We start from the raw sequence: 56511 nt of genomic DNA, 5'->3' as shown, positions 1-56511 counted from the left end.
ACGACCGCTCCTTGTCGCCGGGGTCATGGGCCTGGCCAAGGCTTCCGTGGCATGATCCCAAGCATTCAAACCAAGACCCAGACAGGAGACCGCCGTGCGCCAGCCGCCCCACCACCAGCCCCCCACCCCGCATGCTGACCCGGCCGAACTGGCCGAGTGGTGCGATGCCTTCGACGGACTGTTGGCCGCTTATGGCTCCGCGCAGGGCAAGGAACAGGCGGCTGCACTGCTCGATGCGCTGCTGGCCCACGCCCGCAAGCGCCATGTGGCCTGGAAGCCTTCGGGCAACACGCCCTACGTCAACACCATCACCGTCGATGAGCAGCCGCCCTACCCCGGCGATGTGGAACTGGAGAAAAAGCTCTCGGCCATCCTGCGCTGGAACGCGCTGGCGATGGTCGTGCGTGCCAATGCCGCCCATGGCGAGCTGGGCGGCCATATTGCCAGCTATGCCTCGGCCGCCGATCTGTTCGAGACCGGCTTCAACCATTTCTTCCGCGCCGATGATGGCCACCAGGCCGCCGACCTGGTGTACTTCCAGCCGCACTCGTCGCCAGGCGTCTATGCGCGCGCTTTTCTGGAAGGCCGCCTGGGCGAAGAGAACCTGGCGCACTACCGGCAGGAGCTGGTGGCCGCCAGCCAGGGCATCCAGGGCCTGTGCTCGTACCCGCATCCCTATCTGATGCCCGAGTTCTGGCAGTTTCCCACCGGCTCGATGGGCATCGGCCCGATCAATGCCATCTACCAGGCGCGCTTTATGCGCTACCTGGCCGACCGGGGCCTGGCAGACACCGCGGGCCGCAAGGTCTGGGGCTTTTTTGGCGATGGCGAAATGGACGAGCCCGAGTCCATTGCGGCACTGACCCTGGCGGCGCGCGAAGGGCTGGACAACTGCATCTTCGTCATCAACTGCAATTTGCAGCGGCTCGACGGCCCGGTGCGCGGCAACGGCCGCATCATCGATGAGCTGGAGGCGCTGTTCAGCGGCGCGGGCTGGAACGTGGTCAAGTGCCTTTGGGGATCGGAGTGGGATGCGCTCTTGGCCCGCGACCACAGCCATGTGCTGGCCCGCACCTTTGCGCGCACCGTCGATGGCGAGTTCCAGACCCTGTCGGCCAACGATGGCGCCTTCAACCGCGAGCATTTCTTCAACCAGAGCCCCGAACTGGCTGCGCTGGTGGCGCACCTGTCCGACAGTGACATCGACCGCCTGCGCCGGGGCGGGCACGACCCGGTCAAGATCCATGCCGCCTTTGCCAGCGCCGCTGCGCACAGCGGCCAGCCCACGGTGGTGCTGGCCAAGACGATGAAGGGCTACGGCATGGGCAGCATGGGCCAGGGCCGCATGACATCGCACCAGCAAAAAAAGCTCGGCGCCGAGGACCTGCTGGCGTTCCGCGACCGCTTCAACCTGCCGCTGAGCGACGACCAAGCCACCTCGGCTGCCTTCCTCAAACCGGCCGATGGCAGCGCCGAAATGCGCTACCTGCACGCACGGCGCCAGGCCCTGGGCGGCTTTTTGCCGGCGCGCAGAGGCCAGGCCTCGCCGGTGGCCGTGCCCGGCCTGGAGGCCACCGCAGGTTTTGCGCTGCAGGCCGATGGCAAGCCGATGAGCACCACGATGGCCTTTGTGCGCCAGCTGGGCAACCTGCTCAAGGACCCGGCCCTGGGGCCGCGCATCGTGCCCATCGTGGCCGATGAGGCGCGCACCTTCGGCATGGCCGGGCTGTTCCGCCAGGTGGGTATCTACGCGCCGTTTGGCCAGCTTTACCAGCCCGAGGACAATGCCTCGATGCTGCTCTACCGCGAAGACAGCAGCGGCCAGATTCTGGAAGAAGGGATCAGCGAAGCGGGCGCGCTGTCATCCTGGACGGCGGCCGCCACCAGCTACAGCACCCATGGCACGGCCATGCTGCCGTTCTTCATTTTCTACAGCATGTTCGGTTTCCAGCGCGTGGGCGATTTGATCTGGGCGGCCGCCGACCAGCGCGCACGCGGCTTCCTGATCGGCGCCACCTCCGGCCGCACCACGTTGGGCGGCGAAGGGCTGCAGCACCAGGACGGCAGCAGCCTGCTGAGCGCCTCCACGGTGCCCAACTGCAAAAGCTACGACCCCGCCTTTGCCGGCGAGCTGGCCGTCATCATCGACCATGGCATGCAGCGCATGCTGCAAGAGCAGCGCGACGAGTTCTTCTACATCACCGTCACCAACGAAAACGTGGCCAATCCCAGCCTGCCGCACGAGGCCCATGAGGGTGTCATCCGGGGCATGTACCAGCTGCAGAGCGGCCCGGCTCAAAGCACGCGCCGCGTACAGCTGCTGGGCAGCGGCGCCATCATGGGCGAGGTGCTCAAGGCCGCCGCCATTCTGGAGCGCGAGCATGGCGTGGCCGCCGATGTCTGGAGTGTCACCAGCTATGCTGAGCTGGCCCGCGATGGCGAGGCCCGGCTGGAGCGCTGGCGCGCCGGTGAGGCCAGCGCACCCAGCTGGTTTGCGCAGCAGCTGGAGGCTTCGCAAGGCCCCATCATTGCCGCCAGCGACTATGTGCGTGCGCTGCCCGAACTGGTGCGCGCCTACCTGCCCACCGATGAGCGTGGCCTGCCGCGCCAGCATTACTACACCTTGGGGACGGACGGCTTTGGCCGCAGCGATTCGCGCGCGGCCCTGCGCCAGCATTTTGCGGTCGATGCCGCCGCCATCGTGCAGACCTACCTGCGCAGCCAGCAGGCCTGAGCCTCATCAAGAACCTGTTCTAAAAAGGGGTGCGCAAAAAAGCCAAGCCAGTGTGCACAAGCGCCCAGACAGGCGTATAGCTCCTGAATTGATAGCTGCCAAGTCTTTCTCACAAGGCTCCGGTAGCTATTTTTATGCCCTCCCTGCCCTCGGGCAGCAGCCGGGCAGCGCGTGGTTGCCCCAATACCGCCCGGCGCTGTGCATGCCAGTATCGGAGCCATGCGGCAGCCGCATGGACACAACACCATAAACATCAGGAGCAACTATGCAACGCACTCGCCTGGCGCAAGCCCTGGCCACCTTCGGACTGCTCGGCCTGACCGCCGCGATGGGTACCGCCCATGCGCAGGACAAGGTCAAGATCGGCTACATCTCCGACATGTCCAGTCTCTATGCCGACGTTGAAGGCAAGGGCGGTGCCACCGCCATCCAGATGGCCATTGACGACTTTGGCGGCATGGTGCTGGGCAAGCCAATCGAAATGCTGGTGGTGGACCACCAGAACAAGGCCGACATCGCTGCCAGCAAGGCCCGCGAATGGATCGACACCCAGAACCTGACGATGATCTTCAGCGGCACCAACTCCGGCACCGCGCTGGCGCTGGCCAAGGTGGCGGACGAGAAAAAGCGCGTGATGATCAACAACGGCGCGGGCTCCTCGGCGCTGACCAACGAGGCCTGCACGCCATACACCATCCATTACGCCTATGACACCGTGGCGCTGTCCAAGGGTGCGGCGGGCGCCATTGTCGAGGGCGGTGGCAAGAACTGGTTCTTTCTGACGGCCGACTATGCCTTCGGCCATGCGATGGAAGCCGATGCCACCAAGGTCATCAAGGCCAAGGGCGGCGCGGTGGCTGCAGCCGTGCGCCACCCGCTCAATGCCTCCGACTTCTCGTCCTTCCTGCTGCAGGCGCAAAGCTCCAAGGCCCAGGTACTGGCACTGGCCAATGCCGGTGGTGACACCATCAACGCCATCAAGGCGGCCAAGGAATTCGGCATCGACAAGACGATGAAGATCGCGCCGCTGCTCGTGTTCTACAGCGACATCCACAGCCTGGGCCTGAAGAACACCGCCGGCATGCAGTTCGTCACCAGCTGGTACTGGGACATGAATGACGCATCGCGCAAATTTGCCGATGCCTACATGAAGAAAACCCAGCGCCGCCCCACCGAAATACAGGCCGCCGACTACTCGGCCACGATGAACTACCTCAAGGCCGTGCAGGCAGCCGGCACCACTGATGCCGACAAGGTGATGGAGACCTGGCGCGGCATGAAGATGGACGACTTCTTTGGCGCGGGCACCCTGCGCGCCGACGGCAGCTACATCCACGACATGTACCTGGTCCAGGTCAAGACACCGCAGGAATCCAAGGGCACCTGGGATTACTACAAGATCGTCAAGAAGCTGCCCGGTGACGAGGTGTTCACGACCAAGGAAGAAACCAAGTGCGCGCTGTGGAAGTGATCTGAGCCCAGTTCCCACCACCACGATGCCTGGCCATGCCAGGCATTTTTCTTGCATGAACACGGCGGCCCCAAGGCACGAGAAGCCTTGTCACAGGCTGTATTTTGTCGTCCCCCATAATGGGCCTGCCATCCGTAGAAAAGGAAATCCTATGTCCCAGACTCCCAATGCCGATTTCGACTCCCTTCTCCCGGGCCGCGCCACCTTGGCGGGCAGCACCCGCCGCAGTGCCCTGCAAATGGCGCTGGGCGTGGGCTACGCAGCGGCAGCCGTGCCGGTGATGGCGCAGACGGCCATCAAGACGCCCGATGCCGGGCTGACGGCTGGCACCATCCAGTACACGGTCGATGGCTTCCAGGTCAGCGCCTACCGCGCAGCACCCGCCGGCAAGACCAACCTGCCGGTGGTGCTGGTGATCCAGGAAATCTTTGGCGTGCACGACTACATCGCCGACACCTGCCGGCGCCTCGCCCAGCTGGGCTACCTGGCGATTGCGCCCGAACTGTTCGCGCGCCAGGGCGATCCGCGCAAGTACACCGAGATCAGCCAGCTGCAAAGCGAGCTGGTCAGCAAGGTGCCCGATGCCCAGGTCATCAAGGACCTGGACGCCGTGCTGGCCTGGGCCAAGGACAACGGTGGCGACACCAGCCGCGCCGGCATCACCGGTTTTTGCTGGGGCGGGCGCATCACCTGGCTGTATGCCGCGACCGGCAAGGTCAAGGCCGGTGTCGCCTGGTATGGCCGCCTGCAAGGCGCTGCCAGCGACCTGCAGCCCAAGCACCCCATCGACCTCAGCAGCGCACTCAAGGCGCCGGTGCTGGGCCTCTATGGCGGCAAGGACCAGGGCATTCCGCTGGAATCAGTCGACGCGATGAAACAAAGCCTGCAGCAGGCTGGCGCTGCCGGCAATGCCGCTGCGGCGGCCTCCAGCTTCCATGTCTATGCTGACGCGGGCCACGCCTTCCATGCCGACTACCGCCCCAGCTACCGCAAGGATGCGGCCGAGGACGGCTGGAAGCGCATGCAGGACTGGTTCAGGACGCATGGCGTGATCTAAAGTCTGGTCAGCAGCTCAGCAAGACAAAACCCCTGCCAGCGCGGCATGTGCTGGCAGGGGTTTTTGCGTTGTACCGCAGCCCGTCGTGGGCTTTAGTTCGAGGGGTTGTCGCGCCAGAACAGGTCCCAGGGGTCCATTTCCTTGCCGTCGGGGAAGCGGCACAAGGTGTTCTTGCCCTTGGGCGTATTGAGGATGGCGCCGCCCATCTGCACACAGTAGGCCGATGCGGGGCTGCGCGGGCCGGCATAGACGGTGGCGCGTGTGAAAGCCTCCTTCTCTTCAGGGTCATGCAGCGGCTTCAGGCCCGAAGTACTGGTGCAAGCGGCCAGGGCGGACATGGCCACCAGGGCTGCCACGCTTTTGTACAGAATCGTTAGAGAGGTCATCACAAAGCCATTCGTTGTCCAGCCTGCATTATCCCAAAGCGGGCGAACCGCTGCCATGGCCGCCCTCCTGCTCCAGCAACTCGCCTACACGCTGGCGCAGCTGCTCGGCCGAGCATTCGGCGGCCGGGCTGGCGGCGCCGATGCGCAAGCTCACGCGGTTGAAGACGCCACGGCGGAACGGCCGGGTCATTGCGCCCTTGGGTTCGATACGGCTGAAGAACGAGCCCCAGAGGTTGGACAGGGCCATGGGCACGACGGGCACATCCAGCCCATCGGCACGCGCCTGCTCCAGGATCTTCATCACGCCGCCCTTGAATGCCTGCAGCTCGCCATCGCGGGTGATGCCCCCCTCCGGGAAGATAGCGAGCAGATCCCCTTCGCGCAGCACCTCCGCGGCGCGTGCAAAGGCGGCCTCGTAGACGGCAGGGTCTTCGCTGCGGGGCGCCACCGGAATGGCCTTGCACAGGCGGAACAACCAACCCAGCAACGGTGTGCGGAAGATGCGGTAGTCCATCACAAAGTAAATCGGGCGCGGGCTGGCGGCCATCATCAGGATGGGGTCGACAAAGCTGACATGGTTGCAGGTCAGCAGCGCCGGCCCGCTGGTGGGAATGTGGTGGGCACCCTGCACCCGAAAGCGGTAGACCAGGTTGGTGACCAGCCAGGCAATGCAGCGCAGCAGGTATTCGGGCACCAGCAGGAAGATGTAGGTGGCGACGATGGCATTGGCAATGCCGGTGAACAGGAAGATCTGCGGCACGGTAAATCCCGCCCCCAGCAAGGCACCGGCGATGACCGAGCTGGCGATCATGAACAGCGCATTGAGAATATTGTTGGCCGCAATGATGCGGGCGCGGTGCGTGGGCTGGCTGCGCAGCTGGATCAGCGCATACATGGGCACGCTGTACAGCCCGGCAAACAGCGACAGCAAGGCCAGATCGGCCATCACGCGCCAGTGCGCCGGCTGGCTGATGAAGGCCAGCGCCGTCCAGGCCTGGGCTGGCTGCGCCAGCCCGCGCGATGCAAAGTACAGGTCAATCGCAAACACGCTCATGCCGATGGTGCCGATGGGCACCAGGCCAATCTCCACCTGGCGGCGCGAGAGCACCTCGCACAGCAGCGAGCCCAGGCCGATGCCGATGGAAAACACCACCAGCAGCAGCGAGGCCACATGCTCATTGCCATGCAGCACCTCCTTGGCAAAGCTGGGGAACTGGCTCAGGAACACCGCACCGAAGAACCACATCCAGCTGATACCCAGCAGCGAGCGGAACACGACCACATTGCCATGGGCCAGCTTCAGGTTGCGCCAGGTTTCGCTCACCGGGTTCCAGTTGATGCGCAAGCCCGGGTCGGTGGCCGGTACCACCGGCACGCCCTGGGCCGTCAAACGCCCCACCACGGCCAAGCCAAAGCAGGCCACCGCGACCGAGGCATGGCCGATATCGGGCAGCGCCACCAGCAGGCCACCCACCACATTGCCCAGCAAGATGGCGACAAAGGTGCCCATCTCGACCATACCATTGCCGCCGGTCAGCTCATCGTCGCGCAGCACCTGGGGCAGGTAGGCAAACTTGACGGGCCCGAACAACGTGGAATGCAGGCCCATCAAAAACACACAGCCCAGCAGCAGCGCCGGGCTTTCGAGCCAGAAGCCCAGGCCGGCGATCAGCATCACGCCAATCTCCAGGTCCTTGACGAAGCGGATCATGCGGTGCTTTTCATACTTGTCGGTCAGCTGACCCGAGGTGGCGGAGAACAGCAGAAACGGCAGGATGAACAGTGCGCCGATCACCAGGCCCGCCATCGCTGGCGGCATCCAGGCCACCTGCAGCTGGTAGGTCACCATCACCGTGAACGCGAACTTGAACAGGTTGTCGTTGGCAGCCCCGGCAAACTGGGTCCAGAAGAACGGGGCAAAGCGGCGCTGGCCCAGCAACGCAAACTGGTTGGGATGGTCTGGCGCCTCAGCGGCGGGCACAGACGGGGCATGTGGACGGTTCATGGAACAAGCATCTCCTGGCGGATCTAGGGCGGTAGGGGTGGTCGGTACCGGGCATTCAGCGCAAACGCCCTGCCCCCAACGCGCCGCCCCCGATTGTGCCTGCGGACGCGCTGTTTGCGTGCGCCCGGTGGCGCAGTTGCTGCAAGCTGCGCAGCAGCGGCAGCACCGCCAGCGCTGCCGCCAGGTGCTTGAGCGCATGGCCGGCCACCAGATGGCCGCTGCCTGCCCAGACGGCGGCATCACCCAGTTCGAACAACTTGGCCAGCGCATACCAGGCCACAACGGCCGCCAGGGGCCAGCGCATCAGGTGCTCGGCCTGCGGGCTGCGCTGCTGCCACACGGCGAGTACCACCAGCAGCACCATGCCCGCGCCTTGCAACACGGCCCAGGGCAGCAGCTGTCCCGTCTGCAACCAGATCCACAGCGCCAGTGGCCCGCCCAGCAGCACGCACAGCGCCGTCAGCCAGGCAGCGCGGGCGTTGAGCAGCGACTGCAGCGCCAGGCCCAGGACACCGGCAAATACCGGCACCATGCCCATGCGGTCCCAAAAAACGCGCAGATCACCCGGCAGCAGGTGGTAGTAGGTCGAACCCGCAGCCGTGAGCACCAGGCCGCCGAAGACCAGCAGCAGCCAGGGTGTCGCCCCTTCGGAGCGCAGCGTCTGTGCAGGTGTTGTGAAGGTCGCCAGCAAGCCCCAGACACCGACCAGCAGAAACGGCAGATTGCTCAGCACATCAGCTGCATTGGCCAGGCCCAGCAGCCCGCGCTGGTCGGCAAAGTCATGGTAGTGGGCCGCCTGTGGCACATAGGGCCCCAGGCAGGCCAAGGCCAGCATCGCGGCATAGAAGGCGTAGAGCGCGCATTCCGCAGCCAGGCTGCGGGGGCTTGGGGGGTGGGTGGTATCAGTCATGGCCTGCACTGTGCCGCCGGGGCGCCAGAGCGTCTCGGAATGCTGGCGCGATCCCCTATGATGGCACCCAAAGTATGACAGGACGATACCCATGAGCACCACCGCCGATCTGGTACTGGCATTGAAGAAAGAGCTGAAAGCCGCGCAGATGACCTATGCCGACCTGGCCGAGGCGCTGGGCATGGCGGAGTCCAGCGTCAAGCGGATGCTGGCCAAGGGTGACATGCCGCTGTCGCGCATCGATGCCATCTGCCACGTGCTGCGCCTGGATTTTGCCGACCTGGCGCGCCGTGTGGCCGACAACCAGCCGTTGATCAAGGAGCTGACGCAGCAGCAGGAGCAAGCGGTGGTGGCCGACAAGAAGCTGCTGCTGATGGCCATCTGCGTGCTCAGCCAGTGGACCCTGGAGCAGGTGCTGACCACCTACCGTTTGAGCGAGGCCGAGGGCATCAAGTACCTGGCGCAGCTCGACCGCATCGGCATCATCGAGCTGCGCCCGATGAACCGCTACCGGCTCAAGCTGGCCAAGACCTTTCGCTGGCGCCCGCATGGCCCGGTGATGGAGTACTTCCGCGAGAACGCCGTGCACGACTATTTCTCGGGTACCTTCGACAAATCGGGCGAGGGTTTGATGCTCGTGCATGGCGCCATCAGCCGCACCCTGGCACCGGCCTTCTTGGAGCGCCTGCAGCGTGTGGCCCAGGACTTTGCCCAGCAGCACCTGACCGACCAGCGCCTGCCCGAGAAGGAGCGCGAGGGCTATACCCTGCTGCTGGCCATGCGCAGCTGGGAGCTGTCGGTGTTCACCGAGATGCGCCGCCTGCAGCCGGGGGGCAACCGCTAAGAACCAGCCCTCTCGAACGCATGCCGCTGGCAATCCCACCCGGCTGCGCCGAGACTGCAGGCAGCTGCTAGGCCGCCTGGGTAAACAGCATCAGTGCACCGGCATAGCGGTGCAGCTGCTGACCGGCAATCTCGCCCTGGCTGAAGAAACCTACCAGCGGGATGTCCCCCAGCACATGGTGGATCAGTTCCAGCTCGGCACCGGGCGCGCCGAAATAGGGGCTTGCCCGCTCCGCACAGCTGATGTAGACCGCACCGGCAATGCTGCGGCCGGCCCCGACCCCGGCCCCGGCCCCGGCATCACCCAGCATGCTGTCGCCCAACGGCAGGCCGGTCTGTGCCTCGGCGGGCGCCAGCGATTCCCGCAGCTCGGCACACATGCGCAGCAGATCGGCGCGGGCGGCCGACAGGTTGCGCTGGCAAAAGCACAGGTACTGCTGGGGCTGGGCCGGCTCTGGCAGCACAATGCCCCGGCTGGCCATGTCCACGCCCACCAATGGCACCACGCGCGCCTCGGGGCCCAACTGGCCGGCGTGCACCGCCGATTCGGGTGCATGCGCCTCCAGCGCCGCATGGATATGGCGCAATGTGCGGGTGGCCCGCTCGGGGTCCGTATCCAGCCGTACCGGCATCAGCTCTTCCAGCACATCCAGCGCCGGCCGGCCGTCGAGGGCCAGCACCACATGGCCCTGCATCGCAGTGATGCGCATGCGCGTGCCCATCACCTGGCAGCCCTGGGTCAGCTCCTGCACCACACCGGCTTCCGCAGAAAAGGCCATGCCCGACAGCCCGCCGCGCAGCACGCCACTGTGGCTGGGGCCCAAAGCCTTGCTCCACGCCAGCTGCAGCGGCGCCACCGCCCCGGAGCTGAGGCCACCGAGCACACTGCCGGCGCGGGTACGGGCCGCCAACTCTTCGAGCAGCTCGGCAAAATCAGGCAGATCGGCATCGGCATGCAGCAATGCACGCTCCCAGGGGGATGTGGACGCCACCGGCAGCGGTGCAATGCCGGAAAACAGGCGGTAGGAATGGGCAGGCAGCTCCAGCAGCATGACCGACAGCGCCGGCTCGTTCAGGTATTCCGCATGCGAAGCCATCACGCCCGTACCCACCGCGCCGCTCCAGTCGCCAATCTGCGGGAACTCATCCTGCAAAGCCTCCAGCAGTTGCGGCGCATGGCGCGCATAGGCATCGGTGAAATACACCAAGCCGAGATTGGGCGCGCTGGCATAACCCGCCTGGGCCATGCGTCCGCGCAGTTGCGCCACCACCAGCGCCACGGCCATCCGCCAGTCGGGATGGGTCACATGGCCATAGGGAAAAAGCTTTGTGCCTGCCATTGTCAAAAAACCTGCTGCTGCGGGACTGCCAGCCCAGTCCGGCACTCAAAAATCACGATCGCTCAAAAGGGGAGCCCGACTCAGCGCTGGCCGGGAGCCGAGGGCTTGCGAGAGCCAGCCTGACGCGGCGCGGCCTGACGCGGCCCGGCTTGACCTGAGGCGGCGGGGCGGGAACCACGGTTGCCGGCACCGGCACCGGCGCCTTTGGTTGATGCCGCCTTGCGCGCCATTGGCTGCTTGTCGGTGTTGTTCTGTGCACTGCGCGGGCTACTCTCGGGCTTGCGGGCAGATGGCTTGGCAGCGTTTGCATCGCCTGCAGAAGCGGCACTGCGTTTGGCCGCACTCTGCCGGCCCATCGCGGCTTGGGCCGCAGTCTTGCCCGCTTCCGCCATCCCTTCTGCCGTGCTGCGCACGGCCTCTGCTGCCGAGGCCGCTGCCTGCTGGGTGCTGGCGGCATGCGCCATCGCCTGCTCGGTGACATCCTGCACGGCCTGCTGCGCGATATGCTGGAACTGCTGTGTCAGCGCGCCCCACCATTGCATCGGGTCGGTCACTGGAGAGGCTTTGGCTTGCCCGGCTTGTTCCGGCGGTTCTGTGGCAGCCTCAGGTGCCGGCGAGGCTGCGGACGCTGCGGGCGGCGGTGTCGAGGCCGCTGCAGGGGCGGGGCTGGGGGCTGCCGGGGGCTTCGCAGCCGCCTGGGGCGCGGCAGTCTCGGCCGCGTTTTGCGCCTGCGCTGCCGCGTTTTGGGCAAACTGCTGCCAGCTTTGCACCATCGTGCTGGCCCAGTTCTCCACTGGCACATTCATCGTCTGCAGCGCCGACAAAGTCATTTTCTGCACTTCCATCGCCTGGATGGTGGCCTCCAGCGCCCGCTGGTTTTGCTCCAGCCAGAACAGCACGGTCTTGAGCTCCTGGATGCGTTTTTCCAGATCCGGCACGCTCATCGTCGGCGCCACCCATTCCTGCCATTGCGCAAAGGCCGCAGCAGGCTTGGACGTGCTGCCTGCCGCAAGCTTTTGCAGAAAATCGAAACCAGGGGCGAAAGGGTTGAAAGTCTGGGCGGCGTCCTGCATGGTGGTGTCTCCAGTGGTGGGGGCCGTTGGCCGCGCGAGCAATGCCACGGTGTATGCTGCACAGCTTAGCGGATTGTGCAGGCCCTGCCTATGTGATAAATCGCATGCAGCGGCGTACGATCCCTCTTGCAACCCGCCTTTTGAGCCCGCCACCATGCAGAGCCTTTTCCATCTCGCCTTCCATGTGCACGACCTGGATGCTGCACGCCACTTCTACCGCGACACGCTCGGCTGCGCCGAGGGCCGCAGCACCGACAGCTGGGTGGATTTTGATTTCTTTGGCCACCAGATCTCCTGCCACCTGGGCAAACCTTTCGAGACCAGCAATACTGGCTTGGTGGGCAACCACAAGGTACCCATGCCGCATTTTGGCCTGGTGCTGAAACTGGAGGACTGGAAGCAGCTGGCCGAGCGCCTGCGCGCTGCCAACACCCGCTTTGTGCTGGAGCCCCAGGTGCGCTTTGAAGGTGAGCCCGGCGAGCAGTGGACGATGTTCTTCTATGACCCCAGCGGCAACCCGATCGAGGTCAAAGGCTTTCGCTCGCTGGAGCAGTTGTACGCGCATTGATCGCGCGCGGCCGGCCCCGCCAAAGGCCCTCGAAGGCGGAGCAGGTGCTGTCTCCGCCCGGCCGCTGGGCCGATACCGCGCCCATTTCGCGCCCATCCCGCGCTGTTTAAGCCCAACACCAGTGAAGCGGACACAAAAAAGCCAGCTCGAAAGCTGGCTTTTGGTGTTCTGGTTGCGCGAGAAGGATTTGAACCTCCGACCTTTGGGTTATGAGCCCAACGAGCTACCAGACTGCTCCATCGCGCACCGCAATTATAGCGCGACTTTGGGGCTGCATTTTGGCGGAGCGCGCTTTTAGCGCATATTTTTCGCGCTTCGACTTTTATAGCAATCTTGGCTGGCTCGAACCCGCAGCCATCGGGGGCCGCCTTGCAGGCTGGCCCGGCTGCTCCAGCAGGGCTGTGCCCGCCACCCGGCCACAAAAAAGCCAGCTCGAAAGCTGGCTTTTGGTGTTCTGGTTGCGCGAGAAGGATTTGAACCTCCGACCTTTGGGTTATGAGCCCAACGAGCTACCAGACTGCTCCATCGCGCACTAGCATTATAGCGCGGGTTTTCCTTAATACGAAGCGCTTTGTCATCATTTGGAAAACTATTTGTGCAATCTGGCCTGGGGAGGGGTGTGGCAACGGCGGCCAAGGCCTCGCGAGCATAGAAAAAGCCCACCGAAGTGGGCTTTCTCAATGTGAACCTGCAGAGGGCTTATTCAGCTGCGGCATCACCGGCTTCTTCAGCGCGGTCCACCAGTTCAACATAGGCCATAGGCGCGTTGTCGCCCACGCGGAAACCCATCTTCAGGATACGGGTGTAGCCGCCAGGACGGTTGGCCGAGCGAGGACCCAGCACATTGAACAGCTTGGTCACGCTGTCGCGGCTGCGCAGACGGTCGAATGCCAGACGGCGGTTGGCAACGGTGTCCACCTTGGCCAGCGTGATCATGGGCTCGATCACCTTGCGCAGTTCCTTGGCTTTAGGAACGGTGGTCTTGATGGCTTCGTGCTCGATGAGCGAATTCATCATGTTTTGCAGCATCGCCTTACGGTGAGACGAGGTGCGGTTCAGTTTGCGGAGGCCGTGTCCGTGACGCATGGTGCTTTTCCTTTTAGATTGGTTCAATCAAACAGCCGTATCAGGTACTGTTCGACGCACTACGATTGAGCTCCCCCACCATTGGGAGAGCTCTCCATTATAACTTAACGCTTTTCCAAACCGGCTGGTGGCCAGTTTTCAAGCTTCATACCCAGGGTCAGACCACGGGAAGCCAGAACTTCCTTGATCTCGTTGAGCGACTTGCGACCCAGATTCGGGGTCTTGAGCAACTCATTTTCGGTGCGCTGGATCAGGTCACCGATGTAGTAGATGTTTTCGGCCTTCAGGCAGTTGGCAGAACGCACGGTCAACTCCAGCTCGTCCACAGGACGCAGCAGGATCGGGTCGAACGTGGCGTTGTTGCGCGCCTGGCCGCCTGGCTGGTCGAACACATCCAATGCGCCGCCTTCGAGCTGCGCAAACACGGCGAGCTGTTCCACCAGGATCTTGGCCGACGAGCGCACTGCATCTTCTGCAGCGATGGCGCCGTTGGTTTCGATCTCGAGAACCAGCTTGTCCAGATCGGTACGCTGCTCCACACGGGCGGATTCGACCGTGTAGCTGACGCGCTTGATCGGCGAGAACGATGCGTCCAGCACAATGCGGCCGATCGACTTGGTCGACTCGTCACCGTAGCGGCGCACGTTACCGGGCACATAGCCACGGCCTTTTTCCACCTTGATCTGCATGTCCAGCTTGCCGCCTTGCGACAGGTTGGCGATGACATGATCAGGGTTGATGATTTCTACATCGTGAGGCGTCTGAATGTCAGCTGCCGTCACTACGCCTTCGCCATCCTTGCGCAGGCTCAGCGTCACTTCGTCACGGTTGTGGAGCTTGAACACCACGCCCTTGAGGTTCAGCAAGATGTTGACCACATCTTCCTGGACGCCGTCGATAGACGAGTACTCGTGCAGCACACCTGCAATGGTCACTTCCGTCGCTGCATAACCCACCATCGAGGACAGCAGAACACGACGCAGCGCATTGCCCAGCGTGTGCCCGTAGCCGCGTTCAAACGGCTCCAGCTCTACCTTGGCGCGATTGTGGCCCAGCTGTTCTACGTTAATTGTCTTGGGTTTCAGCAAATTGGTCTGCATGCAAACTTCCTCTCAATACCCCCGGCTCGTTACACCGGTAAGGCTGGTGAAGCACCAGAACCGCGATGCCTCGCGGTTCTGGGACGGATACACTTTCGCAGTCGAAAACGACCGGGAAATTAACGAGAATACAATTCGACGATCAGCGATTCGTTGATGTCAGCACCGAATTCATCGCGGTCTGGAGACTTCTTGAAGACGCCTTCAGCCTTGTCAGCCGACACGTCCACCCAAGCGGGGAAACCCACTTGACCGGCCAGTTGCAGCGACTCAACGATACGGGCTTGCTTCTTCGACTTTTCGCGCACAGCAACCACGTCGCCTTCCTTCACGGAGTACGAAGGGATGTTGACGGATTGGCCGTTCACGGTGATGGCCTTGTGGGACACCAGCTGACGCGCTTCGGAGCGGGTCGAGCCAAAGCCCATGCGGTACACCACGTTGTCCAGACGGCTTTCCAGCAGGCTCAGCAGGTTCGCGCCGGTGTTGCCACGGCGACGATCGGCTTCAGCGAAGTAGCGGCGGAATTGCTTCTCCAGCACACCGTAGGTGCGCTTGACCTTTTGCTTTTCACGCAGTTGCAGACCGTAGTCCGAGGTACGCGTGCCGGAAGTACGGCCGTGTTGACCTGGCTTGGTGTCCAGCTTGACCTTGTCCGCGATCGAGCGACGTGCGCTCTTGAGGAACAGGTCTACGCCTTCGCGGCGGGAAAGTTTGCCCTTGGGGCCAATAAAACGTGCCACTTGAATATCCTTTTTTCAGCTACCGCAAAAATGCGGGAGCCGCCAGAGCACCATGCACTGGCGGCGGTGGGCTTATGGTGAGTTAGATGCGACGACGCTTTTGAGGGCGGCAGCCGTTGTGCGGGACTGGCGTCACGTCGGAGATCGACGTGATGCGGATGCCCAATGCACCCAGAGCACGCACCGAAGACTCGCGACCTGGGCCTGGGCCCTTGATCTCGACGTCCAGGTTCTTGATGCCCTGTTCCATGGCAGCACGGCCGGCCACTTCGGAAGCAACCTGGGCTGCGAAAGGCGTCGACTTGCGCGAGCCCTTGAAACCCTGGCCACCCGACGAAGCCCAAGACAGGGAATTGCCTTGGCGGTCGGTGATCGTGATGATGGTGTTGTTGAACGAAGCGTGAACGTGTGCAATGCCGTCAGAAATGTTCTTGCGAACTTTCTTACGTACACGTGCAGCTGCATTGTTCTGAGACTTAGCCATTGTGTACCTTCAATCTCTTTATTTCTTCAAAGCCGCTGCGCCTTTGCGCGGACCCTTGCGGGTACGGGCATTGGTGCGGGTACGCTGACCACGCATGGGCAGACCACGACGATGACGGAAACCGCGGTAGCAGCCGATGTCCATCAAACGCTTGATGTTCATCGTGGTTTCACGGCGCAGGTCACCTTCCAGGGTCAGGTGAGCGATGGCGTCGCGGATCTTTTCCAGATCAGCGTCCGAGAAATCCTTGACTTTCTTGGCGTAGTCGATACCAGCAGCTTCGCAGATCTTGCGAGCGGTGGTGCGACCGATGCCATAGATAGCGGTCAGGCCGATCTCCGCATGCTTGTGCGGAGGGATGTTAATACCAGCAATACGTGCCATTTGTGTCCTCTAATACTTTAGATTAACCTTGGCGCTGCTTATGGCGCTGGTCGGTGCAGATCACGCGTACGACACCCTTGCGACGGATGATCTTGCAGTTACGGCAAATCTTCTTTACCGAAGCTGAAACTCTCATTTCATTCTCCTAAAACTTCCATCCGCTCCAGTCTGTGACGGCATTTCAAATATTTAGCCCGAACAGACTGGAGGGCACACTTTCCTGTCGATCTCAGTTTTTGGCTGAGGCCTTGAAGTTCGCCTTCTTCAGAAGCGACTCATACTGCTGAGACATCATGTAATTCTGGACCTGGGACATGAAGTCCATGGTCACCACCACGATGATCAACAAGGAAGTGCCACCGAAATAGAACGGAACGTTGTACTTCAGGATCAAGAACTCTGGCAGCAGACACACGAAGGTGATGTAAACAGCACCCGCAAGCGTCAAACGCACCAAAATCTTATCAATATAACGTGCTGTCTGATCCCCTGGTCGAATCCCGGGAATAAAGGCACCACTCTTCTTCAGGTTATCGGCCGTCTCGCGGCTGTTGAAAACCAAGGCCGTATAGAAGAAGCAGAAAAAGATGATCGCTGCGGCATAGAACATCACATAGATCGGCTGACCGGGGGTCAACGTGCTAGCAATGTCCCTGAGCCAACGCATCGATTCGCCAGCGCTGAACCAGTTCACAACAGTGGCAGGCAGCAAGATGATCGACGAAGCGAAGATGGGAGGAATCACACCAGCCATGTTCAGCTTCAGTGGCAAGTGCGAAGACTGACCACCATACACCTTGTTTCCAACCTGACGGCGCGCATAGTTCACCAGGATCTTGCGCTGTCCACGCTCGACAAACACGACGAAGTACGTCACGGCTGCCACTACGAGAACAATGAAGATCGCGGCAATGATGCTCATCGCACCAGTACGCACCAATTCGAGCAATCCACCGATGGAGCTGGGGAGACCCGCAGCGATACCGGCGAAGATCAGGATCGAGATCCCGTTGCCCAAACCACGCTCGGTGATCTGTTCACCCAGCCACATCAGGAACATCGTACCGGCGGTCAGGCTGACCACAGCAGTAAGACGGAACCCGAAACCAGGGCTGAGGACCAAACCGGCAGTGCCTTCCAGTGCCACGGCAATGCCGAGCGACTGAAACAGCGCAAGCGCCAGGGCACCGTAACGGGTGTACTGGGTAATCTTGCGACGGCCGGCTTCGCCCTCTTTCTTCATCTGTTCGAATGTCGGGACGACGTAGGTCATCAATTGCATGATGATCGATGCCGAGATGTACGGCATGATCCCCAGTGCAAACACGGTGAAGCGCGAGAGCGCTCCGCCCGAGAACATGTTGAACAGGTTGAGGATGCCACCCTGTTGGCTATTGAACAGCTGCTGCAACTGGTTGGGATCGATACCAGGCACCGGAATGTGAGCTCCGATGCGGTAGACGATCAGCGCCAGCAACAGAAAAACCAAACGACGACGCAGATCGCCGTATTTACCGGTCTTTGCAATAGTTGCGGTGTTCGTAGCCACTGATGAATCTTTCAGAAAGGGTTAGGCGAGGCTACCGCCAGCAGCTTCGATCGCAGCCTTGGCACCAGCGGTGGCGCCAATGCCGTTCAGCTTGACAGCCTTGGACAGTGCACCGGTGTTGATCACCTTGACGACCTTGGCGCGTTGGCCAACCAGACCAGCTTGCTTGAGCACTGCCAGATCCACTTCCGCAGCACCCAGCAGCTCGAGAGCAGCCAGGGACACTTCGGCGTTGAACTTCAACGTGGTGGACTTGAAACCGCGCTTGGGCAGGCGACGCTGCAAAGGCATCTGACCGCCTTCGAAGCCTACCTTGTGGTAGCCGCCCGAACGCGACTTCTGACCCTTGTGACCACGGCCGGCGGTCTTACCCAGACCCGAACCGATACCGCGACCCACGCGACGCTTGGCGTGCTTGGCACCTGCTGCAGGCTTGATGCTATTGAGTTCCATCATCAATCCTTTCAGAGAACCTTCACCAGGTAGGCGATCTTGTTAATCATACCGCGCACTTCGGGGGTGTCCTTCAGTTCGCTGATGCTGTTCAGCTTGCGCAGACCCAGACCACGCACAGTGGCGCGGTGGTCTTGCTTGGTACCAATCGGGCTACGCACCAGTTGGACCTTCACAGTTTGTTGCGTTGTCATAGTGACTCCGATCAGACGAACAGGTCTTCAACCGACTTGCCACGCTTTGCAGCCACTTCCGCAGGGGTCGTGGAATTGTTCAAAGCGTCGAAAGTGGCGCGAACCATGTTGTAGGGATTCGACGAACCATGGCTCTTGGCCACGATGTCGGTGATGCCCAGAACTTCGAAAACGGCGCGCATGGGGCCGCCGGCAATGATACCGGTACCCTTGGGAGCAGGAGCCAACATCACGTTGGCAGCGCCATGGTGACCCATCACGGTGTGATGCAGGGTGCCGTTCTTCAGCGACACCTTGATCATGTTGCGACGGGCTTCTTCCATAGCCTTCTGCACGGCAGCAGGCACTTCCTTGGACTTGCCCTTGCCCATGCCAACGCGGCCGTCACCGTCGCCAACCACGGTCAGTGCAGCGAAGCCGAGAATACGACCACCCTTCACAACCTTGGTGACGCGGTTGACCGCGATCATTTTTTCGCGCAAACCGTCGTCACGACCTTCGTCTTGCACTTTGGGGGAAAATTTAGCCATTTCTATCCACTCCGCTTAGAACTGCAGGCCGGCTTCGCGGGCTGCATCAGCCAGAGCCTTGACGCGGCCGTGGTAGGCAAAACCTGCACGGTCGAATGCAACCTTCTCAACGCCAGCTGCCTTCGCCTTTTCAGCGATGCGCTTGCCGATGAGAGTAGCTGCGGCGGTGTTGCCACCCTTGCCAGCTGCGCCCAGGTTGCTGCGCACTTCGGCTTCTGCCGTAGATGCGGTTGCAATCACCTTGGTGCCGTCGCCGGAAATGATCGTGGCATAGATATGGAGGTTCGTACGGTTCACCGTCAAACGCGCAACGCCTTGGTTGGCAATGCGGATACGGGTTTGCAGGGAACGACGAAGACGCTGCTGTTTCTTGTTCAACATGATGCAGCTCCTTATTTCTTCTTAGTCTCTTTGATCGTGACCTTCTCATCCGCATAACGGATGCCCTTGCCCTTGTAAGGCTCGGGAGGACGAACGGCACGAATCTCGGCTGCCAGCTGACCAACGCGTTGGCGGTCAGCACCCTTGATCACCACTTCCGTAGGGGTAGGGGTGGCCACGGTGATACCAGCAGGCATTTCAAAGTTGACTGGGTGGGAATAACCAACGCTCAGGTTCAGCTTGCTGCCAGAAGCAGCGGCCTTGTAACCCACGCCGACGAGCGACAGCTTCTTCTCGAAGCCCTTGCTCACACCAACCACCATGTTGTTCACCAGCTGACGCATGGTGCCGCTCATGGCATTGGCTTCACGGGAGTCATTCACCGGCTCGAAAGCCAGCTTACCGTCGTTGTTGGAAACCTTGACCAGGGCGTTGGGGGTCAGCAGCAGCGTGCCGCCGGCGCCCTTGACGCTGATTTGGTCTTCCTTGATGGAGACATCCACACCTTGGGGGATGCTCACAGGCATTTTTGCTACACGGGACATGTCAGTATTTCTCCTTCAATGCCGCGTTAAGCCACATAGCAAAGCACTTCACCGCCGACACCGGCAGCGCGCGCTTTACGATCGGTCATCACACCCTTGGGCGTGGTCACGATTGCAACACCCAGACCGTTCTGGACTTGAGGAATTGCAGTGCAGCCCTTGTACACACGCAGGCCAGGACGGCTCACGCGCTCGATACGCTCGATCACTGGACGACCAGCGTAGTACTTCAAGGTAATTGCGAGTTCAGACTTGCCATCTTCGGTCTTCACTTCGAAGCCATCGATGTAACCCTCGTCCTTCAAAACCTGTGCAATGGCAACCTTCACTTTGGAGGAAGGAACCAGCACGGTGGCTTTGGACACCATTTGTGCGTTACGGATACGGGTCAGCAAGTCAGCGATTGGATCACTCATGCTCATGTTTAATCTCCTGACTGCTTACCAGCTGGCCTTGGTCACGCCAGGGATGGCGCCGACGAATGCCAGTTCACGAATCTTGGCGCGGCCCAGACCGAATTGACGGAAAGTGCCACGGGGACGACCCGTGATTTCGCAACGTGCACGTTGACGAGTGGGGTTTGCATTGCGAGGCAGCTTTTGCAGGCCCAGGCGGGCTGCATCACGCTCTTCGTCGGAACGCTTTGCGTCGCCGGCGATGGCCTTCAGTTCTGCATACTTGGCTGCGTACTTGGCAGCCAGCTTTTCACGCTTCAGTTCGCGTTGGATCAGTGCTTGTTTAGCCATGCATCACCTCAGTTCTTGAACGGGAAGCGGAAAGCCTGCAACAGTGCCTTGCACTCGTCGTCATTCTTCGCAGTCGTCGTAATGCTGATGTTGAGACCACGCAGTGCGTCGACTTTGTCGTACTCAATTTCAGGGAAGATGATTTGTTCTTTGACGCCGATGTTGTAGTTGCCACGGCCATCAAAGGCGCGGCCAGAAATACCACGGAAGTCACGCACGCGAGGCAGAGCCACGGTCACGAAACGGTCCAGGAATTCATACATCTGAACGCCACGCAGGGTCACCATGCAGCCGATAGCTTGGCCTTCGCGGATCTTGAAACCGGCGATAGCCTTCTTGGCCTTGGTCACCACAGGCTTCTGACCAGCAATCTTGGTCAGGTCAGCCACGGCGTTGTCCATCACCTTCTTGTCGGAAACGGCTTCGCTCACACCCATGTTCAGGGTGATCTTGGTCAGGCGAGGCACTTCCATCGAGGAGGTGTAGCCGAACTTCTTCATCAGTTCGGGAGCAATTTGCTCACGGTATTGTTTTTGCAGTCGTGCAACGTTTGCCATGTCTTACTCCTTAGGCTGCGATATCAGCGCCATTGGACTTGAACACGCGAACACGTGCGCCGTCGGCGTTCACCTTGATGCCCACGCGATCAGCCTTGCCGGTTGCCGCATTGAAGATAGCCACGTTGGATTGGTGGATAGGCATGGCCTTTTCCACGATACCGCCGTTGGTGCCCTTCATGGGGTTTGGCTTGACGTGCTTCTTCACCATGTTGATGCCTTCGATCACCAGGTGGGAGTCGTCCGCACGCAGCGTCACAACGCCACGCTTGCCCTTGTCACGGCCGGTCAGCACGATAACTTCGTCGCCCTTGCGAATCTTGTTCATAGTGCTATTCCTTTAGAGAACTTCGGGGGCCAGCGACACGATCTTCATGAACTTTTCGGTACGCAGTTCACGGGTCACGGGGCCAAAGATGCGGGTGCCGATAGGCTCCAGCTTGGCGTTGAGCAACACAGCGGCGTTGCCATCGAATTTGACGAGCGAACCGTCAGCACGGCGAATACCCTTTGCGGTACGCACCACCACAGCACTGTAAACCTCGCCTTTTTTGACGCGGCCACGTGGAGCAGCTTCTTTCACGCTCACCTTGATAATGTCACCAACGCTCGCATAGCGACGGTGCGAACCACCCAGCACTTTGATGCACTGGACAGACTTCGCGCCGGTATTGTCGGCAACCTCGAGTCGAGATTCTGTCTGGATCATTTCAATATTCCCAACTTGCACCAGCAGACCAGACAGCCCAATAAGAATTAATCTTCATGGACAGCCAAGCAGCCAGTCAGTCTTGGGCCCGTCGTCCACACCGCAACCATTTACGATGCTTCTCCTGGGCAGAAACCTCGCGCATTAAACGCGAAGCCCTCTATTCTGGCAGAGCTAGCACACTCCGTCAAGAGTGCGCAACCAAACCAGTGGTAAATTGGTATTTTTACGCCACTTTTTCGCCGGCGTACTGCTGCGCCAGCACCAGGAAGGCCGTCAGCGCCGTATCCGACCCCAATTCTTCCTGCAGAATGGCAGCCACGCGCGGTGCCAGCTTGGCCGCCAGGCGCGCATCCAGAAACAGCAACCGGCTGCGGCGGGCCAGCACGTCTTCCACCGTGCGCGCATATTCATAGCGTGCAGCAAAGCGCACCATCGCCTCGCTCAGGCCATTGGCCAGCCAGACATCGGCGCCTGGCAAGGCTGCAACGAATTCCGCCTCGCTGCCATAGGAATGCATGCCCTGGGCCATGTGCATGCTGTGCTGGGCGCGGCCCGACGCTGGCGTGCCGACCAGCGGCAGCTTGACCGTCACCCCACCGGGCTTGCGGGGCAGGCGCTGGGCATCAAAGCAGGCCTCCAGCACGTCTTCGGCCATCGCGCGGTACGTGGTCCACTTGCCGCCGGTCACCGTCACCATGCCGGACTTGCTGGTCAGCACCGTGTGCTCCCGGCTGATGCCCTTGGTGTTCTCGCCATCGTCATCCTGCGGCTTGACCAGCGGGCGCAGGCCGGCCCACATGCTGCGCACATCGGCCATGGTCGGCGCACGGCTGAGGTACTTGCCGGCTTCGCTGAGAATGAACTTCAGCTCTTCGTCAAACGGACGGGGTTCGCGCGCCAGGTCATGGCGCGGGGTGTCGGTCGTGCCCAGGATCACCTTGCCCAGCCACGGCACCGCGAACAGCACGCGCCCGTCAGCGGTCTTGGGCACCAGCAGCGCGTGGTCGGACGGCAGGAAATCCCGGTCCACCACCAGATGCACCCCTTGGCTGGGCGCCACCATGGGCTTGACGGGCTTGCCCATCAGCTCCGCATCCTGCTGGCGCAGGTGGTCGACCCAGGGCCCGGTGGCATTGACCACGCAGCGGGCGCGCACGGTATAGCGCTGGCCGGACTCCGCATCCTTGCAAATGACGCCGGCGACGCGGCCATCCTCCTGGATCAGCTCCGTCACCGGACAGTAGTTGACCAGCAAGGCCCCCTTGGCCGCAGCGGTGCGGGCCAACGCAAGGGCCAGGCGGGCATCGTCGAACTGGCCATCCCAGTATTTGACCCCGCCCTTGAGGCCCTTGTCCTGCACGGTCGGCAGCAGTCGGCGCGTGGCGCCTGCCGAGAGGAACTGGGTGGAGCCCAGGCCCGCCTTGCCTGCCAGCGCGTCATACATCTTGAGGCCGACGCCATAGAACGGCGTATCCAGCAGCTTGTACGAGGGCATCACAAAGGCCAGCGGCTGGGCGATATGCGGCGCATTGTTCAGCAAGGTGGTGCGCTCGTGCAGCGCCTCACGCACCAGCGCGATATTGCCCTGGGCCAGGTAACGCACGCCGCCATGCACCAGCTTGGTAGCCCGCGACGAGGTGCCCTTGGCGAAGTCCATCGCCTCGAGCAGCGCCACCTTGAAGCCGCGCGCAGCGGCATCCAGCGCCACCCCCAGGCCGGTGGCCCCTCCTCCGACCACCACCAGGTCAAACACCGGCGTGGCGCCCAGACGGGCCAGCAGATCGGTACGGTGAACGGACAGCGGTGCAGCAGCAGTGGACATGCGAAATTGAAATGTAGGTCTGAGAGTTGCCCCGCTCCTGAACCGGCCAGGCCTGGGGCAAGGTGCCAAAGCCTGGAAGCGGGATTCGCTTTTGCGCTTTTGTCTCTCAATTTTATTCGTTTTTGATCTTTTTTGTTCGTTATCGCCAAATTTGCTGGCGCGGAACGCCCGGATATCAGCGCTGCAGCTTGCCAGCGTGTCGTGCCAGCTTGATGACAAAACCTCGCGCCAGCCATGGGCTGCTGCGGTAGCTCCACACGGTGCAGGCGGCCGCCCTGCTGCCGAGCTGTTGCGTTTTGCACTATATTGGCGGGAGTTTTCGTTTTCATTCGTTTCGGATCCCGCCATGACGGAGCTCAACAACAGCAACCCCCGCCAACTGCTGCTCTTGCAGGAAGTGCAACGCCGCAGCGCGGCCACCGTCGAGGAGCTGGCCGCTTTCCTGGGGGTGACCTTGCAGACCGTGCGCCGCGATGTGCAGCGGCTGTCCGAGGCAGGGGTGCTCACCCGTTTTCATGGCGGCGTGCGCGTCCCCAACTCCACCACCGAGAACCTGGCCCACCAGCAGCGCGAAGCCCTCAACGCCGATGGCAAGACCCGCATTGCGCAGGCCGTCGCTGCCCAGGTGCCGCACAACTGTTCGCTGATCCTGAACATCGGCACCACCACCGAGGCCATTGCCCGCGCGCTGATGCAGCACCGGGGTCTGCGCATCATCACCAACAACCTCAATGTGGCAGCCACGCTCAGCAGCAACCCCGATTGCGAAGTCATCGTCGCCGGCGGCGTGGTGCGCGGCCGGGACCGGGGCATCATTGGCGAGGCGGCGGTGGACTTCATCCGCCAGTTCCGCGTGGACATCGCATTGATCGGCATATCCGGCATTGAATCCGATGGCAGCCTGCGCGACTATGACTTCCGCGAAGTGAAGGTAGCCCAGACCATCATGGACCAGGCACGCGAAGTCTGGATGGCCGCTGACCACAGCAAGTTTGGCCGCCCGGCAATGGTGGAAGTCGGCCCGCTGTCGCGCATCGACCGGCTGTTTACCGATGCGCCGCCGCCCGATCCCTTCCCCCGGCTGCTGCAGGAAGCCCATGTGCGCTGCACCGTCGCCTGACGGCCAGGCACCTTCCGCCGCATTTTGTTGAACTGACTGATCTACCGGCTCAGACCGGCTTTGAGACATGACCTATCTGCTCGCTCTGGACCAGGGCACCTCCAGCTCCCGCACCATTGTGTTTGATCGCCACGGCGCCATCGTGGCCCAGGCGCAGCGCGAGCTGCCGCAAATCTACCCGCGCCCCGGCCATGTGGAGCACGACCCGATGCAGATCTGGGGCACACAGCTGGCGACGGCGCAGGAAGCGCTGAAAACCGCAGGCATCAGCGCCAGCCAGGTGACCAGCCTGGGCATCACCAACCAGCGCGAGACCACCATCGTCTGGAACCGCAAGACCGGCCAGCCCATCCACAATGCCCTGGTCTGGCAGGACCGCCGCGCCGAGCCCGTCTGTGCCCAGCTGCGTGCCGATGGCCATGCCGAGCGCATCCAGCAAAAGACCGGCCTGCTGGTCGATGCCTATTTCTCGGGCACCAAGCTGCAGTGGCTGCTGGACCATGTACCGGGCGCCCGCGCCGCTGCCGAGCGTGGCGAGCTGGCTTTCGGCACAGTCGACACCTGGCTGGTCTGGCAGCTGACGCAGGGCCAGCGCCACGTCACCGACGTGAGCAATGCCAGCCGGACCATGCTCTTCAATGTGCACAGCAACACCTGGGACCAGGATCTGCTCGATCTGCTGAACATCCCGCGCTCGCTGATGCCCGAGGTGCAGCCCTCCGCCAGCCATTTTGGCGATACCGCCGCCCAGGTGCTGGGCGCTGCGATACACATCGGCGGCATGGCCGGTGACCAGCAAAGCGCGCTGTTCGGCCAGGCCTGCTTTGCGCCGGGCATGGCCAAGAACACCTATGGCACCGGCTGCTTCATGCTGATGCATACCGGCACCCAGTTCCACCCCTCGCGCAATGGCCTGCTGAGCACCAGCGCCGCGCAGACGGACCGCCAGCCCCAGTTCGCGCTCGAAGGCAGTGTCTTTGTCGGCGGCGCGGTCGTGCAATGGCTGCGCGATGGCCTGCGCGCGATCGAGCACAGCGGTCAGGTGCAACAGCTGGCCGAGAGCGTGCCTGACAGCGGCGGCGTGATGATGGTGCCCGCCTTTACCGGCCTGGGCGCCCCCTACTGGGATGCCGATGCCCGCGGCACCATCACCGGCCTGACCCGGGGCACCACGGTGGCCCATATTGCGCGGGCTGCGCTGGAATCCATTGCCTACCAAAGCGCGGCACTGCTGCAGGCGATGAGCCTGGATGCCGTCGCCAACGGCGGCCAGCCGGTGAGTGAGTTGCGGGTCGATGGAGGCGCCAGCGTCAACAACCTGCTGATGCAGTTCCAGGCCGATTTGCTGGGCATTCCGGTGGTACGCCCCGCCTGTGTGGAGACGACGGCCCTCGGCGCCGCCTACCTGGCAGGCCTGACCACCGGCATCTACCAGAACAGCGAAGAGCTGTCGGCGCTGTGGAAGGCCGAGCGCCGCTTCATGCCCACGCAGGACAAGGCGCGCGCCGATGCGCTGATGGCGCGCTGGGAGCAGGCAGTGCGCCAGACCACGGCACGATAAAGCCGCCGCGCTTCAAAACGACAACAGGGGCCGCAGCCCCTGTTTCTGTCTATGCCTTCAAGGCGTTGGCTCAGTCCTCATCGCCACGCAGCAAGGCGCGGTGGATCAGTGCACCAATCACGGCACCCACGATCGGGGCCAGCCAGAACAGCCACAGCTGCTCCAGTGCAATCGACGGGCCAAACAGCGCCGGGCCCGTGCTGCGCGCGGGGTTGACCGAGGTATTGGTGACCGGAATCGAGATCAGGTGGATCAAGGTCAGGCACAGGCCAATGCTCATGCCGGCAAAGCCCACGGCCGCCTTCTTCGTGGTCGAGCCCAGAATCACCAGCAGAAACACGGCCGTCAGCACCACTTCGGTCAGCAGCGCTGCCAGCATCGAGAACTTGCCTGGCGAGTGCTCACCAAAGCCATTGGTCGCCAGATCGGTCACCTGGGCACCTGCCTTGCCGCTGGCAATCAGGTACAGCAGGCCAGCGGCCACAATCGCGCCCAGCACCTGGGCAATGATGTAGCCCGGCAGGTCAGATGCCTTGAAGCGCCCGGCCACCGTCAGGCCCACCGAGACTGCTGGGTTGAAATGGCCGCCCGAAATCGGACCAAAGGCATAGGCACCCGTCAGCACCGTCAGACCAAAGGCCAGCGACACGCCCAGCAGGCCGATACCCACCTCGGGAAAGGCAGCGGCCAGCACGGCGCTGCCGCAACCACCAAACGTCAGCCAGAACGTACCCAGGCACTCCGCCGACCATTTCTGCAGGTTGGATGTCATTGTGTTTACCCCTTCATCAGTCAGACCCGCGGCATGCAACGCACACACATACAGGTCTCAGTAGCCGAGATGATAAGGAGCGAGTCGCGTTTGAAAATGTCAACAATTGCCGGTGCAACAGGCGCGCTACACTTGCAAAAAATGCTATGAAAATCAATATCCAAATACATTATTCGTTCGGTCTATTCAAGGCCCTGTCCCTCTCCGTTCTGGTGCTGTTGGTAGCGGGCTGCAAGACCTCTCCGGAACCCGCCCAGGCACCGCTCTCCCCCTCGATCCCGTCCCCCGGCGCCGCCTGCCACACCCCGGACCGCCCGGCCCTGCAACTGCTGGGCGAGCAGCGCTGGCCGCTGGATACGCTTTGGGCCGGCACGCAGGTCGGCGGCCTTTCGTCGATTGACTACCGTCCAGCCGATGACAGCTACTACCTGGTGAGCGACGACCGCTCGGCCAAGGACAGCGCCCGTTGGTACCGGGCCCGCATCCGCTATGACGCCAGTGGCCTGCAGCAGGTCAGCATCGTCGAGCAGCAGTACCTGCGCACGCCGGCGGGCGCGCCCTACCCCAGCAGCCGCACTGCCACGGCCGATAGGCCGGTGCCTGACCCCGAGGCACTGCGGCTGCTGCCCGGCGGGCGCAGTGTGGTCTGGAGCAGCGAAGGCGACTTTGCGCGGGGCTTTGGCCCCTCCTTGCAGCAAGCCGGGCTGGATGGCAGCTGGCAGCACACCTGGCCCCTGCCCGCACTGCTGCAAGGCCCGCTCCAGCCAGAGACGGGCCGGGGCCCGCGCAACAACATGACCTTGGAAGGCATTGCGATCAGCGAGGACCAGCACAGCCTGTGGCTATCGATGGAGGGCGCGTTGCGTCAGGACGGCCCGCTACCGCGCCGTGGCCAGATCGGCGGGCCGCTGCGCATCACCCAGTACGACCTGGCCAGCCAGCAGCCGATTCGGCAAATTGCCTACATCCCCGACGCGCTGCCCCAGGACAACCTGCTGCTGCCGCTCATTGCCATCAATGGCGTCAGCGAGATCCTGGCCGATGGGCCCGACCATTTGCTGGTACTGGAGCGCGCCTATGTGCTGGGAGCCGGTTTTTCCGCGCGCCTCTACCGCATCAACACCCAGGAGGCCAGCGACACCTTGGCGATCGATGCGCTACACGGCGCCGCATACACCCCTGCCCACAAAGAACTGCTGCTGGACTTTGCGCAGCTCGGGCTGCGAACGGTGGACAACCTCGAAGGCATGACCTGGGGGCCGCGCCTGGCCAGTGGCGAGCGGGTGCTGCTGCTGGTCAGCGACAACAACTTCAACCCGGCCCAGGTCACGCAGTTCCTGGCGCTGGTCGAAACACCGGCCTGCGCGGCCCCTGCGGGCAGCGCAAGCCAATCGCATCGCAATTGAAATTGATAGCAAAACCTGTGCGCCCCGCATGGCTTGCCATGCAACCGGTTTGAGCTTTGGGCAGGCCGCCGCTATAGTGGCAGCCACGCCAGCCGCGCTGGCTCTGCCCACCCTTTCTTTGCTTGCACCTGCCGCCATGTCCACTACCGATCTGTCCCAATTCCCCGCCATCGCCTTCATCGGCGGGGGCAACATGGCCAGCGCCATCATCGGCGGCCTGATTCGCCAGGGCCTGCCCAAAGACCGCATCCAGGTGGTCGAACCCTACGAACCCCAGCGCCAGACCCTGCAGCAGCAGTTTGGCATCACCGCGCTGCCGGCCGCCGACAGCAGCCTGGCGCAGGCCCAGGTGGTCGTCTGGGCCGTGAAGCCGCAAACCTTCGCCCAGGCAGCGGCCGCCGTCGCCAACCACAGCCGCCATGCGCTGCACCTGAGCGTGGCCGCCGGCATCCGCAGCGACAGCATTGCCCAGTGGCTGGGCAATGACCAGATCGTGCGCGCCATGCCCAACACCCCGGCCCTGGTCGGCCAGGGCATGACGGGGCTGTTTGCCCGCCCACAGGTCAGCGCCGCCCAGCAGCAGCTGGCCGAGCAGATCATCACCACTACAGGCCAGCTGGTCTGGGTTCAGCAGGAGTCGCAGCTCGATGCAGTCACGGCCCTGTCGGGTTCGGGCCCCGCCTACGTGTTCTATTTCCTCGAAGCCATGCAGCAAGCCGGCGTCGAGATGGGGCTGCCCGCCGAGCAGGCACTGCAGTTGGCGATTGGCACCTTCAGCGGCGCCTCCGCGCTGGCGGCGCAGTCGGGCGAAGCGCCAGCGGTGCTGCGTGAGCGCGTCACCAGCAAGGGCGGCACCACCTTTGCCGCGCTGGAGCATATGCGCGGCGCCGATATCGCCGCCCACTTCATCGGCGCGATGCACGCTGCCGAGCGCCGCGCCAAGGCGCTGGGCGATGAATTCGGCGGCTAGGCCAGCGCCGTAGCGCCTGCCCTCAGCGGGAGGCAGGCGCCGCCGTCCTGCGGCTGCAACTTTGCACAAATGCAATCACGCATTGCGTATATTTCACACAAAAGTCAAACGCAAAGCGTATAATTCGGCCGCATTCATTCCTCTGCATCGGAGCACGGCCCATGGACAGCCAACAGGATTTTCTTCGCGACGCAATGCGCCGTTTGAACTTGACGCGTGACGCCTTTGCCGAGCGCCTGGGCGTGCGCCGCCGCACCCTGGATACCTGGTTGCTGCCCGAGGCTTCTGGCGAAGCGCGCGCCATGCCCGATATGGCGCAGAAGTTCGTCTCCGAGATTCTGTACCGTGAAGCCGCAGGGCACGATGCCCAGAAACACCACCGTCCGCTGGCCGAGCGCATGTCTGCAGACGGCCGTCCGCAACTGCTGTCGGTGGCCCAGCTGGAGCGCGAAAGCCTCGAAGAGCTGTTCCGCATCGCCGATGTGATGCAACCCATTGCCCGCCGCCACAAGGTCTGCCGCGTGCTCGAAGGCGCCGTCATGGGCAGCCTGTTCTTTGAAGCCAGCACCCGCACCCGCGTGAGCTTTGGCGCCGCCTTCAGCCGCCTGGGCGGCTCGGTCTGCGATACCACCGGCTTTACCTTCTCGTCGATGGCCAAGGGCGAATCGATCTATGACACCAGCCGCGTGATGGCCGGCTATGTCGATGCGCTGGTCATCCGCCACCCCGAACAAGGCTCGGTGGCCGAATTTGCACGTGCGACGAATATCCCCGTCATCAACGCGGGCGACGGCCCCGGTGAGCACCCCAGCCAGGCGATCCTGGACATGTACACGATCCAGCGCGAGTTCTCCCGCCTGGGCAAGCTGATGGACGGCGCGCATATCGCCATGGTCGGCGACCTCAAATATGGCCGCACGGTGCACTCGCTGATCCGCCTGCTGTCGCTCTACAAGGGCATGAAGTTCACCCTGATCTCGCCCAGCTCGCTGGAGATGCCTGCCTACCTGATCGAGCTGGCCTCGACCAACGGCCATGTGGTGGAGGTTTCCACCTCGCTGCAGGACCTCAAGGGCGCCGACGTGGTCTATGCCACGCGCATCCAGAAAGAGCGCTTTGCCGGTGAGAACATCGAGGGCTACACGCCGGAGTTCCAGGTGCAGAAATCGCTGGTCGATGCCGTCTGCAAACCCGACACCATCATCATGCACCCGCTGCCGCGCGATGCCCGGGCCGGCGCCAATGATCTGTCGACCGATCTGAACCTGGACCCCCGCCTGGCCATCTTCCGCCAGACCGACAATGGCATCCCTGTGCGCATGGCTTTGTTTGCCGTTTTGATGGGTGTGGAGAACCAGATTGCCCGCAATTTGCGCGATGTCACCTGGCGCTCTCCGGCTTTTGTAGGCCCGGATGATGCAGTGTTTGACACTTTGGATTAAACTCTACCTTACACAACACCATGATTTGAGACATTTTTTCGAAGCAGTCCACCCTGCTTCGGAAAATTGAACGTTTTTTTCCTGCGACTCCAGTGTTAGCGGCCATCTATCGATGGCCGCTTTTTTGTCCGCGTTTCATTAGCAGCGCACCGAAATCCGGCTTGAAAACAGCCATCGTTCGGGCATGAAAAAAGGACTTGCAAGCAAGTCCTTGAGAGCGGGGCGGGGCGGCCCAGGGCCGCAAGGGCAGCTTGTGCTTAGCAGCTCATACCGATGCGGCGGCGAACCGCCGCCAGCAGACCCAGCAAGCCGCTCAGGCTCAGCAGACTCCACAGGCCCAAGGTAGGCACCGGCACAGCGCTGCCTACACCTGGGGTACCTGGGTCGACAGGAGTGCCTGGATCCACCGGCACATCGGCCAGCCAGCCGGCACCACCTGGATCCGCGATCTGGCCGTTGGCGACCATGTCGTCATCCCCATCCCCACCGTCTACGATCTGCACGGACAGCGTATTGCCGTTCACCGTCGATGGCAGGCTGTACCAATGTGGGGTCGTGTTGGCCTTGGTGGGACCGAACTTCCAGTACTTGGCATGGGCCGGCAGGGCCGATGGGTAACTGATGCGCATCGTGCCACTGCCACCCATGGCGCAGCCCGTGGCTGTCCACTGCAGAGCGCCGTAAGGCACGCTCAGGCCTTGGGGCAGCGCACCCAGCGATGCAGCAGCCACGGCCACGGGCGCCTGGGCCAGACGGCAGGCATCGGCACTGCTCCACCGCACTGCGGCACTGCCGCCACCGCCGGACGCTGGCAGCGCCACATCAAAGTTCTGCTCCGGCTCCGGACCCACCGGCGCGCCTTCCAGGTTCAGGCCCAGCACAATCGGATTGTGGTCGCTGGAGCGGTAGGCATCAGCCGCATAGAACGACGAGACCTGCGCGGCGCTCTTGAAGTTGGTGTTGTAGTCGAGGACCGGCGGCTCTTCTGCGTTGATCTGCCATTTCACCACCTGGCCCACCTGGCTGGCGAGCGCCGAGCTGACCAGCACATGGTCCAGCGATCCCCACAGGGTCTGGAAGCCGTAGGAATACTGGCCGGCGCCCAGCTTCTGGTAGCCATGGCTTTCCAGGAAGGAGATCGGCTCTTCCTTGGCATAGGCGTTGAAGTCGCCCATCAGCACGTTCTTGCCATTGCCCGCTTGCGTCGGGTTGCCCGCCAGCCAGGTTTGCAGTTGCTCGACGGCGCGCTTGCGCGACTGGTTGTTGGCCCCCTGGCCGTCACCGATGTCCGGGTCATTGACACTGCCCTTGGACTTCAGGTGGTTGACCACCACGGTGAACTGGTCCTTGCCGCCGCTCGCCAGCGTCTTCTCGAAGGTCTGGGCCAGCGGCACGCGGTTGCCATAGGTGGCATTGAAGGCATCGTACTGCGCCTCATCCGGCACCGCAGGCACGCCCACGGGATTGACACGGTCCTTGCGGTAGATGACAGCCACCGAGATGGCATCATGGCCAGCCGCCACGGCCGTCTTGGCGCCACCGGCATTGAAGGGGCCCTTCACATAGTCATAGACCTCGCTGCCATGCTTGGCGTTCAGGGCCCGGGTCAAGGTCGCCAGCGCGCTGGTCGTGTCAAAGCCATTGTTCTGGATTTCCATCAGCCCGTAGACATCGGCGTCCAGACCCAGCAGGTTGCTGACGATCTTGTCGGTCTGGCGGGTCAGCTCGGCCGCATTGTCGGCACCCCGGCCTTCCAGCGAATCGCCATAGGGGTTGTTGAACTTGGCCGTGCCCAGGGTGCTGAAGAAGTTCAGCACATTGGCCGAAGCAATCTTGACCGTCGGGCTGCCAATGGCCTGCTGGAGGTCGGCCACCGTCGGGCGCGCTGCACCGGTAAAGATGGGCTTTTGCAGCGGTTGCACGCGGTAGCTGGTCTGGTGTGCGCCAGCCGCCGTATCGATGAACTGGTCCAGAATGCCTTCGATCGCGGCGGTGCTGTCACCTGCCCGCAAGGTGTTGCCGGCACTCAGGTCCAGGCCGCCCCGGCCCAGCAAGGCGTCCGGGTTTTGCTTGCTGCTGCCATCGTCGAGAATGATTTGGCTGCGCTTGACGGTGTCCAGGTAGGCGGCGTTACCCGTCATGCTGGGCACATTCAGCTCGGTGTACTGCACCAGCTTGTCCTTGTCACTCAAGGTGACCATGCCATAGCGGCCGAGGTAGTAGTTGTCCGTCACCACCAGCGGGCCGGTGCTGCCGGTGATGCGTACACGCATGCCTTCGTAGCGTTCCCAGTTCGCATAGGCGGGCATCGGCAGGCTCAGCGCCACCACGGCAGGCAGCGCCTGCTTGGCGCCACCATAGAGCACGCTGAAGTTCAGGATGCTGCCGCCCAGCTGGGTCAAGCCCTTGTACTCGCTGACGGTGGCGGTCAGTTGCACAGCCTGGCCCACGCTGTCGGCACTGATGCCGGCAATGGGCGTGCTGCCGTAGTACACAAACACGGCCTCGGAGGTCTCGGCGTTGTGGTCGTCGTCTTCGGGCAGCGACTGGATGTAGAAACCGCTGAGGTCCGGAAGGTAGGCGGTCACGATGCCGCGCACCGTCACGCTCTGGCCCACCAGTGGCGAGGCGTCACCCGAACCCTGCACGGCCGAGATGGGGGTGGTGGCGACCGGTGCCAGGTTCTGCGCCAAGCCGGGCGAGCCGATATTGGCACCATTCGAGGGCTGGGCAAAGCCATCGAGCACACCGACCGCCGCAGCGGTGTAGCGCGGCTCTGCGGTGGACTTGCCATCCCAGACGGCGGACACGCCATTGCCCACGGTTGTGCCGGCATTGCGCACCGCAGCGCCCGCGTGGTCGCTGGTGGATACCGCTGTGCCGCTCGGGTTCTTCGCAGGCGCCACGGTGGAGCCATCGGTCGCCTTCAGCGCCTTGCTGCCATAGTTCATTGCCGCAGCCAGGTAGCCATTGGCGTCATACACCAGCACCGCATCGCCCTTGCCCAGGCCTTGGCCGGCCACCAGGATGACGGCAGTACTGGCCTGCAGACCCCAGGCCGTGCGGAAGGCTTCCGGCGTGGTCTCGTTCAGCACCACCAGACGCGCGCCTGCTGCCAGGCTGGTGCCCGCAGGGAAGGCGCTGGGCAGCGCGCCGCTGCTGTCGGTCCAGCCCCAGCCACTCAGGTCCACGGGGGTCGTGCCGTAGTTGAACAGCTCAAAGAAATCGCCGCCATCGGCGTTGGAGTTGACCTCGGAGACCAGCACCTTGGCGCTGGCTGCCACCGCGCTGCTGACGGTAAAGTCCAGCTTTTGCTCGGCCGCCAGTGCGTTGCCAGCCATGTCCAGCACCGCAGCGGCGGGCAGCACCAGGCTGTAGCGCTTGCCGGGTTGGTAGCCACCGCTGCGCGTAAAGCGCACTGCGCTGCCATCGATGGCCACTTGCGCATCGGTCATCGGCACGGTGGCGATCAGGTTGCCGTCTTCCAGCAGCGACAGGCTGCCGCTGCCGCGCTGCACCGTTTCGCTGAACTGCAGGCGCACCACGGCGGTCTTGCCGACGTCCACCGCGTTCTGCAACGGGCTGCTGCTTTGCAGCACGGGGGCGGTGGTGTCGGCAGCAGCGGGGCCACCGAGCTTGACGGTATTGCCCTGGAACTGCTGGTCCGCAAAAGGCAGGTCCTTGGACACCGAGCCCTTGCCAGGCCAGATGGTGTCGCCGTTGTCCTGCAGCAGCTGGACGGTCGTGCCCTTGGCCGTGCTGAGGGGGCTGACCAGGGTCTCGAAGCTGCCACCGGTGGCGCGCAGCAGGTTGTCCAGCACATTGTCCAGTGGCTGCACATCGGTGGTGCCCGGGCCGTTCCAGACAAAGAAGGCAAAGTTGGTGTTCACGGCCGCATCGGCCTTACCGGGCGGGCCCGCCAGAATCAGGAACTTGCCATCCTCGGTGCGCTGCATGTCGCGAATGCCGCGCCCGCCCAGGTTCAGCTCAATGGCGGCACCCAGCACCGGCGCGGTGCCCGCCACCATCGCAGCAGGGTTGGTGATCGGGATGACGAGCGCGCGGTTGCGCAGCTGCGCGCTGGCCAGCGGCGCACGGAAACCCAGCAGCAGCTGGCCGTCTGCGGTCGCCGCCATGCCTTCGATCGAGAAGCCGGCTGGCGACTCGGGCGGCACCTTGTCCGCCGACGAAGCCACGAAGCCGTAGTAGTTGGCACCCTTGCCATGGGCATTGCTGCTGTCCCAGGTGTTCAGCAAGCCCTCCAGACCGCCGTAAGACCCCTTGAAGCTGAATTCCGTCGTGGCGCCGGTGCCCGCCACATCGACGGCAAACAGGTGCTCGCGGTTGTCTGCCTCGCTGCCATCGGACTTGTTGCTGTGCGAGCCGGTGAAATACAAGGTGTTGCCAATGCGGGTGCCCGCCTCCAGGTCGAGCTCCTTGCTCAGCCCCAGCAGGCTGCCAAATTCCCATTCCTTGACCGCCACGCCGCCGCCGCGGGGGTAGACGCGCAGCACATTGCCTTCGTCATCGCCGACGACCATGTAGCGGTCGTCGAGCGCGACGGCGGCAGAGGCGTCCGAGCTGCCCGCCTGGGTCGCCGGCAGCGGGGTGAACATCGCCGTTTCGCCGGCACCTGGATCGATAACGGTCAGGGCCGCCGGTGCGGTGCCATTGCCCGTCCAGTTGGCGGCTTGGCTGATCGCAGCCAGCAGCTCGGCCGCCGTGCCCTCGATGGCGCCCTTGGTGCTGTCGTAGGCCACATTGTTTTGCTTGACCAGCGCAATGGCGGTACTGCCGTTGACCAGGCCAGGCGGCAACGCCGAGGTGTTGGAGTTGCTGGCATTGCTGTCCCAGCTGCCAGCGGTCACATTGTTCAGCGCGAACACGAACTGCGGTGCCGCTTCTGAGCCCTGGTAGACCAGCACACTGTCGCCGCCGGCGGCCAGATTGAAGCTGCCCGAGGCGCTGACCGTGCCATGGTTGGCCGCAGGCTTGGTGTCAGCCGCGCTGATCTTGACGACCGTACCGGCAGACAGCGCCTCCGTGGCCTGCCAGATCAGCACACCTTCACCGGTGCGAAACGCGCCCGCATTCGTCCAGCCATTGTCGGTGACGCGAATCTCGGTGCCCGCTTCGATATCGCGCAGAAACACCAGGCTGACAGAGTCCGGCGTGTCCGAGGCAAAGCCGACGACAGCGACGTCGCCGGCCGCCAGCGTGGTCTGGGCCGACGCGGGCAGCACGCTGGCCGCCAGCAGCAAGGCAGCTGCCAGTGACAGACCCTGGGACGCCCGCACGCTGGCGCGGCAGGCAGACGAAATGGAGCGAAGAGCAAACATGGCAGCAGTAGAGGGAGTGGCAAACAACCCCTCTTTGTCGCCGCTGGCGATGAAAGCTCCGTGTCAGAATCTGTAAGCGTTCCCAAAAACTGACACCGCCGCCACTGTCACAGCCCGGTCACAGCGCAAAGGCAAGCGCCACACCGGCAAACAGGCTCACGCCAATCCAGTGGCTTTTGCTGAACGCGGTAAAACAGCCTTCGCGCGTGCGCTGGCGGATGAGGCTGTAGTGCCACAGCATCTGCGCTGCAGCCGCAGCCACGCCCAGCCACCAGGGCCAGGCCAACTGCAGCGGCGCCAGCGCCAGCACTGTCAGAACCAGGCACACCCCAAAGAAAGCCATGATCGCGGCAACATCAAAACGGCCCAAGGTGATGGCCGAGGTCTTCATGCCGATCTTCAGATCGTCATCGCGGTCCACCATTGCGTACTCGGTGTCATAGGCCAGCACCATGCACATATTGGCCAGCCACAGCAGCCAGGCCATCATCGGCACCTGGCCCTGCACGGCGGCAAATGCAATCAGCACCCCAAAGTTGAACGCAATGCCCAAAAACGCCTGCGGCATCGCAAAAAAGCGCTTGGTAAAGGGGTAGAGGATGGTGAACAGCACGGCCGGTACCGACCAGGCCACCGCCTCCCAGCGCGTGGTCAGCACCAGCGCCAGCGACAGCAAGGCCAGAACCACGCCGACCATCGCCGCCTCGAACACCGAAATCTTGCCCGTCGTGATGGGGCGCTGCGCGGTGCGTTTGACATGGCGGTCGAACTTGCGGTCGGCAATGTCATTGATGCAGCAGCCGGCGCTGCGCATCAAAAAGGTACCCAGCACAAACACCAGCACCAGGTGCCAGCCCGGAAAGCCCCCGACGCCGCCCACAGCGCCACCAGGGTGGGCCAGACCAGCACCAGCCAGCCGGCAGGCCGGTTGAAGCGAATCAGATCCAGGTACAGCGCAAAGCGCTCGGACAGAGAGAGGGAGGGATGGGCAGCAGCTGACATGGCAGCAAGCATAGCGTCACAGCGCTACCCTGTGCCCTCTCTTTGTCAATTTGCGCGCCCGCCCCGCCCCAGCACCAGGGCCGCCAGTGCACACCAGGCCAGGCCCAGCAGCGCGCCGGCCAGCACATCGCTGGCAAAGTGCGCCTGCAGCAGGATGCGGCTGAGCGCAATGGTGGCGACCAGTCCCCCACAAAGCCAGGCGAGGACGCGGCGCGCAGCGGGCGAGAGCCGGCCGCGCAGCACCAGCCATAGCAGGCCATAGACAACGACGGCCCCAGAGGTGTGGCCGCTGGGGAAACTGGCACCCGACGTCAGCATCTCATGCAGCACCTCGGGGCGGGCGCGGTCCAGCAGATTCTTCAGCAGGCGTACCGCCAGGCCATTGAGGCCAATAAAGAACACCCAGGCCCACAAGGCCTGCCACCGCCCAGCCAGCGCCAACCCGCCCGCCACGAGCAGCACCAGGACCGCCAGCCAGCGTACATCGCCAGCAGCGGTCAGCACATGCAGCAGCTCGCGCCCCGGCGCCGAGACATGGTCTTGCGCCCATTGCTGGGCCGCTGCATCGGCGGCCAACAAGCGGGCATGGCCCGAATGCTCCGGGTAGACGACCACCCAGGCCAGCATCGCAAACAGCAGCAAGCAGCCGGCAGCCACAACCAACGGCACCCCCACAGGCTGCTTGGCGGCATACAGCACCGCCGTCTGCCTGCGCGGCAGCCAGCGCCAAACCACCGCGCCGGCCAGCAACCAGGCAAGCAGCAGCACCGGCATCCAGGCATCCAGCATGGCCAAGGCTTGAAAGACGATGCGCGATCCCCCAGCCAGGTCCCGGCTTTGCGCCAGCGCTTGTTCCGTACCCAAAAGCCCCAGGACGACCCAGCACAGACTCTGGCGGCACAGGTCCCGGCCCGCCGCCAACGGCGGCAGCCGCCGCAGCGGCAACAACACAGACAACACGTTCACAACACCCCAAAAAATACAAAACCCCATGCAGGCATGCCATGCATGGGGTCCAAAAAGAAACCTTGCAGCGAGACTTAGGCTTGCAGCATCGTCACGCCGGGCAGATTGCAGGCGAAGATCGCATTGCGCAATGCGGCGATGGCTTCGTAGCGGGTAAAGCTGCGACGCCATACCAGCACCACGCGGCGCTTCGGTGCTTCGTCGTTGATCTCGTCGGTCAGCGGGATGTAGCGGATGTGGGTCTCGTCCGACTTGCGGCGGCGCACACCCTTTTCCAGCGCATCCTTGGGCACCGACAGGCGGGGCACCAGGGTCACACCCATGCCGGCGGCCACCATGTGCTTGATGGTCTCGAGCGACGAGCCTTCAAAGGTGCGGCGGATGCCTTCGGTGTTGCTGGAGTAGCGGGCGAACTCGGGGCAGACTTCGAGCACATGGTCACGGAAGCAGTGGCCAGCGCCCAGCAGCAGCATGGTTTCGTTCTTCAGCTCGCTGGCCGAGATGCTGTCACGCGTGGCCAGCGGGTGCACGCTGGGCACGGCCGCAAAGAAGGGCTCGTCATACAGAGGGGCCATCGCCAGACCGGTATCGGGGAAAGGCTCGGCCACGATGGCGCAGTCGATCTCACCGGTACGCAACATCTCCAGCAGCTTGGCGGTCATGTTCTCGTTGATCATCAACGGCATCTGCGGCGTGCGCTCGATCGACTGGCGCACCAGCTCAGGCAGCAGATAGGGACCGATGGTATAGATCACACCCAGGGTCAGCACACCTGCCAGCGGGTCCTTGCCGCGCTTGGCAATTTCCTTGATCGCAGCGGCCTGGTCCAGCACGATTTGCGCCTGGCGCACGATCTGGTCACCCAGACTGGTGACCGACACTTCCGAGGCACTGCGTTCAAACAGCTTGACCTCGAGTTCTTCCTCCAGCTTTTTGATGGCGACAGACAAGGTAGGTTGCGACACGTAGCAGGCATCAGCGGCGCGGCCGAAATGCCTTTCACGGGCGACAGCAACAATATATTTGAGCTCTGTAAGTGTCATGTCAGTTTTTAGTGCGAATCGCGTATTGTGCATGGCCTGTGGACCACCTGGCTATAGCGCCAGAGGCCAAAGTGCCACACTGTGTTTCATCAGAACCGCAAGCTATGAGTTGTACTCTATTCCGAAGCACCATGGGTGCCAATGCGCGACTACAAAAATAGGATTAATCTATTATGCGTCAAATGCAAGCGCTCGCTCACCGGGAATGTAGGTAAATATGGATGCGAGCATTTACACAAAGCTACATAATTATCGACGCCTCACTCCGCTACCTCCCTGTTAAATAAGGCTTATTTGCCATTTGGGTGGCCGCAACAAGCTATAAATCTAGTTACAGAATGCGTTTTATATCCTCTATTTGAACAACACGATTAACATTCTGCGCAACAGCCATAGCACGAATCAATCGATATTTACCAAGATTTCGTATCATTTTTGCAACTTTTAAATCTTGTTTGCAATGCTGCCATGCAACGTGGCGGTGAGCTATGCGCTAGTTTTTCAGGCCTTGAGGTATTCCGCCTTGCCTCCCAGCCAGCGCAGCACATGGCTGGCAGCCAGGTCTGGCCATCGGTCCAGCATCGGCGGCGCCAACTCACGCGCCCATTCCAGTAGGTGCTTGTCGGCTTCCAGATCGGCAAATCGCAACAGCGCCGCACCCGACTGCCGCGCCCCCAGAAACTCGCCGGGCCCGCGAATTTCCAGATCGCGCCGGGCGATCTCGAAACCATCGGAGGTCTCGGCCATCGCCCGCAGCCGCTCCTTGGCCGTCTCGCCGAGCTTGCCGTTGTCACCTACCGCATACAGCAGCACACAAGCCGATGCTGCAGCGCCCCGCCCCACCCGGCCGCGCAACTGGTGCAGCTGGCTCAGGCCAAAACGTTCGGCATGCTCGATCACCATCAGGCTGGCATTGGGCACATCAACGCCCACTTCAATTACCGTGGTGGAGACCAGCACGCCCATCACCCCTTCGGTGAACAAGGCCATGACGGCCTTTTTCTCAGCCGTGGGCATGCGCGAGTGCAGAAGACCGACCATGACCCCGGGCAGCGCCTCGCTCAAGTCCGTATGGGTGGCCGTGGCGTTGGACAGATCCAGCGCCTCGCTCTCCTCGATCAGCGGACAGACCCAGTACACCTGGCGCCCCTGGGCGATCTGGTCGGCAATGCGCGAGACCACCTCATCGCGCCGGCTGTCACTGATGAGCTTGGTCACCCCCGGCGTGCGTCCCGGCGGCAACTCGTCGATGGTGGAGACATCCAGGTCGGCGTAGTAGCTCATCGCCAAGGTACGCGGGATCGGCGTGGCGCTCATCATCAGCATATGCGGCTCCATGCCGGTGGAGAGCAGCTTTTGCCGCAGCGCCAGGCGCTGGGCCACACCAAAGCGGTGCTGCTCATCGATGACGGCCAGCCCCAGCTGCTTGAACTGCACCTGGTCCTGGATGACCGCATGCGTGCCGACCACCAGCGCGGCCTCGCCACTCTCAACCAGCGCCAGCATCTCGGTGCGCTGCTTCTTCTTTTGCGCACCGGCCAGCCAGGCGACCTTGAGGCCGCGCGGCGCCAGCAACGGCTCCAGCCAGCCCACCAGCTTGGCAAAGTGCTGCTCGGCCAGAATTTCGGTCGGCGCCATCAGCGCGCACTGCCAGCCCGCATCAATGGCAATCACCGCCGACAGCGCCGCCACGATGGTCTTGCCCGAGCCCACATCGCCCTGCAGCAGGCGGTGCATCGGTATGTGGCGCCCCAGATCCCTGGCAATTTCCTCGCAGACCCGGCGCTGCGCCCCGGTCAGCGCAAAAGGCAGGGCGGCCAGAAACTGCTCTTGCAGGTTCAGGCTGCCGTCGGGATGGCGCTGCGCCGCCAGCGCGGGCGCGCGCAGGCTGTCGCGCTCGCGCTTGGCCGTCAGCTGCGACAGCTGCTGGGCCAGCAGCTCTTCGGCCTTGAGACGCTGCCAGGCCGGGTGGCTGTGGTCTTCCAAGGTGGCTACCGCGACATCGGGCGTGGGGTGGTGCAGAAACTGCAGCGCTTCGCGCAAGGTGTAGGCCCTGCCCAGGCCGCCCGCTCCCAGGTACCGGGCATAGGGCAGGTCCACGCCGGGTGGCAGGGTTTCGCTCAGATCAGCACGCTGCAAACCGCCGATCACCGCGCGGCGCAGATAGGGCTGGGGCAGCCCGGCGGTGGTGGGGTACACCGGCGTCAACGACTGGGGCAGCTCGCCACCTGCCAGCCGGAAGGCCGGGTGCAGCATTTGCCGCCCCCAGAAGCCGCCCTTGACCTCACCGCGAATGCGCAAGGTGTTGCCCACGGACAGGGTCTTCTGGTGGGAAGGGTAGAAACTGAAGAAGCGCAGTTCGCAGCCGTCTCCGTTGGCATCTTCGACCCGCACCACCAGTTGCCGGCGAGGCCGCAGCTGCACATCGGCAGACACCACGGTGGCTTCGATCTGCGCCACCTCGCCATCGCGCGCATTGCGCAGCGCAATGATGCGCGTCTCATCTTCATAGCGCAGCGGCAGATGCAGCGCCAGATCGATGTCGCGCGTCAGCCCCAGTTTGACCAGCGCTTGCTGGGCCGGGTTCTTGGCGGCTGTCTTTGCTGGCGCGGCGCCAGCGGCAGGGGCCGCGCCCGTTGCCGCCCCGCTCGCCTTGCGCGGGCGGCCAGGTTTGCGCCCCTTTGAGGGCATCGCATCATCAGCAGAAGAAGCAGGCGTGGCAGCAGACATGGAGGCAGTTTCAGCAATGCTGCATTCTGGCATGCTTTGCCGCACGACTGGTTAAAAAGACAGTGCCTGCCAAAACCTGTCCAGCCTCTCTACGCAGCCGCGCTGGAGTCCGCCGCATCAGCGCCGCACGCGGCGCCGGCGCAGATAGCGCTCCCAGAGCTCAAACAGCAGCTCGGACAGCAGTGCCAGCGCGGCTGCCGGCAACGCGCCCGCCAGCATCAGCGCGCTGTCGTTCAGCGCCAGACCGGTCACAATGCGCTCGCCCAGGCCTCCTGCGCCGATGAATGCGGCAATCGTCGCGGTGCCGATGCCAATGGCGCAGGCCGTGCGGATACCGGCGACCACGGTGGGCATTGCAATCGGCAGCTCCACCCAGCGCATGCGCTGGGGCCGGGTCATACCCAGCGCAGAGCCGGCGCTGCGCAAGCCCGGCGACACCTCGGCCAGGCCCGCACAGGTATTGCTCAGAATCGGCAGGATCGAATAGGCCGTCAGCGCCACCAGGGCCGGCAGCCGGCCGATCACGCCGAACCAGGCAATCAGCACCGCCAGCAGGGCGAGGGACGGAATCGTCTGCAGCACGCCGGCCGCGCCCAGTGCCAGCGCCCGCGAGCGAGGATGCGGAAAGAGCAGAATGCCGGCAGGCACTGCGATCAGCGCCGCCACACCGACGGAGACCAGCACCAGCGCCAGGTGCTGCGCAGTCAGCCGCCACAGGTCAGGCGCCACCAGGCGCGTCCACAGCCGCGCGCCCAAGCTCGGCTGGCCCGCTGCCTTCGCGTCCACTGCGGCCTTGCCATTGGTCTGCGCAGTCCCGCCTGCCAGAAATTGCTTGGCAATCTCGGCAAAGCCCCGGCCCTGCAGCTCGGCCTGGGCATTCATGCCAATCATTGCCGCTTCGCTGATGCGGCCCTGCAGCTGTTGCAAAGCGGCCCAGGCCACCGGTTTCTGTGTGGGCAGGTCCTGCCGGTAGAGCAGCAGTGCGTCATAGCGCGGAAAATAGGCCTGGTCATCCTCGAGCACCCACAGCCCCAGGTGGTCGATCTTGGCATCGGTGGTGTAGATGTCCATCACATCGATGTGCTGCTGGGTGATGGCCTCATAGGCCAGCCCATGGTCCAGCCCCTGGGGCTTGGCCTGCAGGTTGTAGCGCTTGGCCAGGCCGGGCCAGCCATCGCCCCGGCCGATGAACTCGTTCGACAGGCCAAAGCGCAGTTCGCTGTGGCGCGCCAGGTCGCTCAGGCTGCGAATGCCCAGCGCCTCGGCCTGCTGGCGGCGCATCGCCAGCGCATAGCCGTCGTTGAAGCCCAAGGGCACACCGACGGCCAGGCCCAACGGCGCCAGCGCCGCATTCAGCGATGCCAGATCGCTGCCCTGGGCATGTTTGGCAATCTCCAGCGCAATGGTGCCGCTGTATTCGGCATAGACATCGATCTGGCCGGATCGCAACGCTTCATAGACGATGGCCGTGTTGCCCAGGCCCTGGCGCACCTGGGTCTTGACCCCGGCGGCCTGTGCTTGCTGCGCCATGATCTCGGCCAGCACGTAGGATTCGGTGAAACGCTTGGAGCCCACGCGCAGGGTTTCCTCCTGCGCGGCCCCGGCAGCAGAGGCGGCCAAGAGGCCCAGAACCCAGACCAACGCGAAGCGCATCAAGTGGTGAAGACGTAGCATCGGGCCACTATAGCAACTGCGCTTCACAGGCACGTAGGAGGCGGCCCCCAACCGCGCCAAGCCCGCGCGGCCTGCTGCGCCTCTGCCACAGTGGCACAATCGCCCCCTTGTTTTGATCCCTGTGAGCTGCAGGTGTGTTCCGCCTGCATGAGCCAACGATGACTGCCTTCTCCGGTGCCCGCCGTACTTTTCAACTGAGCGATTTCGATTTCGAACTGCCCGAAGCACTGATTGCCCAACACCCGGCTGCCGAGCGCAGTGGCTCGCGCCTGCTGGATGCGCGGGAGCCACATCTGGCAGACCGCCGCTTCCACGAGCTCCCCGATCTGCTGCAAGCAGGCGACCTGTTGGTCTTCAACGACACCCAGGTGATCAAGGCACGCGTCTTTGGCGAAAAATCGAGCGGCGGCAAGATCGAGCTGCTGATCGAGCGCGTGCTGCAGGACAACGAAGTCGTCGCCCATATGAAGGTCAGCAAGAAGCCGGCCGTGGGCGGCGTGCTGCACATGGCCGGCGGCAGGAAGGCCGGTGGCTTTGATGCCACCTTGCTGGGCCGCTGGCCCAATGAGATGGGCGCGCTGTTTCGCCTGCGCCTGACAGGCCCCCAGGGGGAGTCACCGTGGGAGCTGATGCAGCAGCACGGCCACATCCCCCTGCCCCCCTATATTGAGCGCGAGCAGCAGACCGGCCAGGACCCCAACCAGGCAGAAGACGAGCAGCGCTACCAGACCGTGTTTGCCAAGAACCCCGGCGCCGTGGCGGCGCCGACCGCCGCGCTGCATTTTGACGAGAAGGTGCTGGCTGCGCTGGAGGCCAAGGGCGTGGAGCGCGCCAGCGTGACCTTGCATGTGGGTGCAGGCACGTTTCAGCCTGTCAAGACCGAGAACCTCAAAGACCACCAGATGCACAGCGAGTGGTACAACATCCCGCTGCCCACCCTGGCCGCGCTGGAGCGCTGCCGCCTGCGCGGCGGCCGGGTCATTGCGGTGGGCACCACCACCGTGCGCACGTTGGAATCCTGGGCCCGCACCGGCCAGCTCTCGGACGACACGAACATCTTCATCACCCCCGGCTTCCCATTCCGCGTGGTGGACATGCTGGTGACCAATTTCCACCTGCCCAAAAGCAGCCTGATGATGCTGGTCAGCGCCTTCGCCGGCTACGAGCACATCATGGGTCTGTACCAGCATGCCATCGCGCAGGGGTACCGCTTCTTCAGCTATGGAGATTCGATGCTGCTGCAGCGCCTGAAGGAGCCAGCCGCAGCCGATGCGGCGGCCGACCAGCCGACGGCCGCGTCCTGAGGCTTTCGCAGGTGCCGGCACTGCATAGTTGCTCGGGGCAATGGCAGCGCACAGGCAGGCGGCCGCACGCCGCCAGCCTCAGCCAACCAACCAGCGATCAGAAATAGTCGCAAAAGCGCCGGCCGCCCACCTCGTGCACCTGTACGGGAATTTCATACAGGTCGCTGAGGACCTCATCGCGCACCACCACCTCGGGCGGGCCTTCGCAGTACAGCGCGCCGGCCTTCATCGCGATGATGTGGTCGGCATAGCTGGCGGCAAAGTTGATGTCGTGCAGCACCACCACCACGGTCTTGCCGGCATCGCGCACTGCCTGGCGCAACAGCTTCATCATGCCCACGGCATGGGCCATGTCGAGGTTGTTGAGCGGCTCGTCAAACAGGATGTAGCGCGTGTTCTGGCACAGCACCATGGCGATATAGGCGCGCTGGCGCTGGCCGCCAGACAGTTCGTCGAGAAAGCGCTCGCTGAGCGGCTGGAGCTTCAAGTAGTTCAGCGCCGCATCCACCTGCACACGGTCCTCTTCGGTCAGCCTGCCCTTGGAATGCGGGAAGCGTCCAAAGGCCACCAGGTCGCGCACCGTCAGGCGCAGCGCACTTTGGTTGTCCTGGCGCAGGATCGCCATCACGCGCGCCAGCGCATCGCTGGCCGTGGTGGTGATGTCCTGGCCCTCGATGCGCACCGTGCCGGAGGTCATCGGCATCAGCCGGCTGATCAGGGACAGCGCCGTCGATTTGCCCGCGCCGTTGGGGCCGATGATGGCGGTCAGCCGGCCCTGGGGAATGCGCAGGCTCACGTCATGCAGCACCGTCGTGGTGCCGTGGGTCTTGCGCAGCTTGTGGGTTTCAATCATGGCTGGTCACCGCGCTCAGCTCTTGGCCTTGCGCACTAGAAGATAGATAAAGGTCAGTCCACCCAGGAACTCCACGACGATGGACAGCGAGGTGTTGAAGCCGAACAGGCGCTCCAGCACCATCTGGCCGCCCACCAGCAGCAAGCCCCCCAGCAGCACCGAGCCGGCCAGCGTGTAGCGGTGCTGGTGGCTGTGCATCAGCTGGTAGGCCATGTTGCTCACCAGCAGGCCGAAAAAGGTCACCGGCCCGACCAGCGCGGTCGAGATCGACACCAGAATGGCCACCACCACCAGCACGCCCATCACCGAGCGCTGGTAGTTCACCCCCAGGTTGATGGCCACCTCGCGCCCCAGCGCCAGCACATCGAGCAGATGGCGCTGGCGCCAGACCCAGACGCCCACCAGCGCAATAGCGGGCAGCGACAGCAGCAGCAACGGCAGCGAGACGGTGTTGAAGTTCGCGAACAAGCGGTCCTGCAGCACGGTGAACTCATTGGGGTCCATCACGCGCCAGACAAAGTTGTTGAGGCTGCGAAAAAAGATGCCCGCGACAATGCCCACCAGCAGCAACAGATGCAGGTTGCTGGCCTGGCCCCGGAACAGCCAGACAAACAGGCTCGTCGACAGCAGCACCATCAGCCCCACATTCATGCCAAAGCGCGACAGCTCAGGGATCTGCATCGCCGCCACCCCCAACGTAAAGGCCAGCACCGACTGGATCAGCTGAAACAGCGCATCGAACCCCATCACCGCCGGCGTCAGGATGCGGTTGTTGGTCACCGTCTGGAACAGCACGGTGGACACACCGATCGCAAAGGCCACCGTCCACATGGTTGCCAGCTTCTTGCCGCGCAACGGCAGCACAAAGCTCCACTCGGCCTGCACCTGGCTGGTCATGAAGTAAAGGCTGGCCAGCAGCGCCAGCGCCAGCAGCAGCCACAGGCGCCGCGCCGGTGTGCCCAGCCAGGAGACGGGTGCAGGTGCAGGCGCCGCTGCGGAGGGCGAGGTCGACAAAGTGTTCATCTCAGCCCCCCATGCGCTTGCGGCGCGACAGCAGCAGCGCCAGGAACATCGCACTGCCCAGCACCCCCATCACCGTACCAATGGGTATCTCGTACGGGGCGATCACCACGCGCCCGATCAGGTCGCAGGCCAGCGCCATCAAGGCCCCCGCCCAGGCCACCCACAGCACCGATTTGCGCACGTTGTCGCCCACCACCAGGCGCACCAGGTTGGGCACGATCAGCCCGACAAAGGGAATGATGCCGACGGTGACGATCACCGAGGCGGTGACGACCGCCACCACCAACACGCCCTGCGCCACCAGGCGCTTGTAGTTGAGCCCCAGGTTGGTGGCAAATTCCTGCCCCATGCCGGCCACCGTGAAGCGGTCGGCCGCCAGCATCGCCAGCACCGTGATGCCCAGCGACAGCCAGAGCATTTCATAGCGGCCCTGCACGATGGCCGAGAAATCGGCCGTCATCCAGGAGCGCGCCGCCTGCATCAGGTCAAAGCGGTAGGCGATGAACGTGGTGGCCGATTCGATCACGCCCGACAGCACCAGGCCGACCAGGGGCACGATCAGCGCCGAGCGCAGCCGTATGCGGCGGAGCACCCCCAAAAACAAGGCCGTGCCCGCCAATGCAAACACTGCCGCCAGGCCCATCTTGCCGAACACCGGCATATCGGGCCACCACAGGATGCCGATCAGCATGCCCATGCCCGCCGATTCGGCTGTGCCCATCGTCGTGGGCTCGACATAGTGGTTGCGCGCCAGCATCTGCATCAGCAGGCCGGCCACCGCCATCGCACTGCCGGCCAGCAGCAGCGCCAGGGTACGCGGCACGCGGCTGGCCACCAGCACCTGGGTGGCCAGGTCATCGTCGTTGTGGGAGAACAGGCGCAGCAAGGTCGTCACCGACACATCGCTGACGCCCACCAACAGGCTGACAAAGGCCAGCAGCGCCAGCAAGGCGATGGCCGGCAGCACAAAAGCCAGCGGGCGCAGCGCAAGGCCGCGCCTGCCGCCTGGCGCTTTCTCAATCATGGTCGTCATGCTGTGGCTCGCAACAGGGGCTGGCTCAGCAGCTCATTAAGCTTTGGAGAAGGCGTTGATCAGCTGCGTCACATCGTCATGCAGCGAGCCGGGGCTGGCATTGCCCAGCAGGTACCAGTTGGCCGAGTTCAGGTAGACGATCTGCTTTTTCTTGGCCGCCTTGGTGGCGTTGACCAGCGGGTTGTCCAGCAGCTTGGCGGCGGACGCGCCTTCGCGGCCAATGGCGGCATCGCGGTCCAGCACAAACAGCCAGTCCGGGTTGGTCTTGAGGATGAACTCGAACGAGATCGCCTGGCCATGGCCGGCCACCTTGATGTCCTTGTTGGCGGCCGGGATGCCATAGACATCGTGCAGCATGCCAAAGCGCGAGCCCGGGCCATAGGCGCTGAGCTTGCCGCCATTGGTCATCACCATCAGGCCGGTGCCCTTGTTGGCCGTCAGGCCCTTGAGCTTGTCGATATCGGCCTGCATCGCGGCCATCAGGGTCTGGGCCTGGGCTTCGTTGCCGACCATCTCGCCCAGGATCTTCAAATGCTTGAAGGCGCTGGCCACCGGCTGGGTGTTGTCCACCGTCAGGTCCAAGGTGGGCGCAATCTTGGCCAGTTCGGCCACCTTGGCCGCCGAGCGGCCCCCGGCCACGATCACATCGGGCTTGAGCCCCTTCACGACCTCGTAGTTGGGCTCGAACAGGCTGCCGATGCGGGTGTAGTCCTTGCTGGCGTACTGCTCCAGCACCGGTGGGAACTTCACCACCTCAGGCACGCCCTTGACCTCGGCGCCCAGCGCGCGCAGGCAGTCGAGTGCGGCCAGATCGAACACCAGGATGGTCTTGGGCTTGACGGGGATCTGCACCGTGCCGCCCGCTTGCTGCACCGCCAGGGTCTGCTGCGCCAGTGCGGAGCCTGCCGCCCAGGGCAGGGTCACCAGGGCACCCAGTTGCAGCAGCGACTGGCGGCGGTTGACGGTGGAGCGAGCAGAGCGCGACATGGAACATCCTTTGGTCGGAAAGCTGGCAGCCCCTGCATGCACCCGACCCAAGACCGTATCGCTACATTCTTCTTGTGCCCGCAGCGGAAGCCCCAGCGGTTGATGGAATGGAAACATCGCCTGATGGATGCCAGGCTGCAGCGCCCGAAGGCTTTACAGAGCTGACACATTTGCGAATCGTTCTCATTTGAATGGTAACACGCAGCTTTGTTCCCCTCGGTAGCAGGCGGGTACAAATCCGGAGGTGCCTCCAGCTGCCACCCGCCTGTCCCTGATCGGACAGCCGGGCAAAAAAACTGCAGCCGCTGCGCCACGCGGGGGCCTGCAAGCGGCTGCAGCTTTCTACAATGGAGCCACACCCCCGCCAGCCCTTCGACTCCGCAGGAGACCGGCCGCCGCAGGGTGACTTTGCCCGCGTGACTCCCCCGACAGCCCCTGACCCTGCCTTGGCCCTGCCCGCCAGAGGCCTGATGCATTCCCCTGCCCTTGCACCGGACAGCGCCAGCCGCATGCCCGCGGCTCCCAGCACCCCTGCTCCGCGCCGCCCCGGTCAAGGCTCGGCACTGACGGGTATTGTGCTGACGGTGCTGGCCTGTGCCTGCTTTTGCCTGCTCGATACCGGCTCCAAGTACGCGGGTGCGCTGTTGCCACTGCTGATGGCGCTGTGGCTGCGCTACATGCTGCAGTCGGTGTTCACCGTCGGCTGGGGCGTCTACCAGTACGGCGCAGGCGTGTTCCGCACCACGCATCCGCGGTTTCAGATGGCACGCGCCGCGCTGTTTTGCAGCAGCAATGCCTGCGCGATGATGAGCCTGCGCTACCTGCCGCTGGCCGAGTTCACCGCCGTCGTCGCGATGACGCCGCTGGCGATGACCCTGGTGGCGGCGCTCTGGCTCAAGCAGCCGGTCAGCCCGCTGCGCTGGGTGCTGGTGGCCATGGGCTTTCTGGGCACCGTGGTCATCATCCGCCCGGGCGGCGCCAATTTCAGCGGTGGCGCGCTGGTCTGGCCGCTGCTGCAGCTGGCGGCCAACACCGCCTACCAGATCGTCAGCAGCCAGATGGCCGGCAAGGAGCGGCCAGTGACCACGCAGATCTACACCAGCCTGCTGGCGCTGGTGCTAACCAGTGCCAGCCTGCCCTGGTTCTGGCAGATGCCCACGACCACGGCCCTGTGGCTGGCGGCGCTGGCGATGGGCGTGGGCAGCACCATTGGCCACCTGATGCTGCTCAAGGCCTATGAGCATGCCAAGCCCGCCACGATATCGCCGTTTCTCTACAGCCAGATCCCCTTTGCCGTGTTCTCGGGCTGGCTGCTCTATGGCCATATCCCCGACCACTGGGCCGTGCTCGGCATGGTCTCGATTGCGGTGGGTGGTGCGCTGAGCGCCTGGCTATCGGTGCGCGAATCGCGCTGACCGGGCCGCTCGCAGACAGACGAAAAAAAGCGCCACCGGCACACGTCCGGTGGCGCCCTGGGTGTGTTGGGTCGACCGGCGCGTCAGTAGGCGGCCGCCTGGCCATCCTTGCGCGGATCGGAGCCGGCCACATAGTGCCCGCCTTCACGCAAAATCAGCTGCGCACCGCCGAACGCAAACACGCCATGGCCTTCTTCAATGGTCACCTCATGGCCCAGCGCGCGCAATGCGGCAATCACCTGCGGGTCAAAACCCAGCTCGACGGAGACCTGGTTGCCACCCGTCACGCGCCAGCGCGGCGCGTCTGCAGCGGCTTGCGGGTTCTGGCCATAGCGCAACACGCGCACGGCCATCTGCAGATGGCCCTGGCTTTGCATCGGGCCGCCCATCACGCCAAAGGCCATCTGCGGCGTGCCATCGGCATGCATCGCAAACGCGGGGATGATGGTGTGCGAAGGGCGCTTGCCCGGCGCCACCTGGTTGGCGTGGCCCGCCTCGGTGGTGAAGCCGGCGCCCCGGTTCTGCAGGCTGATGCCGGTACCCGGCACGACCACGCCCGAGCCAAAACCCATGTAGTTGGACTGGATGAAGGACACCATCATGCCGCTCTCGTCGCAGGCCGCCAGGTAGACCGTGCCGCCCGGCTTGGGCGCGCCGTAGCGGGCAACCTGGGCCTTGCTGCGGTCGATCAGCTGGGCACGCTCGGCCAGGTAGGCGGGGTTCAGCAGGTCTTGCTGGGGGTGGACGCGCATGTGCTCGATATCGGCGTTGTACTGGGCCAGGTCGGCCAGCGCCAGCTTCATCGCCTCGATCTGCAGGTGCACGGTCTCGGCACTGTCGAGCGGCTGGTCGCCGATGCCGATCGCATCGAGCAGGCCCAGCGCGATCAGCGCGGCAATGCCCTGGCCATTGGGCGGAATCTCATGCACCACCGACTCGCCAAAAGGCTGGGCCACCGTGCCCACCCAGTCGCAGCGGTGGGCGGCCAGGTCCTCGGCCGTCATCACGCCGCCGTTGGCTTGGCTGTGGGCTGCCATCTTTTGCGCCAGTGCGCCCCGGTAAAAGGATTCGCCCAGGGTCTCGGCAATCTCTTCCAGGGTGCGGGCATGCGCCTCGCTTTGGAACCAGCTGCCCGCCTGCGGCGCCTGGCCCTCGGGGGCAAAGCATTCCTTGAAGCCGGGCTGGTCGCCCAGCTTGGCCAGGCCCAGCGCCCAGAGCTTGGCAATCGTCGGCGATACCGCAAAGCCATGGCGCGCATAGTCGATCGCCGGTTGCGCCACCTGCGCAAAAGGCAGCTTGCCAAAGCGCTTGGAGAGCTCCACCCAGCCCGAGACCGCACCGGGCACGGTGACCGCATTCCAGCCTTTTTCCGGGATGCCTCCGAGCTTGTCGAAGTACTCCGGCGTCCAGCCGGCCGGGGCGCGGCCCGAGGCGTTCAGACCATGCAACTCCTGGCCGTCCCAGACAATCGCGAAGGCATCGCTGCCAATGCCGCAGCCGGTGGGCTCCACCACCGTCAAGGTCATCGCCGCGGCCAGCGCCGCATCCACCGCATTGCCGCCCGCTTGCAGCATGCGCAGGCCCGCCTGCGCGGCCAGTGGTTGCGAGGTGCTCACCACATTGCGGCCCAGTACCGGCGAGCGCTGCGAGGCATAGGGCTGGGCCCAGTCTTTCACGGTAGTCATGTCTTGTCTTTCTGAATGCAATCGAGAGGGCAGCCGGGGCGGCAACGAACGCCCCGGTCTGGTGGTGGCAACGCTTATTCGAGCGTGATGTGGTTGTCCTGGATCACCTTGGCCCAGCGGGCGCTGTCGGCCTTCACCAGGTCCGCAAACTGCGCAGGCGTGCCGGGCTTGGCCACATCGGCGCCCAGCTTGGCCAGGCTGGCCACCACCTCGGGATTTTGCACGGTCTTGTTGAAGGCGGCATTGATCCTGGCGGTCAGCTCGGGCTTGAGGCCCGCAGGCGCGTAGACGCCAAACCAGGTCACCGATGCGTAGCCGGGCAGGCCGGATTCGGCCACCGTGGGCAGCTGGGGCGCCAACTGGGTGTGCTCGGCGCTGGTGACGGCCAGCGCACGCAGGCGGCCGCTGGCCACATGGGGCATGCCGGTGGGGATGGAGTCAAACAGCATATGCACCTGGCCGGTGGCCAGATCACTGATCGACTGCGCCGTGCCCTTGTAGGGCACATGGGTCAGGGTGATGCCCGCCTGGGCCGCAAAGGCCGCGGTGTTCAGGTGCACGATGGTGCCATTGCCGCTGGTGGCGTAGTTCAGCTTGCCGGGGTTGGCCTTGGCATAGCTGATCAGCTCCTGCACGGTCTTGACCGGCAGCGCGTTGGTGACCAGCAGCACGCTGGCGGCATCGGCCACATGGGCGATCGGCGTGAAGTCCTTGTCCGCACGGTAGGCCAGCTTGGGCATCAGATGCGGCGAGATCGCGTGGGTGCTGCTGGTGGTGAACAGCAGGGTATAGCCATCGGCCCCGGCCTTCGCGGCCTCGGCGGTACCGATGGTGCCGCCCGCACCCGGGCGGTTGTCGATCACCAGCGACTGGCCCAGCTCCTGTGACACCTTTTGCGCCACGACGCGGGCCACCAGATCGGTCGCGCCGCTGGGCGGGAAGGGCACGATGACACGGATCGCGCGTTCAGGCCATTGGCCGCCCTGCGCAGCAGCAAACGGGGACAGCATGGCGAGCGCCGTGCCGGCCACCAGGCCGGCGAGCAACGACCGGCGGCCTGGCATGCGAGAAAGAAGAGAAGGGGTAGTTGGCATGGTGGTGAGCGAGTTGCATAACATCTGCGAAGCACTCTGCGCTTGTGGCGCGGGCCAGAACAAACCGGTTCTTGTGCGCCCACAGCGGGTGTGCCATGCGCGCGGGGGCAAAGGCGCCTGCGTGAAGCCTTGCATATTAAAAGCCTGTGACAGCAGGCGCCACCACCGATTTGGCAAGGTAGGTTTGCCGATACGGCAATGGGTTTATGCTTATGCGATTCTTTTGCGCAATACCACCATGCCCCACCGCCCTCCCACGCATCTGCAGGACACCGCGCTGCGCTACTTCCATGAGGTGGTGCAGTGCGGCTCGGTCAGCGCCGCATCGCAGCGCCTGCATGTGGCCAGCTCGGCCGTCAGCCGCCAGATCAGCGGGCTGGAGGCCCAGCTGGGCACGGCACTGTTCGAGCGCCATGCGCGGGGCATGCAGCCCACGGCGGCCGGGCAGATCCTGGCCGAGCTGGCGCGCCGCATCAGCCTCGATGCCGAGCAGGCCGTCGATGCCATCCATGCGCTCGACAGCCTGCGCGCCGGCCTGGTGCGCATCGCCACCTCGGATGCCTTTGCCAATGAGCTGCTCCCCCAGGCCTGTGTGGCCTTCCAGCGCCGGCACCCGGGCCTGCGCTTTGAGGTGAGCATGGTGCCGACCTTGCAGGTCTCGGCCAAGCTGCTGGCCGGAGAGGCCGATATTGGCCTGCGTTTCAGCATGTCCCCGCTCAAGAACATTGCCGTGGTGCACCGCCAAAGCGCACCGGTGCTGGCCGTGTTGCCGCCCGGGCATGTGCTGGCGCGCCAGGCATCGCTCACGTTGGCCGAGCTGGCCCGGTATCCGCTGGCCCTACCGCCAGCCGAGACGGCGATCCGCCAGATGATCGACCTGGCCTGCAGCCGCCAGGGGCTGCAGCTGGACCCGGTGCTGACCACCAACCATGCCAAGACCTTGCTCCATTTTGTGGTGCATGGCGGCGGCGTCACCGTCTCCAGCGAAGTGGGGGTGCGCCATATGCTGGCAGCGGGCAGCCTGGTCGCGCGCCCCCTGACCGATGCCGGCCTGGACCTGCGCGATATCGAGGTGCAAACCCTGGCGGGCCGCCAGTTGCCTGCCGCGGCCCAGGCATTTTTGGCGCTGCTGGTGCAGGAGCTGCAGGCGATGCCGGGCCCGTGCTGAGCGCTGTCTTACAGACCCAGCTGCTTGCGGAACGCCTGCGCCTGGCTGAAATGCCCATTGCCGATGAACGGCACCGGCGGGCGCAGCGCTGACAACGGCGAGGGGTGGTTGCTGGTCAGCACCAGATGGCCCCGGTCCTGCGGGATCAGCGCACGCTTGCTTTGCGCATGGCTGCCCCAGAGCATGAAGACCACCGGCTTGTCCCCCTCGGCCACCTGGCGGATGATCGCATCGGTGAGCAGCTCCCAGCCCTTGCCGCTGTGGCTGGCGGCCTGGCCCTCTTCCACCGTCAGGCAGGTGTTGAGCAGCAATACGCCATGCGTGGCCCATTTGACCAGGCTGCCACCTGGATCGGGGAAAGGCGGGAACGGCACGCCCAGGTCGCGCTGCATCTCCTTGAAGATGTTCTGCAGCGACGGAGGCAGGCGCACCCCCGGGGCGACGGAAAAAGCCAGGCCCTCGGCCTGCCCGCGCCCGTGGTAAGGGTCTTGCCCGAGGATGACCACGCGCACGCTCTCGGGCGGGGTCAGGCGCAAGGCGCGCAAAGGCTCGGGCGGGAAGATCACCGCCCCGGCGTCCAGGCGCTGCTGCAGGTACTGCGACAGCTGCTGGCCCTTGGGGCTGTCAAAGAATTGGTCCACCGTGGCTTGCCAGCCGGCAGCCACCTGGTGGTCATGGAGCGCTTCAGATGTCAGTTGCATGCCCGCATTGTGCACGCTGCGCGGCGCCTCACAAGGCGCTGTGTGTAGGCGGCAAGGCGACCGGCAACAGAATCTGCACCGCAAAACCGGGCTCGGTATTGCGAAACTGCAATTGCCCGCCGTGCAGGCGCACCACCGCCTGCACCGACGCCAGCCCCAGCCCGGTGCCCGGCTGCTGCTGCTGGGCGCGGAAAAAGCGCTGGGACAGCTGGGCAAGATCGGCCTCCGCCACACCCAGGCCATCATCCTGTACCAGGATTTCCACGCAAGCAGCCGCATCGCCCGCCGCCGCCAGGCAGCGGGCCTGCAGCACGATGCGGGGCCCGACTCCGTCACGCGCGCCGTATTTGATCGCGTTCTCCACCACATTGGCCAGCGCACTGGCCAACAGGTTGGTGTCTCCCAGCGCCACACAGGGGCCGTGCAGGCCATCGGACGGGTCCCCGGGTAACTGCAGTGCCATGCTGCCACCCTCCTCCTGCACCACCGGCTCATACAGCTCATGCAGCTCCAGCAGCAGCGCCGCCACATCGACGGCAGCAAAAGCCTGGCGCAGCGCGCCACTTTCGACTTCCGCAATCGCCAGCAACTTGTCAAACACGACGCCCAGCTCCGCCACCTCCTCGGCGACCAGGCGCAGGGTGGCGCGCTGGTCGGCCTCCGGGGCCTGCTCGGCCGCGCGCAGGCGCAGCAGAATGCGCGTCATTGGCGTGCGCAGGTTGTGGGCAATGGTGTTGGAGACATGGCGCACGCCATCCATCACCTGCTGCAAGCGCTCCAGCATGCTGTTGATGTCGCGGCTCAGCAGCGCAAATTCGTCTTTCTCCTGACTTTGCACCGGAATGCGTTGCGCCAGATCACCGGCGGCCACCCGCGCCATGGTGCTGCGGATGCCCAACGCGCGCGCATCGACCAGGCGGCGAAAGCTGATCGCCCCGACCACCGCCATCAGCAGCGCCACCAGCACCACCAGGCTGCTGGCCCGCGCAAACAGGTCCTCGATGCTGACCTGGGTCCGCATGTCGCTGCCCACCACCAGGTAGTTGCCATCGGGCAGCAACACCGCCTGCACGCGCCCGACCACGTTGCGCCCCATGCGCTGCACCGTGAGTTCGCGCATGCCCAGCTGCGTCAGCCGGCGCGCGGGCACGATGTCGGCGTTGCCAATGATGGTGTGGCCCTCGGGGGTCAGCAGCAGAATGATTTCGGTATCGGTGTTGATGCCATCGCGCATCAGGTGATCGATCTGCTCATGCAGTGCACTGACGCCGTGCATTGCCGCATAGTCCTGCAGCCGCTTGAGCTGCGTGGTGGCGTACTGGTCCAGCCGGTTGCGCAGCACGCCCACGATCTGCAGGTAGAACACCGCCAGCACGACCGCCACGGTGAACACCAGCATGCAGCCATAGCTCAGCGCCAGGCGAAAAGCCAGCGACCGCCAGGGCAGCACCCGCGCCATTACAGTCCCTGCGCCAGCAGGTCATGCGGGTCGGTGGTCAGGCAGTAGCCCACCCCCCGCACGGTATGGATCAGCGCAAGCGCATGCCCCT

51 protein-coding genes, 2 tRNA genes and 1 pseudogene (1 of these 54 only partly in view) are annotated in these 56511 nt (G+C 63.9%); 13 read left to right on the top strand and 41 right to left on the bottom strand.

The window, feature by feature from the left end; translation table 11 throughout:
• Positions 1 to 94: 94 nt before the first annotated feature.
• The 3 genes from mdeB (at position 95) to MJ205_RS23055 (ending at position 5262) form a co-directional block, all read left to right on the top strand.
• Positions 95 to 2734, top strand: a complete 2640-nt coding sequence (gene mdeB / locus MJ205_RS23065; protein WP_239810527.1) for an alpha-ketoglutarate dehydrogenase — start codon at positions 95 to 97, stop codon at positions 2732 to 2734.
• A gap of 265 nt (positions 2735 to 2999) precedes the next feature.
• Entirely contained in the window at positions 3000 to 4205 is a 1206-nt protein-coding gene (locus tag MJ205_RS23060; protein ID WP_446715041.1) for an ABC transporter substrate-binding protein, read from the top strand.
• 151 nt (positions 4206 to 4356) lie between these two features.
• Positions 4357 to 5262, top strand: coding sequence for a dienelactone hydrolase family protein (locus MJ205_RS23055; RefSeq protein ID WP_239810526.1), 906 nt, complete (start codon positions 4357 to 4359; stop codon positions 5260 to 5262).
• Between the two features lie 92 nt (positions 5263 to 5354).
• Here MJ205_RS23055 and MJ205_RS23050 read toward each other — a convergent pair whose 3' ends face one another.
• From MJ205_RS23050 to MJ205_RS23040, 3 genes are read right to left on the bottom strand one after another with little or no spacing between them, the layout of a single operon-like run.
• Positions 5355 to 5648: a putative hemolysin gene (locus MJ205_RS23050; protein ID WP_230778588.1), complete on the bottom strand. Its 294-nt coding sequence runs from the start codon at positions 5646 to 5648 to the stop codon at positions 5355 to 5357.
• Positions 5649 to 5676: 28 nt separating this feature from the next.
• Positions 5677 to 7653: an MFS transporter gene (locus tag MJ205_RS23045; RefSeq protein WP_239810525.1), complete on the bottom strand. Its 1977-nt coding sequence runs from the start codon at positions 7651 to 7653 to the stop codon at positions 5677 to 5679.
• Between the two features lie 55 nt (positions 7654 to 7708).
• On the bottom strand, positions 7709 to 8563 hold the full coding sequence (locus MJ205_RS23040) for a hypothetical protein (protein ID WP_239810524.1): 855 nt from the start codon (positions 8561 to 8563) through the stop codon (positions 7709 to 7711).
• A gap of 91 nt (positions 8564 to 8654) precedes the next feature.
• Between MJ205_RS23040 and MJ205_RS23035 the strand changes: the two genes are divergently transcribed.
• A complete protein-coding gene (locus tag MJ205_RS23035; RefSeq protein ID WP_239810523.1) occupies positions 8655 to 9407 on the top strand; it encodes a helix-turn-helix domain-containing protein in 753 nt (250 codons plus the stop codon).
• A 67-nt stretch (positions 9408 to 9474) separates the two neighbouring features.
• Here MJ205_RS23035 and MJ205_RS23030 read toward each other — a convergent pair whose 3' ends face one another.
• The gene (locus MJ205_RS23030) at positions 9475 to 10746 is read right to left on the bottom strand and encodes an FIST signal transduction protein (RefSeq protein WP_239810522.1); all 1272 of its coding nucleotides are present in this window, start codon (positions 10744 to 10746) and stop codon (positions 9475 to 9477) included.
• Positions 10747 to 10826: 80 nt separating this feature from the next.
• A complete protein-coding gene (locus tag MJ205_RS23025) occupies positions 10827 to 11819 on the bottom strand; it encodes a PhaM family polyhydroxyalkanoate granule multifunctional regulatory protein (RefSeq protein ID WP_239810521.1) in 993 nt (330 codons plus the stop codon).
• 154 nt (positions 11820 to 11973) lie between these two features.
• Between MJ205_RS23025 and MJ205_RS23020 the strand changes: the two genes are divergently transcribed.
• Positions 11974 to 12387: a VOC family protein gene (locus MJ205_RS23020; RefSeq protein WP_027011219.1), complete on the top strand. Its 414-nt coding sequence runs from the start codon at positions 11974 to 11976 to the stop codon at positions 12385 to 12387.
• Positions 12388 to 12556: 169 nt separating this feature from the next.
• Here the strand turns inward: MJ205_RS23020 and MJ205_RS23015 are convergent.
• From MJ205_RS23015 to MJ205_RS22920, 20 genes are all read right to left on the bottom strand, one after another.
• Positions 12557 to 12633: transfer RNA gene (locus MJ205_RS23015), tRNA-Met, on the bottom strand.
• A gap of 209 nt (positions 12634 to 12842) precedes the next feature.
• Positions 12843 to 12919 (bottom strand) — tRNA-Met (locus tag MJ205_RS23010).
• Positions 12920 to 13086: 167 nt separating this feature from the next.
• The gene (rplQ, locus tag MJ205_RS23005) at positions 13087 to 13473 is read right to left on the bottom strand and encodes a 50S ribosomal protein L17 (RefSeq protein WP_021028321.1); all 387 of its coding nucleotides are present in this window, start codon (positions 13471 to 13473) and stop codon (positions 13087 to 13089) included.
• 104 nt (positions 13474 to 13577) lie between these two features.
• A complete protein-coding gene (locus MJ205_RS23000) occupies positions 13578 to 14573 on the bottom strand; it encodes a DNA-directed RNA polymerase subunit alpha (protein WP_021028320.1) in 996 nt (331 codons plus the stop codon).
• 119 nt (positions 14574 to 14692) lie between these two features.
• Complete coding sequence (gene rpsD / locus MJ205_RS22995) at positions 14693 to 15316, bottom strand: 30S ribosomal protein S4 (protein WP_021028319.1); 624 nt, start codon at positions 15314 to 15316, stop codon at positions 14693 to 14695.
• Positions 15317 to 15398: 82 nt separating this feature from the next.
• On the bottom strand, positions 15399 to 15800 hold the full coding sequence (rpsK, locus tag MJ205_RS22990) for a 30S ribosomal protein S11 (protein WP_021028318.1): 402 nt from the start codon (positions 15798 to 15800) through the stop codon (positions 15399 to 15401).
• An 18-nt stretch (positions 15801 to 15818) separates the two neighbouring features.
• Complete coding sequence (gene rpsM, locus MJ205_RS22985) at positions 15819 to 16184, bottom strand: 30S ribosomal protein S13 (RefSeq protein WP_239810520.1); 366 nt, start codon at positions 16182 to 16184, stop codon at positions 15819 to 15821.
• 22 nt (positions 16185 to 16206) lie between these two features.
• A complete protein-coding gene (rpmJ, locus tag MJ205_RS22980) occupies positions 16207 to 16320 on the bottom strand; it encodes a 50S ribosomal protein L36 (RefSeq protein ID WP_003050535.1) in 114 nt (37 codons plus the stop codon).
• Positions 16321 to 16413: 93 nt separating this feature from the next.
• Complete coding sequence (gene secY / locus MJ205_RS22975) at positions 16414 to 17733, bottom strand: preprotein translocase subunit SecY (protein ID WP_239810519.1); 1320 nt, start codon at positions 17731 to 17733, stop codon at positions 16414 to 16416.
• A 21-nt stretch (positions 17734 to 17754) separates the two neighbouring features.
• Positions 17755 to 18186: a 50S ribosomal protein L15 gene (gene rplO / locus MJ205_RS22970; RefSeq protein WP_239810518.1), complete on the bottom strand. Its 432-nt coding sequence runs from the start codon at positions 18184 to 18186 to the stop codon at positions 17755 to 17757.
• Positions 18187 to 18197: 11 nt separating this feature from the next.
• The gene (gene rpmD, locus MJ205_RS22965) at positions 18198 to 18380 is read right to left on the bottom strand and encodes a 50S ribosomal protein L30 (RefSeq protein WP_066475638.1); all 183 of its coding nucleotides are present in this window, start codon (positions 18378 to 18380) and stop codon (positions 18198 to 18200) included.
• 11 nt (positions 18381 to 18391) lie between these two features.
• Complete coding sequence (gene rpsE, locus MJ205_RS22960; RefSeq protein ID WP_239810517.1) at positions 18392 to 18910, bottom strand: 30S ribosomal protein S5; 519 nt, start codon at positions 18908 to 18910, stop codon at positions 18392 to 18394.
• A gap of 15 nt (positions 18911 to 18925) precedes the next feature.
• Positions 18926 to 19291 (bottom strand): 50S ribosomal protein L18, encoded by a 366-nt coding sequence (gene rplR / locus MJ205_RS22955; protein WP_021028312.1) that lies wholly within the window; start codon positions 19289 to 19291, stop codon positions 18926 to 18928.
• Positions 19292 to 19302: 11 nt separating this feature from the next.
• The gene (gene rplF, locus MJ205_RS22950) at positions 19303 to 19836 is read right to left on the bottom strand and encodes a 50S ribosomal protein L6 (protein WP_027011216.1); all 534 of its coding nucleotides are present in this window, start codon (positions 19834 to 19836) and stop codon (positions 19303 to 19305) included.
• Between the two features lie 26 nt (positions 19837 to 19862).
• The gene (gene rpsH, locus MJ205_RS22945; RefSeq protein ID WP_021028310.1) at positions 19863 to 20258 is read right to left on the bottom strand and encodes a 30S ribosomal protein S8; all 396 of its coding nucleotides are present in this window, start codon (positions 20256 to 20258) and stop codon (positions 19863 to 19865) included.
• Positions 20259 to 20276: 18 nt separating this feature from the next.
• Positions 20277 to 20582, bottom strand: a complete 306-nt coding sequence (gene rpsN, locus MJ205_RS22940; RefSeq protein ID WP_021028309.1) for a 30S ribosomal protein S14 — start codon at positions 20580 to 20582, stop codon at positions 20277 to 20279.
• An 8-nt stretch (positions 20583 to 20590) separates the two neighbouring features.
• Entirely contained in the window at positions 20591 to 21139 is a 549-nt protein-coding gene (gene rplE, locus MJ205_RS22935; RefSeq protein ID WP_133855838.1) for a 50S ribosomal protein L5, read from the bottom strand.
• Positions 21140 to 21149: 10 nt separating this feature from the next.
• Positions 21150 to 21467: a 50S ribosomal protein L24 gene (rplX, locus tag MJ205_RS22930; RefSeq protein WP_133855839.1), complete on the bottom strand. Its 318-nt coding sequence runs from the start codon at positions 21465 to 21467 to the stop codon at positions 21150 to 21152.
• Between the two features lie 12 nt (positions 21468 to 21479).
• Complete coding sequence (gene rplN / locus MJ205_RS22925; RefSeq protein WP_027016133.1) at positions 21480 to 21848, bottom strand: 50S ribosomal protein L14; 369 nt, start codon at positions 21846 to 21848, stop codon at positions 21480 to 21482.
• A 226-nt stretch (positions 21849 to 22074) separates the two neighbouring features.
• Entirely contained in the window at positions 22075 to 23673 is a 1599-nt protein-coding gene (locus MJ205_RS22920) for a glycerol-3-phosphate dehydrogenase/oxidase (protein WP_239810516.1), read from the bottom strand.
• Positions 23674 to 24019: 346 nt separating this feature from the next.
• Between MJ205_RS22920 and MJ205_RS22915 the strand changes: the two genes are divergently transcribed.
• Both MJ205_RS22915 and glpK read left to right on the top strand, forming a co-directional pair.
• Positions 24020 to 24793, top strand: coding sequence for a DeoR/GlpR family DNA-binding transcription regulator (locus MJ205_RS22915; protein ID WP_239810515.1), 774 nt, complete (start codon positions 24020 to 24022; stop codon positions 24791 to 24793).
• A 67-nt stretch (positions 24794 to 24860) separates the two neighbouring features.
• The gene (gene glpK, locus MJ205_RS22910; protein ID WP_239810514.1) at positions 24861 to 26354 is read left to right on the top strand and encodes a glycerol kinase GlpK; all 1494 of its coding nucleotides are present in this window, start codon (positions 24861 to 24863) and stop codon (positions 26352 to 26354) included.
• A gap of 70 nt (positions 26355 to 26424) precedes the next feature.
• Here the strand turns inward: glpK and aqpZ are convergent, their stop codons facing one another.
• The gene (aqpZ, locus tag MJ205_RS22905) at positions 26425 to 27126 is read right to left on the bottom strand and encodes an aquaporin Z (RefSeq protein ID WP_239810513.1); all 702 of its coding nucleotides are present in this window, start codon (positions 27124 to 27126) and stop codon (positions 26425 to 26427) included.
• 146 nt (positions 27127 to 27272) lie between these two features.
• Between aqpZ and MJ205_RS22900 the strand changes: the two genes are divergently transcribed.
• From MJ205_RS22900 to MJ205_RS22890, 3 genes are all read left to right on the top strand, one after another.
• Positions 27273 to 28532, top strand: a complete 1260-nt coding sequence (locus MJ205_RS22900) for an esterase-like activity of phytase family protein (RefSeq protein WP_239810512.1) — start codon at positions 27273 to 27275, stop codon at positions 28530 to 28532.
• 136 nt (positions 28533 to 28668) lie between these two features.
• The gene (gene proC, locus MJ205_RS22895; protein WP_239810511.1) at positions 28669 to 29502 is read left to right on the top strand and encodes a pyrroline-5-carboxylate reductase; all 834 of its coding nucleotides are present in this window, start codon (positions 28669 to 28671) and stop codon (positions 29500 to 29502) included.
• Positions 29503 to 29663: 161 nt separating this feature from the next.
• On the top strand, positions 29664 to 30944 hold the full coding sequence (locus tag MJ205_RS22890; protein ID WP_133855846.1) for an aspartate carbamoyltransferase: 1281 nt from the start codon (positions 29664 to 29666) through the stop codon (positions 30942 to 30944).
• Between the two features lie 257 nt (positions 30945 to 31201).
• On the opposite strand, the gene MJ205_RS22885 is transcribed toward MJ205_RS22890, so the two are convergent.
• The 6 genes and pseudogenes from MJ205_RS22885 to MJ205_RS22860 form a co-directional block, all read right to left on the bottom strand.
• Positions 31202 to 36283, bottom strand: coding sequence for an ExeM/NucH family extracellular endonuclease (locus MJ205_RS22885; RefSeq protein ID WP_239810510.1), 5082 nt, complete (start codon positions 36281 to 36283; stop codon positions 31202 to 31204).
• 118 nt (positions 36284 to 36401) lie between these two features.
• Positions 36402 to 37285, bottom strand: a pseudogene (gene ubiA / locus MJ205_RS22880) (4-hydroxybenzoate octaprenyltransferase).
• 45 nt (positions 37286 to 37330) lie between these two features.
• Positions 37331 to 38251 (bottom strand): phosphatase PAP2 family protein, encoded by a 921-nt coding sequence (locus tag MJ205_RS22875; protein ID WP_239810509.1) that lies wholly within the window; start codon positions 38249 to 38251, stop codon positions 37331 to 37333.
• Between the two features lie 74 nt (positions 38252 to 38325).
• Entirely contained in the window at positions 38326 to 39294 is a 969-nt protein-coding gene (locus tag MJ205_RS22870; RefSeq protein WP_021028298.1) for a LysR substrate-binding domain-containing protein, read from the bottom strand.
• A gap of 501 nt (positions 39295 to 39795) precedes the next feature.
• Positions 39796 to 41985, bottom strand: a complete 2190-nt coding sequence (recG, locus tag MJ205_RS22865) for an ATP-dependent DNA helicase RecG (protein ID WP_239812836.1) — start codon at positions 41983 to 41985, stop codon at positions 39796 to 39798.
• A 156-nt stretch (positions 41986 to 42141) separates the two neighbouring features.
• On the bottom strand, positions 42142 to 43698 hold the full coding sequence (locus MJ205_RS22860; protein ID WP_239810508.1) for an ABC transporter permease/substrate-binding protein: 1557 nt from the start codon (positions 43696 to 43698) through the stop codon (positions 42142 to 42144).
• 158 nt (positions 43699 to 43856) lie between these two features.
• On the opposite strand from MJ205_RS22860, the gene queA reads away from it, so the two are divergent.
• A complete protein-coding gene (gene queA / locus MJ205_RS22855) occupies positions 43857 to 45002 on the top strand; it encodes a tRNA preQ1(34) S-adenosylmethionine ribosyltransferase-isomerase QueA (protein WP_239810507.1) in 1146 nt (381 codons plus the stop codon).
• Positions 45003 to 45099: 97 nt separating this feature from the next.
• Here queA and MJ205_RS22850 read toward each other — a convergent pair whose 3' ends face one another.
• From MJ205_RS22850 to MJ205_RS22835, 4 genes are read right to left on the bottom strand one after another with little or no spacing between them, the layout of a single operon-like run.
• A complete protein-coding gene (locus MJ205_RS22850; RefSeq protein ID WP_239810506.1) occupies positions 45100 to 45855 on the bottom strand; it encodes an iron ABC transporter ATP-binding protein in 756 nt (251 codons plus the stop codon).
• 15 nt (positions 45856 to 45870) lie between these two features.
• Entirely contained in the window at positions 45871 to 46869 is a 999-nt protein-coding gene (locus MJ205_RS22845) for an iron chelate uptake ABC transporter family permease subunit (RefSeq protein ID WP_230778754.1), read from the bottom strand.
• 10 nt (positions 46870 to 46879) lie between these two features.
• On the bottom strand, positions 46880 to 47902 hold the full coding sequence (locus tag MJ205_RS22840; RefSeq protein WP_239812835.1) for an ABC transporter permease: 1023 nt from the start codon (positions 47900 to 47902) through the stop codon (positions 46880 to 46882).
• Positions 47903 to 47947: 45 nt separating this feature from the next.
• Entirely contained in the window at positions 47948 to 48898 is a 951-nt protein-coding gene (locus MJ205_RS22835) for a siderophore ABC transporter substrate-binding protein (protein ID WP_239810505.1), read from the bottom strand.
• Positions 48899 to 49407: 509 nt separating this feature from the next.
• On the opposite strand from MJ205_RS22835, the gene MJ205_RS22830 reads away from it, so the two are divergent.
• Entirely contained in the window at positions 49408 to 50313 is a 906-nt protein-coding gene (locus MJ205_RS22830; RefSeq protein WP_239812834.1) for a DMT family transporter, read from the top strand.
• Between the two features lie 83 nt (positions 50314 to 50396).
• Here the strand turns inward: MJ205_RS22830 and MJ205_RS22825 are convergent, their stop codons facing one another.
• Positions 50397 to 51998 carry a gamma-glutamyltransferase family protein gene (locus tag MJ205_RS22825; RefSeq protein ID WP_239810504.1) on the bottom strand — a complete coding sequence of 534 codons (1602 nt, stop codon included), beginning with the start codon at positions 51996 to 51998 and terminating at the stop codon, positions 50397 to 50399.
• Positions 51999 to 52072: 74 nt separating this feature from the next.
• Positions 52073 to 53092, bottom strand: coding sequence for a Bug family tripartite tricarboxylate transporter substrate binding protein (locus MJ205_RS22820; protein ID WP_446715040.1), 1020 nt, complete (start codon positions 53090 to 53092; stop codon positions 52073 to 52075).
• Positions 53093 to 53330: 238 nt separating this feature from the next.
• Here MJ205_RS22820 and MJ205_RS22815 point away from each other — a divergent pair, with 238 nt between their 5' ends.
• Positions 53331 to 54260: a LysR family transcriptional regulator gene (locus MJ205_RS22815; RefSeq protein ID WP_239810503.1), complete on the top strand. Its 930-nt coding sequence runs from the start codon at positions 53331 to 53333 to the stop codon at positions 54258 to 54260.
• 8 nt (positions 54261 to 54268) lie between these two features.
• Here MJ205_RS22815 and MJ205_RS22810 read toward each other — a convergent pair whose 3' ends face one another.
• The 3 genes in view from MJ205_RS22810 to MJ205_RS22800 are tightly spaced (at most 28 nt apart) and all read right to left on the bottom strand, a layout consistent with a single transcriptional unit that may run on beyond the window.
• Positions 54269 to 54961, bottom strand: coding sequence for a uracil-DNA glycosylase (locus tag MJ205_RS22810; RefSeq protein WP_239810502.1), 693 nt, complete (start codon positions 54959 to 54961; stop codon positions 54269 to 54271).
• Between the two features lie 28 nt (positions 54962 to 54989).
• The gene (locus MJ205_RS22805) at positions 54990 to 56420 is read right to left on the bottom strand and encodes a sensor histidine kinase (protein ID WP_239810501.1); all 1431 of its coding nucleotides are present in this window, start codon (positions 56418 to 56420) and stop codon (positions 54990 to 54992) included.
• Positions 56420 to 56511, bottom strand: partial view of a response regulator transcription factor gene (locus MJ205_RS22800; protein ID WP_239810500.1) — the end only. The gene runs 640 nt beyond the window's last position; only the last 92 of its 732 coding nucleotides appear in the window; its start codon lies off the right edge, out of view — the gene reads right to left on this strand; its stop codon occupies positions 56420 to 56422. Before MJ205_RS22800 ends, MJ205_RS22805 begins: the two co-directional genes overlap by 1 nt.

Origin of the sequence: Comamonas sp. B21-038, from assembly GCF_022387135.1 — a bacterium.
Classification (GTDB): domain Bacteria; phylum Pseudomonadota; class Gammaproteobacteria; order Burkholderiales; family Burkholderiaceae_C; genus Comamonas; species Comamonas sediminis.
This window is presented reverse-complemented; position numbering and strand designations above follow the sequence as displayed.

Bases quoted from the DNA above. Each gene is read 5' to 3' on its own strand.
- aqpZ (WP_239810513.1), bottom strand. From the start codon at position 27,126: ATGACATCCAACCTGCAGAAATGGTCGGCGGAGTGCCTGGGTACGTTC.
- MJ205_RS23050 (WP_230778588.1), bottom strand. From the start codon at position 5,648: ATGACCTCTCTAACGATTCTGTACAAAAGCGTGGCAGCCCTGGTGGCC.
- recG (WP_239812836.1), bottom strand. From the start codon at position 41,985: ATGCCCTCAAAGGGGCGCAAACCTGGCCGCCCGCGCAAGGCGAGCGGG.
- rplX (WP_133855839.1), bottom strand. From the start codon at position 21,467: ATGAACAAGATTCGCAAGGGCGACGAAGTTATCGTGCTGACCGGCCGT.
- rplR (WP_021028312.1), bottom strand. From the start codon at position 19,291: ATGTTGAACAAGAAACAGCAGCGTCTTCGTCGTTCCCTGCAAACCCGT.
- MJ205_RS22915 (WP_239810515.1), top strand. From the start codon at position 24,020: ATGACGGAGCTCAACAACAGCAACCCCCGCCAACTGCTGCTCTTGCAG.
- MJ205_RS23035 (WP_239810523.1), top strand. From the start codon at position 8,655: ATGAGCACCACCGCCGATCTGGTACTGGCATTGAAGAAAGAGCTGAAA.
- MJ205_RS22830 (WP_239812834.1), top strand. From the start codon at position 49,408: ATGCCCGCGGCTCCCAGCACCCCTGCTCCGCGCCGCCCCGGTCAAGGC.
- MJ205_RS23055 (WP_239810526.1), top strand. From the start codon at position 4,357: ATGTCCCAGACTCCCAATGCCGATTTCGACTCCCTTCTCCCGGGCCGC.
- proC (WP_239810511.1), top strand. From the start codon at position 28,669: ATGTCCACTACCGATCTGTCCCAATTCCCCGCCATCGCCTTCATCGGC.
- MJ205_RS22835 (WP_239810505.1), bottom strand. From the start codon at position 48,898: ATGTCGCGCTCTGCTCGCTCCACCGTCAACCGCCGCCAGTCGCTGCTG.
- MJ205_RS23045 (WP_239810525.1), bottom strand. From the start codon at position 7,653: ATGAACCGTCCACATGCCCCGTCTGTGCCCGCCGCTGAGGCGCCAGAC.
- MJ205_RS22840 (WP_239812835.1), bottom strand. From the start codon at position 47,902: ATGATTGAGAAAGCGCCAGGCGGCAGGCGCGGCCTTGCGCTGCGCCCG.
- rplF (WP_027011216.1), bottom strand. From the start codon at position 19,836: ATGTCCCGTGTAGCAAAAATGCCTGTGAGCATCCCCCAAGGTGTGGAT.
- MJ205_RS22820 (WP_446715040.1), bottom strand. From the start codon at position 53,092: ATGCCAACTACCCCTTCTCTTCTTTCTCGCATGCCAGGCCGCCGGTCG.
- MJ205_RS23000 (WP_021028320.1), bottom strand. From the start codon at position 14,573: ATGCAGACCAATTTGCTGAAACCCAAGACAATTAACGTAGAACAGCTG.
- MJ205_RS22815 (WP_239810503.1), top strand. From the start codon at position 53,331: ATGCCCCACCGCCCTCCCACGCATCTGCAGGACACCGCGCTGCGCTAC.
- rplQ (WP_021028321.1), bottom strand. From the start codon at position 13,473: ATGCGTCACGGACACGGCCTCCGCAAACTGAACCGCACCTCGTCTCAC.
- rpmJ (WP_003050535.1), bottom strand. From the start codon at position 16,320: ATGAGAGTTTCAGCTTCGGTAAAGAAGATTTGCCGTAACTGCAAGATC.
- rplE (WP_133855838.1), bottom strand. From the start codon at position 21,139: ATGGCAAACGTTGCACGACTGCAAAAACAATACCGTGAGCAAATTGCT.
- MJ205_RS22850 (WP_239810506.1), bottom strand. From the start codon at position 45,855: ATGATTGAAACCCACAAGCTGCGCAAGACCCACGGCACCACGACGGTG.
- rpsN (WP_021028309.1), bottom strand. From the start codon at position 20,582: ATGGCTAAACAAGCACTGATCCAACGCGAACTGAAGCGTGAAAAGCTG.
- rpsE (WP_239810517.1), bottom strand. From the start codon at position 18,910: ATGGCTAAATTTTCCCCCAAAGTGCAAGACGAAGGTCGTGACGACGGT.
- MJ205_RS22870 (WP_021028298.1), bottom strand. From the start codon at position 39,294: ATGACACTTACAGAGCTCAAATATATTGTTGCTGTCGCCCGTGAAAGG.
- rplO (WP_239810518.1), bottom strand. From the start codon at position 18,186: ATGGAACTCAATAGCATCAAGCCTGCAGCAGGTGCCAAGCACGCCAAG.
- queA (WP_239810507.1), top strand. From the start codon at position 43,857: ATGACTGCCTTCTCCGGTGCCCGCCGTACTTTTCAACTGAGCGATTTC.
- MJ205_RS23060 (WP_446715041.1), top strand. From the start codon at position 3,000: ATGCAACGCACTCGCCTGGCGCAAGCCCTGGCCACCTTCGGACTGCTC.
- MJ205_RS22805 (WP_239810501.1), bottom strand. From the start codon at position 56,420: ATGGCGCGGGTGCTGCCCTGGCGGTCGCTGGCTTTTCGCCTGGCGCTG.
- MJ205_RS23020 (WP_027011219.1), top strand. From the start codon at position 11,974: ATGCAGAGCCTTTTCCATCTCGCCTTCCATGTGCACGACCTGGATGCT.
- MJ205_RS22890 (WP_133855846.1), top strand. From the start codon at position 29,664: ATGGACAGCCAACAGGATTTTCTTCGCGACGCAATGCGCCGTTTGAAC.
- MJ205_RS22885 (WP_239810510.1), bottom strand. From the start codon at position 36,283: ATGTTTGCTCTTCGCTCCATTTCGTCTGCCTGCCGCGCCAGCGTGCGG.
- glpK (WP_239810514.1), top strand. From the start codon at position 24,861: ATGACCTATCTGCTCGCTCTGGACCAGGGCACCTCCAGCTCCCGCACC.
- rpsM (WP_239810520.1), bottom strand. From the start codon at position 16,184: ATGGCACGTATTGCTGGTATTAACATCCCTCCGCACAAGCATGCGGAG.
- MJ205_RS22825 (WP_239810504.1), bottom strand. From the start codon at position 51,998: ATGACTACCGTGAAAGACTGGGCCCAGCCCTATGCCTCGCAGCGCTCG.
- rpsK (WP_021028318.1), bottom strand. From the start codon at position 15,800: ATGGCTAAGTCTCAGAACAATGCAGCTGCACGTGTACGTAAGAAAGTT.
- MJ205_RS22860 (WP_239810508.1), bottom strand. From the start codon at position 43,698: ATGCTACGTCTTCACCACTTGATGCGCTTCGCGTTGGTCTGGGTTCTG.
- MJ205_RS22900 (WP_239810512.1), top strand. From the start codon at position 27,273: ATGAAAATCAATATCCAAATACATTATTCGTTCGGTCTATTCAAGGCC.
- MJ205_RS22810 (WP_239810502.1), bottom strand. From the start codon at position 54,961: ATGCAACTGACATCTGAAGCGCTCCATGACCACCAGGTGGCTGCCGGC.
- rpmD (WP_066475638.1), bottom strand. From the start codon at position 18,380: ATGACAACGCAACAAACTGTGAAGGTCCAACTGGTGCGTAGCCCGATT.
- MJ205_RS23025 (WP_239810521.1), bottom strand. From the start codon at position 11,819: ATGCAGGACGCCGCCCAGACTTTCAACCCTTTCGCCCCTGGTTTCGAT.
- MJ205_RS23030 (WP_239810522.1), bottom strand. From the start codon at position 10,746: ATGGCAGGCACAAAGCTTTTTCCCTATGGCCATGTGACCCATCCCGAC.
- MJ205_RS23040 (WP_239810524.1), bottom strand. From the start codon at position 8,563: ATGACTGATACCACCCACCCCCCAAGCCCCCGCAGCCTGGCTGCGGAA.
- MJ205_RS22920 (WP_239810516.1), bottom strand. From the start codon at position 23,673: ATGTCCACTGCTGCTGCACCGCTGTCCGTTCACCGTACCGATCTGCTG.
- rpsH (WP_021028310.1), bottom strand. From the start codon at position 20,258: ATGAGCATGAGTGATCCAATCGCTGACTTGCTGACCCGTATCCGTAAC.
- rplN (WP_027016133.1), bottom strand. From the start codon at position 21,848: ATGATCCAGACAGAATCTCGACTCGAGGTTGCCGACAATACCGGCGCG.